Source organism: Mycolicibacterium hippocampi (genome assembly GCF_010723735.1).
In the GTDB taxonomy this organism is placed as follows: Bacteria; Actinomycetota; Actinomycetes; order Mycobacteriales; family Mycobacteriaceae; genus Mycobacterium; species Mycobacterium hippocampi.
Map to the genome: position 1 here is coordinate 172846 of NZ_BLLB01000002.1, position 56776 is coordinate 229621.

Below are 56776 nucleotides of genomic sequence, written 5' to 3' on the forward strand. Positions count from 1 at the left end.
GATGGCAGCCGAGGTCGACGGCGTCCGGCTGACCGATCAGGATCTGCTCCAGTTCTGCCTGCTGTTGCTCGTCGCGGGCAACGAGACGACGCGCAATTTGATCGCGCTGGGCACTCTGGCACTGATCGAGAACCCCGAGCAGTTCCAGTTGCTGCGCGCCCATCCAGAGTTGATGACCTCGGCCGTCGAGGAGCTACTGCGCTACACCTCGCCGGTGGCCAACATGTCTCGATGCGCCACCCGCGACGTCGAGATCCGCGGACAGCTGATCCGCGAGGGACAGTACGTCACCATGCTCTACGGCTCGGCCAACCGCGATGAAGAGGTGTTCGGCCCGACCTCCGAGCAGCTGGACATCACCCGGAACCCGAATCCGCACTTGGCGTTCGGGTGCGGCGAGCACTCCTGCCTGGGGGCACAGCTGGCCCGTCTGGAGGCCCGGGTGTTGTTCGAGGAGCTGCTGATGCGTTTCGAGCACATCGACCTCGACGGTGCGGTGGTGCGCATGAAGGCGACGATGGTGCCCGGTGTCAAACAGATGCCGGTACGGCTGGTGACGACGACGGTCAGCGCGTAGCCGCGGCCAGCGCCTCGACGAGTGACTCGAGGTCAGCGTCGGTGACGTCGACGTGCGGCGAGACCCGAAGCGCCGGATGTGTCATCTCCCGCGGGGCTCGTTCAGGGCCCAGATAGGTCGTCACGACGGAGTGCTCGGCGATCAACCTGGCCCGCACCGCCATCGGATCGGCCCCGTCGGGCGGCCGAAGGGTGGTGATGGCGCTGGGTTCCTCGACCCGCTCGAGAACCGTCCACCCCCGGGCACCTGCCAGCGCCGTGCGGGTGGCCGCGCCGACCTCACGCAGCCGAGCCTGCACATGCTCCGGACCTGCTGCCATGTACTCCCCCAGGGCGACCGAAAGGCCGACGTGCAGACCGACATTCGCTTCGGTGTGGCCGATGCGTTGTTGTGTGGGCTCTGACAGCAGTCCCGGCCTGGTCGCCAGCATCCCCACACCGCGCGGACCTGCCGTCCACTTCCGAGACGAAGAGTAGAACGCGTCGGCGCCGATTCCGGCGCAGTCGAGATGTCCGAAACCCTGTGCGGCGTCGACGATCAGCGGGATTCCGTGTCCCCGGCACGCGGCGACCATGTCGTGCACCGGCTGCACGACGCCGCTGTGACTGCCCAGCATGGTGAAATGCACCAGCGCCGGCGGGTTCGACGCCAGGAACGCTCCCAGTGCGTCGAGATCCAGCCGACCGAACCCGTCGACCGGCAACTCGCGGATCTCGAAACCGTGGCGGGCCATGATCATCAAGTTGGGACCGAACTCGCCGGGCAGACAGGCCAGACTCCGCTCGCCGGCCCAGTCGTCGAGCAGGATGTCGAGCGCGTTGTTGGATCCGGTGGTGAAGACGACGTCGGCGTCGCTCATCCCGGCAAGCGCCCGCACCGCGGCGCGGCCCGCTTCCAGCACCGGTGACGCGGCTTCCGCTGCGACATAGCCGCCCACCTCCGCCTCGTGGCGCGCATGCTCGGCCGAGGCGTTGATGACGGCGACGCTCTGCCGGGAGCAGGCCGCACTGTCGACGTGCACACCCGCGACGGGCGGGCGCGCTGCGCGCCAGTTCTGCCCGAGCGTCCCCTGAGCCTGGGTCACCTCAGCACCGAGAGTGACAGGCCGAAATCACCGGACTCATCGGTCCACCAATGGGTTCGGCGTAGCCCGGCAGCCGAGAGCTCGGCGTCCACCCGGGATCGCCGGAACTTACTCGACACCTCAGTGAGCATCTCCTCCCCCTCGGCGAAGTCGACGTCCAGCTCCAGTGCGGCGATCCGGACCCGCTGAGCCCGGGTGGACCGCAGCCACATCTCGATGCGTTCCTCGGCGGCATTCCACCGCGCGACGTGTTCGAACGCGTCGATGTCGAAGTCCGCGCCCAGTTCCCGGTTCACCACGGCGAGTACATTCTGATTGAACCGGGCTGTCACGCCTGCGCTGTCGTCGTAGGCGCGGATCAGCCGGTCGGTGTCCTTGACCAGATCGGTGCCCAGCAACAGCGAGTCGCCAGGTTGGAGCAGATCGGCCACCGAGGACAGGAAGTCCGCCCGCGGGCCGGGGGTCAGGTTGCCGATGGTGGACCCCAAGAACGCCACCAGCCGACGGCCGGTGCTCGGGATCTTGCCCAGATGCTCTTCGAAATCCCCACAGACAGCCTCGATCTCGACACCGGGATACTCCCGCTCGATGGCCGACCCTGCAGTCTTCAGGACGCTGACATCGACGTCGAACGGGACGAAGCGACGCAGCGCCCCCTGGTCTCGCAGAGCGTCGAGCAGCAACCTGGTCTTCTCCGAGGTGCCACTGCCGAGCTCCACCAGCGTGTCGGCACCGGAGGCGGCAGCGATCTCGCCGGCGTACGTCCGGAGGATCTGCGCCTCCGCGCGGGTCGGATAGTACTCCGGCAGACGGGTGATCTGGTCGAACAGGTCACTGCCAACGGAATCGTAGAACCACTTGGGAGGCAACGATTTCGGATGTTGCGTCAGACCGTGGCGGACGTCGCGGCGCAACGCCTCCTCGGCGGCGTCGGCGGCCAGGTAGTTGGAGATCGACAGTTGAGAAGTCATCACGGTCCTTTCAGCGGGGTGAGCTGCACACACGTGGCGGTGGCCTGAACCAGGTGGCGGTCCGGGATCTCCTGCCAGGCAGGATCGTCGTCGTAGGGCTCGCTGGCCAGCACCACGCCGTCGTCTCGGCGCAGCACCGACAACGTGTCTCCCCAAGTGGTGGCGATCAAGCGGGCGCCGTCGGCGGCCAGAATGTTCAGCCGGGCGTTCGGATCGTCGGCCGCCACCTCGACGACGGTCTCGGCCAGCCGATCCATTCCCCGGTCGAAGATCAGCGCCGCCAGCAGGGCGCTGTCGTTGGTCGACTCCGCACGCGTGGACGCAGGAAGTGCCGCCCGGTCGACGATCCCGTTGTGCGACAGCAGCCAGGTCCCGTCGGTGAACGGCGCCGAGGCCGACGGTTCGATCGACATGCCCACGCTCGCCGAGCGGACCGCCGCCACCACGCAGTGGCTGACCAGAGCGGGCGCCACCGACGCGAACGACGCGTCGCCCCACAGCGGCGTGGCACTGCGCCACCGACGCGGCACCGAGTGGTCGAAGAACCCGACGCCCCACCCGTCGGCGTTCATCAGCCCGTGCTTCTGCCGGCGTGGCGCGTAGGACTGCACCAGCAGCCCCGACGGCGGGTCGAGCACCAGCGAGGCCACCGACACCGGGCTACCGAGCCATGCCAGATGCCTACACATGGCAGTCTGCTCTTCGCGCAAGCGGCTCATCGCCGCAGTCCCAGGCCAGCCGCACGCCGGAGAAGATCTGCCTGCGGATCGGGTGGTCCCAGTTACGGAAGCTGGGGCGCAGGATGTCGGGCGAGACGGCCCACGACCCGCCGCGCAGCACCCGGTAGTCACCGGTTGCCACACCCGCGAAGAACGGTTCGGAGTACTTGTCGTAGACCATCGGGGTGAAGCCCGGCCACGGCCGCAGCGGCGACGTCGTCCACTCCCACACGTCGCCCAGCATCTGCTCGGCCCCGTAGGCCGACGCGCCCGCCGGGTACGCCCCAACCGGCGCCGGTCGCAGCGCGTCACCGCCGAGGTTGGCCGTCTCGGTGGTGGGTCGGGCGGCGCCCCAGGGGTATCGCCGCCGGGAGCGGGTCTGCGGGTCCCAGGCGCAGGCCTTCTCCCACTCCACCTCGGTGGGCAGGCGAGCACCCGCCCAGGCGGCGTAGGCCTCGGCCTCGAAGTAGGTGACGTGCTGCACGGGTTCGTCGGCGGGGATGTCCTCGCGGTGACCGAACCGGGTCCGGGTGCCGTGGCCGTCCCAGAATAGCGGTGCCGTCAGCCCCGCCTGGCTGCGGTGCGCCCAGCCCGCCTCCGACCACCAACGTCGCTGCTGATAGCCGCCGTCGTCGATGAACGCTCGCCACTCGCCGTTGGTCACCGGCACCCGGCCGATCCGGAACGCCGGAACGTCGACGATGTGCGCGGGACGCTCGTTGTCCAGTGAGTACGGTTCCGTCGCGGCGTCAACGCCGAGGACGAACTCCCCCGCGGGCACCGGCACCGACGTCCCAGCCAACCCGTTGCGACCCGCGGGCAACACACTGCCCCGCTCCAGCAGCGGCGCACCGGTGCGCAGGTTCAGCGCCTGAAGCATCGTCTCGTCGTGCTGGTTCTCGTGGCTGACCACCATCCCGAACGTGAACGCGTCGGGGTGTCCGTCGGGCAACGCCTCCAGCGCGTCGAGCGCCCGGCCACGCACCGTCGCGCAGTACCGGCGGGCGTCGGCGGGCGGCAGCAGCGGGAGGTCGACCCGACTCGCCCGGGAGTGCACGAACGCGTCGTAGAGCCGGTCCACCTTCGGGGACAGCAGCCCCGGCCGGTCCGGGTCGCCACCACGGAGCAGCCACAGCTCCTCCTGCTGGCCGATATGGGCCAGATCCCAGACCAGCGGACTCATCAGTGGGTCGTACTGGCGTCGCACCTCGGCGTCGTCGAAGTCGACGAGCCGCAGCGTGCGGTCCCTCGCCCTGGTCAGATCGTCCGCAAGCTGGTCGCGCTGGGTCAAATCTCTCCTCGTGCCAGTTGGGTGACCGCGCCGGCGATCCCGTACCGGACGGCCCGGTCGGCGAAGTCGTCACCCGGGCTGCGTCCCTGTTCGACCGAACGCGCCAGCGTGCCCATGGATTCCTCGAGTTCGGCCGGGGCGCGCTCGGCGGCGGCCTGTACACACCGGTAGGCGGCGCTGTGCAGTCGCCGGTCACGCAGCCCGACCTGAGCGGCCCGGTCCCAGGCGGTGGCGACCGATTCGGTCGCCTCGGCAGCGATGTCCGACGCCGCGGGGTCGTCGAGCAGGGTGGCCAGGGTGAACACCACGGCCGGCCAGATCTGGTCGGGCACGCTGTCCAGGTACCGAACCTCCAGGAATCCGCGCGTCCGTACCGGCGGGAACAGCGTGGTCAGGTGGTAGTCCAGGTCCGCTGTGGTCGGTCTGCGGCCATCGAGCAGCACCCGCCCGTCGGCCCAGTCCGCGAACGGCACCCACTGGGTGACGGGTGTCGGGTCGGGGTTGTGCACCAGCATCACCGGTGCGCGCAACGCGTAACGCGCCCAGTCCGAGGCCGGGTCGTCGCCGCTCTCGCCCAGGATGGGCCCGCATCGGGCTGAATCCAGCTGACTCCACACCCGTTGCCGGGTGGACCGCCAGCCGGTGAAGCTGCCGCCGAGCACCGGGGAGTTCGCCGCGATCGCGATCATCGTCGGACCCAGCGCATGCGCCAACCGCACCCGATCAGCCCACGCCGCTCTCGGGCCTGCCTCGACGTTGACCTGCACCGACGCCGTCGAGGTCATCATCGCGGCGCCGGCGGCGCCGGTCTGGCTCGCGCGGAAGAAGTGCTCCATCGCGTGATACCGCGCGCCGGGGTTCACTCGTGCCGCCGGCCGCACCGGGTCCGCACCGAGCAGCACCAGGCCCAACCCGGCGTGGGCGAAGGACGCGCGCAGCGCCGCCCGGTCCGAGGCCATCGCCGAGATCGCGGCCACCGGATCGGCCGTCGGCGGACCGGAGAGTTCGACCGCGCCGCCCGGTTCGACCGTGACCACGCTGCCTCCCGGCAGCGGGGGCAGCGCCGCGATCGTCGACGCCAACTCCTCCCACCCCGGCCGCCGAAACGGATCTGCCACGTCGTAGCAGTGCGCCTCGACCTCGAGTCCGACCCGGCCGACCGGACCGTCCGTCAGGCAGCCGGCGACGAGGTGCTCGGCGGCTTCGGTGGCGCTGGCGAGCTCGCCGACTTCACAGTCGGCGGCGCAGTCGGTAGCGATGGTGCGGGCCATGTCAGCCGCTCCCTCCGGTCTGGATGATCGCTGCCCCTCTATTTTCCAGAGGGCACCGACAAAATCTCGCGTTCGGCGGGTGACGCGTGGATGACGTGTGCCCGAATTCGACCCGCACTACGCTTTTCGGGGATCCCCGCGCTACTGACCGAGGGTGTTCTGCATGGCACCGGCGAGGACGTTGACGGCGGGCCCGCCGTTTCCCGACTGGCAGACCTTGGCCTGCAGCAGGACGTTCTCGCGTTTGCGCGTCGTCACGAAGCAGCGTCTATCGGTGCCGGCTTCCTGCTTCACCCAGTTGGCGTCGGTTGCGCTCGCCGGCCCGCCGGTGAACGTCCACACCTGGGTGGTGAAGTTGTCCAGGTGCATCGCCGTGGTCTGGCCGCTGCAGCCCACGGTCCGGTCGACGACGCGCGCGAAGGCCCGGTCGGCGGCTTCCGGCGTGGCGAACACCCCGACCGCCTGCTTGACGAGGTGGGTCGAGTCGGTGGGCGACTCCTGGGCCACCGCACTGTTGAACGCGGCCAGGTCGGGGTCGTTGTACACCTCGGGCAGGCCGATGTCGGCCCAGTTGTTGCACACCGGGTTGTCGACGTGGAAGGCCTGGAACGGGTCGGTGAACGTCTGCTCGAATCCCATCCGCGCCCCGACGATGTTGCTGACCGAACCCTTGGGGAGCACGGCGTAGTTCACCACGCCGGGGTCGGACGGTCGCGCTGCTGCCGGAGCGGCCAATGCCAACGCCAGGCCCATACCCGCTGCGAGCCCGAGTGCGGGGATTCTCATGTCAGACCTTCGCGGCGAGCTTGACGTCGATGTTGCCTCGGGTGGCCTTGGAGTACGGGCACACCCCGTGCGCCTTCTGCATCAGACCGTCGGCAACGCCCTGATCGAGGCCGGGAAGGTAGCCGATCAGCTCGACGGTCAGGCCGAAGCCACCGTCGTCGTCCTTTCCTATACCGACCTGGGCGGTGATGCCGCTGGCGTCGTCGAGCGTGACCTTCTCGTTCTTGGCGACCAACCGCAGCGCACCCAAAAAACACGCCGCGTAGCCGGCCGAGAACAGCAGTTCGGGGTTCACGCCGTCGCCGCTGCCCCCCATCTCTTTGGGTGGCCGGGTGTCGAGGTCGATCTTGCCGTCGGTGGACCTGACGTGGCCGTCGCGGCCGCCTCCGGTGGCAGTGGACTCTGCGGTGTACACGGCGTCGATACTCATGGGTCCGATCATGCCAGCCGACACCAACGGCCAGGTCAGCCCTCGCGGCCGAGATTCTCGACATCCGACTGCCCGGTGCGGACTCCGTCGTCGCACGGGTCGGCATGCCATTCGCCGAAGGGATCCCGGAAGCTCCGCCACTCCCCCGGACGGTCCATTTCGTCGTCGGTGAGCAGCGCGCCCTGCAGCCCCTCGCGGATCTCCTCCGGGTCCGCCCCGCAGACCAGCACCGTCAGCGACGTGTGGCGATCCCCGTACCGGTACTCCCAAAGCAGGTCCGCGATCGCCCGGCGTTCCGGGTCGACATAGGCGACTTCCCGAGAAGTCATGGCCGCCAACCACTTTCCTGCCTGGGAGACCCGCAGTCCACCGCCGGCCGACTCCAGCCACATCACCCGGTCGGGCTGACTGGCCAGCCACAACCGGCCACGGCTGCGGACCACCCCGTCCAACAACAGGTCCACAGCCGAGTGCAGACGATCCGGATGAAACGGGCGGCGGGATCCGAACTCGAGGATCCGGACCGGTCCGGCGACGTCCAGCGGTGGCTGCCCGGCGAGCAGTGGCCCGTGCGGACTGTCGCCGCGGCCGCGGCGCGCGTCCGGTTCGAGGTACCCCATGGCCATGTCCAGTCGGCCGGTGCCGACGGTGATCCGCGCCTTCGGGGCCAGCCTGCGGCACACCGCCAGCGTCTCCGGATGCGGCTGGGTCAGGACGAGGACGTCGGCGAACTCCGCCTGGGAGACGACGACCTGCGCCACCGTGCGGCCGTCGTCGAGTTCGTCCTCCCCCAGCGCCGACGCGAGCCACGTCGAGGTGTCCACAGAGGTGACGACCGCGGCCACCGAGACGTCGCGGGCCGTCGGCGAATGGGTGATCGCGAAGCAGACCGGTTCCGGCTCCATCCACGGGCCCAACCGGACGGCGATGCGCGTGACGTCAGATCTGCGGTGCAGGTGCCGCAGGTGCTCCAGCAGATCGTTGCGCACGGTGCAGGACACGCAGCCGTGAGCCAGTTCGAGCACGGAGTCGGCGGTCAGCTTCACTCCGCGCTGCACGAGGGTCGTTGTGCGATGCACGACGTGCCCGTCGAACCGGTGTTCCACCAACGCCGTGCCCGGACCGCAGAGCAGCACGCCGGCGATGTCCTCGCTATCGCTCTGGCCGGTCACGACGACGACTGGGGTGCGCATCCACTTCTCCTCTAGACGGAAATGATTTTCATTTACTGCGCGTTGACGTTACAGTCCTGATTCGAACTTGTCGAAAATCATTGTCAGTAACGACCTCAAGGAGAGCCGTGTCCGCCCATTGCCAGGTCACCGGTCGCTCGCCCGGTTTCGGCAACTCGGTGTCACATTCACACCGCCGCACCCGCCGTCGCTGGAACCCCAACATTCAGCGCAAGACCTACTTCCTGCCGTCGGAGGGCCGCAGGGTCACGCTGCGGGTGAGCACCAAGGGCATCAAGATCATCGACCGCGACGGAATCGAGTCGGTGGTTGCCCGGCTGCGCCGTGACGGGCAGAAGATCTGATGGCCCGCAACGAGATCCGCCCGCTGGTCAAGCTGCGTTCCACGGCAGGAACCGGTTACACCTACATCACCCGGAAGAACCGCCGCAACGACCCTGACCGGCTGGCGCTGCGCAAGTACGACCCGGTCGTCCGCAAGCACGTCGACTTCCGAGAGGAGCGCTGAACGATGGCCAAGGCATCCAAGATCGCCAAGAACGAGCAGCGGCGCGTCATCGTGGCCCGCTACGCCGAGCGGCGAGCCGAACTCAAACGGATCGTCAAGTCACCGTCGACCACGCCCGAGGCACGCGTTGCGGCGCAGGCCGAACTGGCACGCCAGCCACGCGACGCGAGCGCGGTGCGGGTGCGCAACCGCGATGCGGCTGACGGGCGGCCCCGCGGCTACCTGCGCAAGTTCGGACTGTCCCGGGTGCGGGTTCGGGAGCTCGCCCACGAGGGGCAGCTGCCCGGCGTGCGGAAGGCCAGCTGGTGAGGGCCAAGAAGCGGGAGCTCGCCGCCCCCAAGAAGAGGCGCAACCTGTTGAGGCAGCTCGACATCGAACACGTCGACTACAAGGACACCCCGACCCTGCGGCAGTTCATCTCCGAACGCGGCAAGATCCGGTCCCGCTCCGTGACCGGGCTGACCGTGCAGCAGCAGCGCCAGGTCACCACGGCGATCAAGAATGCCCGGGAGATGGCGCTGCTGCCGTACCCCGGTCAGGGCCAGGGCCAGGGCCAGCGCTAGCCGGAGCCGGTTGCGGCGTCATGCGGCGTCGACCTTCTGGTACAGGGTGACGACGGCGGCGCCGCCCAATCCGATGTTGTGCTGCAACGCGACCGAGGCATCGTCGACCTGGCGCCGCCCGGCCTGGCCGCGCAACTGCCAGACCAACTCCGCGCATTGCGCCAGACCGGTTGCGCCCAGTGGGTGGCCTTTCGAGAGCAGGCCCCCCGACGGATTGGTGACGACGCGTCCGCCGTAGGTGTTGTCCCCGTCGAGAACAAACTTCTCTGCGGATCCTTCCGGCGTCAGTCCCAGGGCCTCGTAACTGAGGATTTCGTTGGTCGTGAAGCAATCGTGGAGTTCGACGACCTTGATGTCATCCGGTGTGACGCCGGCGCGTTCGTACACGCGCTCGGCGGCAGTCTTGGACATGCCGTAGCCGACGACCTCGATCATCGACCGAGTGTCGAATGTGACCGAGGTGTCGGTGACCAGTTCCTGTGCAGCGATGGCGATGTCACCTCGCAGGCCATGGCGGCGGGCGTACTGAGCACTACAGATCACCGCCGCGGCAGCACCGCATGTTGGCGGGCAGCACTGCAGGCGGGTCAGCACCGAATGAACGGGGGACGAGCCGAGGACCTCCTCGACGGTGACCGGTTCCCGGAACACCGCATAGGGGTTGCCGGCGGCGTGACTTCGGGCTTTCACGGCGATCCGGGCGAAGGTGGAGGGAGCGGTACCGTGCCGCGCAGCGTACTCGGCGCCCGCCCCGCCGAAGAGCCGGGCAGCCATCGGCACGTCTGGCGCGTCCCCCTGCAAAGCCTTTGCGATGTCGAGGAATTCGCTCAGCGGCTCGGGACGATCAGCCCACTGCGCGGCAAGAGCGCCGCGCTGCATCTGCTCGAAGCCAAGCGCCAGTACACAGTCAACGGCGCCACTCTCGACCGCTTGGCGAGCGAGCCACAGCGCGGTCGAACCTGTCGCGCAGTTGTTGTTGACATTGACCACCGGGATCCCGCTTCGGCCGATCCCGTAGAGCGCGAACTGGGCGCTGGTCGAGTCGCCGTAGACATACCCGACATAGGCCTGCTGAAGCTGCTCGTATTCGATGCCCGCATCCGCGAGAGCCGCTGAAACCGCTCCGCGGGCAAGCTTCTCGTAGGTGTGGCTTGTTCTCGGCGTGGCGAATGGAACCATTCCGACTCCCACCACCCGTGCTGCATCGCGCACCGAACTCTCCTTCGAACTTCCGGGATTCCGACGGTCGCCGGTGACTTTACATGCCGAGTAACAGATTGTATGTTGCTCAACATAGAGACGTAGGTCACGGAAGAGGTGCTGATGCGCTGGGCCACCTATCAGGCGCCCGAAGGGCAACGGGTCGGAGTTGTCGTGGACGACACGATTCACGCGATACCGCGCGGTGTCAGCCTGCTCGACCTGATCCGCGACGGCGTTGACGCCCTGCGCGACGCCGGAGTCGGCGCCCTACAGTCCCCGGACACGGTGGTGCGCCTGGCGGACGTGCGACTCATGGCGCCGGTCCCGGTTCCGCCCGCGATTCGCGACTGCCTGTGCTTCCTCGATCACATGCGCAATTGCCAGGTGGCAATGGGTGCTCCGGGTGAGCTCAAGGATGCGTGGTACCGCGCACCCGCCTTCTACTTCGCATGTCCGTCGACGGTGGTGGGCCCGTACGACGACGTCGAGATCGCCCCGGGAAGCGCATGGCCGGACTTCGAACTCGAGATCGCGGCCATCGTCGTGGGCGGTGCTGCCGACCTGACCGTGGAGCAGGCCGAGCAACAGATCATCGGCTATACGATTTTCAACGACTGGACCGCACGCGACCACCAGATGATCGACGGACAGCTCGGCATCGGACAGGCGAAAGGCAAGGACAGCGCGCTCACCCTGGGGCCGTTCCTCGTGACCCCGGACGAACTGGCGCCCTACCATCGGGACGGCGCGCTGGATCTGAAGGTCACCGCCTCAGTCAACGACACGGTCGTCGGAACCGGCTCGACCGGGTCCATGGATTGGTCGTTCGCCGAGGTGATCTCCTACGCCTCGCGTGGTGTACCGCTGCGCCCGGGCGACGTGTTCGGGTCGGGAACGGTGCCGACGTGCACCCTTGTCGAACATCTGCGCATCAATGAACTGGAGTCGTTCCGAGGCTGGCTGCACGACGGCGATGTGGTCACCCTCGAGGTCGAGGGGCTCGGCCGCACCCGCCAGACCGTGCGCGCCTCCAGGGCGCCGGTTTCGTTGGCGCCACGGCCCCGGCCCGGCTCGATCGAACCACCGCTGCGAGTGAACCGCGCGCCCGCGCTCGTCCCGTTCACGCGGGGCCTGCACCAGATCGGTGATCGGGTCTGGGCCTGGGTTCTTCCCGACGGGGGCTTCGGCTGGAGCAATGCCGGCCTGATCGCAGGCGACGATCGATCACTGATGGTCGACACCCTCTTCGACGCTCACCTGACCCGGGAGATGCTGGACGCCGTCGGCCCCATCACCGACAAGGCACCCATCCGCGACGTACTGATCACCCATTCCAACGGAGACCACACTCACGGCGCGACGCTGCTGGACCCCGACGTCCGAGTGGTGTCGGCAGAAACGACGGCCGACGAGATCGCACACGACATTCCGCCCGAGATGTTCGCCTTCTTCCAGAAGGCCGACCTCGGCCCGGTGCTGACACAGTACGCCCGGGACCGGTTCAGCCACTTCGACTTCGGTGGTATCACCACGCGCCACCCCGATGTCACGTTCGCCAAGGAGTGGAGCGTCGACGTCGGCGGTAGGCACGTCGACGTCTACAACCTCGGTCCCGCCCACACCGGAGCAGACAGCGTGGTGCACGTCCCCGACGCGGGCGTGCTGTTCGGCGGTGACCTGTTGTTCTTCGGATGCACACCCATCACCTGGGCCGGTCCGATCGGCAACTGGGTTGCGGCCTGCGACACGATGCTCGCCCTCGATCCGCAGATCGTGGTGCCGGGACACGGCCCGGTGGGCGACGCCGACGGCATCCGGCGGGTTCGTGACTACCTCCGGTTTGTCACCGAGTACGCCGACTCGGCGCACCGCGCCGGACACAGCATGGCCGAAGCCGCCGACCGCGTCGACCTCGGCGACTTCGCCGACTGGCTGGACTCCGAGCGTATCGTCGCCAACATCTATCAGCGCTATCGCGAATTGGACCAGACCACAACACCTCTGGGAGTGGTGGAGCTGTTCACCTGGAAAGCCGAGTGGCTCGCCACCAGGATGGCCCGGCCATGACCCTGCCGGCCACCGGGTCTTGCACGGTCGCCGACCTTCTGGGCTTCTGGTCGCGCACCACGCCCGACGCACCGTTCATCGTCTTCGACCCGCTGGACGGCGATCCCCAAGAGTTCAGCTTCCGCGACGTGTGGGTGCTTGCCGTGCGGGCTGCCGAGGTGCTGTCATCACTGGGGCTGCGGCGTGGCGACCGGTTCGCCGTCGTGCTCGGCAATCGTCCGGAATTCTTTGCCTACTGGTTCGGCGCGGCTCTGACCGGGACGGTGTTCGTGCCGGTGAACCCGGCGAGTACGGCCGACGACCTGCAGTACTACTTCGACCACGCGGATTGTCTCGCGGTGGTTTGTGCCGAGGACAGCCACAAGGCTGTCGAAAATGCCTGGCGCGGAGCGCACTCGGCGATCATCGTTGCCGGCCGGCAGACGCCCGCGCCCCACACTTCGAACGCCTGGCGGAATCCGGAGGCAGACTCAGCGTCGACCGATCCGCTGGCGATCATGTACACCTCGGGCACCACCAGCCGCCCGAAGGGGGTGGTGGTCACTCATGCGAACTACCTGTCGTCCGGCCGAACCGTCGCCGAACAACTCCGCATCCGGCCCGACGATCGCTGGCTCGTGGTGTTGCCACTGTTCCACGCCAATGCTCAGTACTACTGCGCGATGTCGGCGCTGGTGAGCGGTGCCTCGCTGGTGATAGCGGCACGGTTCTCGGCCTCGAGGTGGGGAGACCAGGTACGTAGCCATGGGGTCACGTTGGCGAGCCTGTTCGCCGCACCCATCCGGATGATCCTCGCCGCGCCTGTGCAGCCGGGAGACCACGTCAACTGGCTGCGCGCGGTGGTGTTCGCTCAATCCCTCACCCACCGACAACTCGATCAGTTCGAAAACCGCTTCAGCGCAACGCTGCTCCAGCTGTACGGGATGACCGAGACGATGGCGCCGCCGTTCATGAATCCGCTCTACGGTCGGATCGACAATGCGACGATCGGATTGCCGACCGCGGCCAACCGGGCGCGAATCGTGGCCGATGATGGGTCCGACGTCCTACCAGGCGAATCGGGTGAGCTTCTGATCGGCGGTGTCGCCGGGGAGACGCTGATGGCCGGCTATCTTGATGACGAGCAGGCCACCGCTGAAACCATGGTCGACGGTTGGCTACGCACCGGTGATGTCGCGGAGCGTCGCAGCGACGGTTATGTCGTCTTCACCGACCGCGCCAAGGACATGATCAAGCGTTCCGGCGAGAACGTCGCGGCCGCGGAAGTGGAGCGGGTGATCAACACCTGCCCCGAGGTCTTCGAGTCTGCGGTGATCGGTGTTCCGGATCCGCTTCGCGATGAGGCGATCAAGGCCTTCGTTGTGCTGCAGGAAAGTTCGCGAGAGGTCACGGAGTCCGACCTGATCGCGTTCTGTGCCCGCGCTCTCCCCCGCGGAAAGGTACCCGACGTGATCGAGTTCGTCGCCGACCTCCCGCGAACCTCGGTCGGCAAAATCCGCAAGCAGGCGCTGCGTGGAACCGCAAGCGCCGTGCATTCAGAGACGGGGCATTGACTGATGTGGATGACACAGGCGTTCCACCGGTCGCTGCGTCTGGCCCCGCAGCGTGTGGCGACGGTGCACGACGGCCGCGTCCGCACCGTCGCGGAGTCGGCCGACCGGGTGGCCCGCCTCGCAGGAGCGCTGACCGCGCTCGGCGTCACCGACGATGACCGTGTCGGGATCCTCGCGCTGAACTCCGACCGCTACCACGAGTTCCTGCTGGCGGTTCCCTGGTGCGGCGGGGTCGTGGCACCGGTCAACACCCGGTGGGCGCTGCCCGAGATCATCTACTCACTCAGCGAGGCCGACGTCGAGGTGCTGCTCGTCGACGACGCCTTCGTGGCGATGGTTCCCGAGCTACGCGAACAGGTCTGCGGGCTGAAGTCGGTGGTTCACATGGGGGACGGACCGACTCCGGACGGACTGCTCGACTACGAGGGACTCATCGCAGCGGCCGACCCGCCTGAGGACCGGATGCGCGGCGGGGACGACCTGTACGGACTGTTCTACACCGGCGGGACCACGGGCCGCGCCAAGGCGGTGATGCTGACGCATGCGAACCTGTTGGTCTCGGCGTTCGGCGCGCTGGCCACCGAGCAGGTCGCGACGCCGGACGGTGTCTGTCTGCATGTGGCGCCGATGTTCCATCTCGCCGCGATCGGGGTGTGGACGCTGGGCAACCAAGTGGGAGCCACCCACGTCACCCTCCCGGCCTTCAGTCCCGAAGCCCTGGTGGCCGTCACGGCACAACACCGCGTCACCGACATCCTCATGGTCCCCACGATGGTGCAGATGTTGGTCGACAGCGATCCGGACCCGGCAGGGCTGGACTCTGTTCAGACCGTCGTCTACGGAGCCTCGCCGATGCCGAATACGTTGCTGGACAGGGCGACGGCGTTGTTTCGATCGGCAGGGTTCGTCCAGGGCTACGGCATGACCGAGTGTGCGCCCTTCGCAGCGGTGCTCTCCAAGAGCGACCACCGAGATCCCGTCCGGCGCCGGTCGAACGGCCGGTGCGTGCTGAACACCGAGATCCGGATCGTCGACCCCGAGGACCGGGACGTCCAGACCGGGACCGTGGGTGAGGTACTGGTTCGCGGTGGCAATGTCATGGTGGGGTACTACAACCAGCCTGACGTCACCGCCGAAACCCTGCGCGGCGGTTGGATGCACACGGGTGACGCCGGTTATCTCGACAGTGACGGCTACCTGTACCTCGTCGATCGCATCAAGGACATGATCATCACCGGCGGTGAGAACGTGTACTCCACCGAAGTGGAAAGCGCGCTCTGTCAGCACCCCGCGATCGCATTCTGCGCCGTGGTGGGGGTTCCTGATGAACAGTGGGGCGAAGCGGTACATGCGGCCGTGGTGCTGCGACCGGGCCACGAGGCGTCCGAAACCGAACTACGCGAGCACTGCCGGGCCTTGATCGCCGGGTACAAGGTGCCCCGGGCGGTGACCTTCTTCGACGACCTGCCGCTGTCGGGTGCCGGGAAGATCCTGAAACGCGAACTGGTCAAGACCATTTCGCTCATGTCATGAAACCGAGATCGAGGAACGGAGCGTGGTCGTGATAGACGAGCAGACGACGGTCGACAACGTGGAAGCCGAGAGGCTTCTCGGCGCTCTCTTCGGCGGGGTGGAGCAGGATCCGTTCCCGTATTACGACGCGCTGCGCGAGCTGGGTGACGGCATCCACCGGGTAGACGTGATGGGCGCCGTCCTCCTGACGCGGTACGACGACATCCGCAAGGTCGGTTCGGATCCGAGAACCTTCTCCAGCGAGCTGTTCGAGCTGACCGGTCCCGGCATCCATGACCCCGAGGATCCCGAGCACCGGCGGTTCATCGAGACCGCCAGTCGACTGTTCATGTTCGCCGATCCGCCCCGACACACGCAGGTCCGCTCGACATTTCGGCACGCCTTCACGCCCGACGCGGTCCGCCGCTGGCGCGGCATCGTGGAGGACATCGCCGACGAGGTCCTGGCGCGCTTCGAGCCGGGCCAGGAGATCGATCTGATGGGTGCACTGGCTTCCGAGGTCCCCGTGGCCGTGATAGCCCAGATCCTGGGAGTGCCCAGAGACACCTGGCAGCACTTCCGCGACTGGTCGTTCGCCTACGCCTCGACGTTCGATCCGATGGTGCAAGGCGAACGTCGCGATCAAGCGATCCGGACCAGTCTGATTCTGTTCGACTACCTCAGCGAGCTGATCGACGAGCGGCGGGCGGACCCCTGCGACGACCTGATCTCGCACATGCTCAGCACCGAGACATTCGACGGCGACACCCTCGAGAAGACGGACCTGATCGCTCAAGTCGCCCTACTGCTGGTCGCCGGCAACGAGACCACCACCAACCTGGTCGGCAACGGCGTCACGTTGCTGATGGCCCACCCCGACGCCAACAGCGATCTTCGCGCCGAACCGGCGCTACTGCCGGGTGCTGTCGAGGAGATGCTGAGATACGACCCACCCCTGCACCTCGCGGGACGCAAAGTGACCACCGAGGTCACTCTCGGTGACCACACCCTACCGCTGGGAACCGTTGTCCTGACCTGTATTCCGGCGGCAAACCGGGATCCCCGGGCCTTTCCGAACGCCTCGGAGTTCGACATCCACCGCACCGACAACAAGCACCTCGCGTTCTTCCACGGTATCCACTACTGCGTCGGGGCACCGTTGGCACGACTCGAGGGCACGGTCATCCTCGACAAGCTGCTACACGCCTTCCCCGATATCCGCGCGGGCAACGCGCGGCCGGTCAGGCGGACGTTGAACGTGGCGTCCCGAGGATGGGAATCGCGGCCGGTGATCCTGTGAACGAGACGGTCCACGTCGAGGTGCGCGCCGAAACGTGCATGGCGAGCGGCTACTGCATGCGTCAGGCGCCTCGCGTGTTCGGCGCCGACGAGGCGGGCTGGATCAAGCTGCTCGACGCCGACCCTCACGGGCAGACCCCCGAGGTACTGGCGGCGGCCACCGCATGCCCGGTGGCGGCGATCGATGTCTTCGACGCGGGTGGACATCAGCTCTGAAGAAAGATGACCTTCAATGTGCCGAAGACACGGTCGATGTCGACGTCGGTGGGAGACACCCGCCATTGCTGATGAGCGCCGATGATCGCACCCGTCAGCGCCGTCGCAAAATCCTCGGGGCTTACCCCGGGCGGGTATTGGACACCTTCGGTCCAATCGGCCAGCCACTTCCGCATCCCCCGATGCAGATCGGCATAAAAATCGTGTACCGGGGAACCGGGCTCCACCGCTTCGGCGAGCAAGGTGATGAGCAGCCTGGTCGTGGGTTGGCGCACGAAGTCCAGGAGTTCGTCGAACGCCGCGGACGGGCCTCCCGGCGGTGGCGCGACGTCTCGCCAGGTCGTCGAGAACTCGTCGATCACCGCTTCCAGCAGTCCGTCCTTGTTGCCGAAATGCCACGGGATGGAACCACGGCTGATGCCTGCCCGGTCCGCGACATCGGCGACGGTGGTCTTGCGGAACCCCTGTTCGGCAAAAAGCTCCGCGGCAGCAGCGATCAGAAGTCGCCGACTCTCGCTGCTCGTCTGCGCGCGTCGTGTAGCGCTCACGCTTGAAACCACCGCCTTCCTCGACCGCTCAATAGTGTGCCAGAAGGTCCTTTACATGTCATTTGACACATCGTATGGTGGCCAACACATTAGTGAACGGAAGTGACGGCGATGACAGGGTCGATACCAGTGGCAGCGACAGGCTTCGGCCGCGGCTACCGGCCGGGAGCCGTCATCCGGCCGATCGGCGGCTTCTTCGCCATGTGCCTGGACACCTTCGTCCTGATGTTCCGGCCACCGTGGGCGTGGCGCGAATTCCTGTTCCAGATGTGGTTTGCCGCACGAGTGTCGTTCCTCCCCACCGTCCTGATGGCCATCCCGCTCGTTGTGTTGTCCGCATACGTGCTGAACATCCTGCTCATCGAATTCGGGGCGGCCGACCTGTCGGGGACGGGTGTCGCCCTGGGCGCGGTGACCCAGGGCGGCCCGATCGTCACCGTGCTGGTGATCTCCGGCGCGGCAGCCACCGCGATGTGCGCCGACCTCGGCTCACGCGCCATTCGCGAGGAACTCGACGCACTGCGGGTACTCGGAATCAATCCCGTTCAGGCGCTGGTGGTTCCGCGGGTGGCGGCGTTGACCCTCGTCGCAACGCTGTTGGCGTCAGTGGTGACGATGGTCGGAATCATCGCTGCCTATTTCTTTTCGGTGTTCGTCCAGCACATCACCCCCGGTGCGTTTGTTGCCGGCCTACCGCTGTTGGTCGGCACACCGGAGGTGGTCATCTGTCTGTCGAAAGCTGCCGTCTTCGGCCTCGCCGGGAGCCTGATCGCCTGCTACAAAGGCATGTCGGTGGGCGGCGGCCCGGCAGGCGTGGGCAATGCCGTCAACGAGACCGTGGTGTACACGTTCCTGGCGCTGTTCGCCCTCAACGTCGTCATCACCGCTGTCGGGGTGAAGGCGACGCTATGACCCACCCGACGACGACCCACCCGACGACGACCCACCCGACGACGACCCACCCCGCGGCCGCAGCGCCGAGCCGGCTTCACCCCGGCCTGCGCCATGCAGCCGACAGAACGGCCGGCAGCTGGGACCGACTGGGCCGGCAGATCCAATTCTGCGCTGAGACCATCCGGGGTAGCGCACAGGCGATCACCCGTTACCCCAGCGAGTTGTTGCGACTGATCGCCGAGATGAGCCTCGGCGTCGGCGCCCTCGCGCTGATCGGCGGCGCTGTCTGTGTCATCGGATTTCTCACCGCGACCGCCGGATCGGTGATCGCCATCCAGCTGTACCCGCAACTTCAGCAGGTCGGCGTCGACGCTCTCGCCGGATTCACCAGCGCCATCCTCAACACCCGGTTCCTGGGCCCGTTGATCGCCGGCATCGGGCTGGCGTCGACCATCGGCGCCGGGTCAACTGCTCAGCTGGGCGCCATGCGGATCAGCGAAGAGATCGACGCCCTCGAGGCGATGAGCATCCGCGCCGTGGCCTACCTGTGCTCGACCCGGTTGATCGCCGGTGTGATCGTGGTGATCCCGCTCTACACCGTGGCGATTCTGATGGCATACATCGCCACCAGGGTGGGAACCACCACGCTCTATGGTCAGTCGTCCGGGGTGTACGACCACTACTTCTACACGTTCCTCAACCCGACAGACCTGCTGTGGTCGTTTCTGCAGGCGCTGGTCATCGGCGCCGTCGTCATGCTTGTGCACACCTACTACGGATTCACCGCCACCGGCGGTCCGGCCGGCGTCGGCGAAGCCGTCGGACGCGCCGTGCGCACCTCCTTGGTGACCTTGGTTGTCCTCACCCTGCTCATCTCGCTGGCCATCTACGGTCCCGGCGGTCACTTCAACTTCTCGGGATAGCAGCGTGGAACCACGATCTCGCTCCAAGCTCCGCCCTGGGTGGTGGGCGCTGGCATTCGTCGTGCTCGTCTTGGCCTTCGTCCTGGCGACCGTCGGTCAGTTCCGGGGCACATTCACCCCGTCGGCGCCGGTGATGCTCACCTCGGAACGCTCCGGACTGGTGATGGAGCCGGGGGCGAAGGTCAAGCTCAGGGGGGTGCCCGTCGGACGGGTCACAGATATTCGAACCGGGCGTGACTCCGTGCAACTGGGATTGTCCATCGACCCCGACCAACTCCAACACATTCCGGCCAACATCACTGCGCAGATCCGCGCCAGCACGATCTTCGGCGCCAAGTACGTCGATCTGATCTACCCGGCCGTACCGAGCGCTCAGCGCCTCGTCGCAGGCGCCGTCATCACCTCGCTGAACGTGGCCACCGAGGTCAACACTGTGTTCGAGAACCTGGTCAGCCTGTTGGATCAGATCGACCCGGACAAGCTCAACAGTGTCCTCGCCGCCTTCGCTCAAGGTCTCGGTGGCCGGGGAGAGGCGATTGGTAGCGCCATCACCGACGCGAACGAGGTTCTGCTGCAGCTGAACCCGCGCGCCGAGGCGATGCAGCGCGACTGGCGGTCGTTGAAGGGCTTCGCTGACACCTACGGCAACGCGGCAGAGGACATCCTCGAGACTCTGGACGCCTTCAGCACCACGAGCACCACCATCACCGGTCACGCCGGAGCACTGGATTCGTTGCTGCTCAGCGCCATCGGCTTTGCCGGCAGTGGCATCGACCTTCTGGGTCCGAGCAAGGACAACCTGGTGCGCGCAGTCAACGAACTCGAGCCGACCACGGAGCTCCTCCTGACCTACAACCCCTCGCTGACGTGTTCGATCGTGGGCACTCAGGTACTGATCGACAAGTACCGGTGGGATCAGATCGGCGGCGGCAACGGCTTCTCGGGCATCCTGTCGACCGCTCTCGATTGGGGCGTTGACCCCTACCGGTACCCGGACGACCTGCCGATCATCGGCGCCAAAGGCGGTCCCGGTGGCAAGCCAGGATGCGGTTCGCTGCCGGACGTCTCGAAGAACTTCCCGGTCCGCCAGGTCGTCACAAACACCGGATGGGGCACCGGCATGGACTGGACACCTAACCTCGGCATCGGGTTCCCCGGCTGGATGAATCTCTTCCCGGTCACCCGGGCGGTACCCGAGCCGCCCAGCATCCGCTACGGCGCCCCTGCCGGCCCGGCACCGGCCCCGGCCCCGGCCTATCCGGGCGGGCCGCCCTACGGCGCGCCGTGGTACGCAGCGGACGGCACTCCCTTGTATACGGGTCTCCCCCCCGGTGTCCCTTCCGACACACCACCTCCCGATCCCGCGCACCCACCCCCAGGGGCGGAGCCCGGACACATAGGCAGCGAGCAGCAACCGTGACGGGCAAACTCGGTGGCATCCTTTGGCGATTAGGGGTTTTCGTCGCGGTTTGCCTGTTCTTCACCGGCGCGATGTTCACGATCTTCGCGCAGCTGCGGGTGCAGCAGACCAACGTCTACAACGCCGTCTTCACAAATGTGTCCGGACTGGAGCAGGGGCAGTTCGTACGGATCGCCGGAGTCGAGGTCGGCAAGGTCCAGCACATTCGCCTACAGCGTGACACGTCAGTCAAGGTGCAGTTCTCAGCCGACAAGTCGGTGGTGTTGACCGAAGGCAGCAGGGCGGTCATCCGCTATTCCGATCTCGTCGGCGGCCGATACGTGGCCCTCGAAGATGGTGCGGGCGCGACGGCGCCACTGCCTCCGGGGCAGACGATCCCGGCGTCGAAAACCTCACCTGCCCTGGACCTCGACGCACTGATCGGTGGCTTTCGTCCACTGTTCCGCGCACTCGATCCCGATGAGGTCAACGCACTGTCCGGCCAACTGATCTCAGCCTTCGAGGGCCAGGGCGGCACCATCGCGGGCTTCTTCGAGCAGACAGCTGCGCTGACCAACATGATCGCCGACCGCGACGAGTTGATCGGCGAGGTGATCGCCAACCTCAACACGGTGCTCACCTCCCTCGCGGACGAGAACACGCAGTTCGCCAAGGCTGTTGATTCCCTGGCACAACTGGTCTCGACCCTGGACGGGCGCCGGGAAGACCTCGCCAACTCGGTCGCCTACTCCAACGCCGCCGCGGGCTCGATCGCAGACCTGTTGTCGCAGGCACGTCCGCCGCTGCAGAAGGTCGTGCACGAAATCGACCGGACCTCGGCGATCGTGCTGGCCGACCACGACTATGTCGACAACCTCATCGCCACACTGCCCGAGGCCTATCAAATCCTGAGCCGACAGGGGATCTACGGTGACTTCTTCAGTTTCTACGCCTGCCAGGTGCTGCTCAAGGTCAACGGCAAGGGAGGCCAGCCGGTGTACGTCAAGATGACAGGCCAGCCCAGCAGACGGTGTGCGCCGAAGTGAAGTCCTTCGCCGAGCACAACCCAGTCCTCATCGGTGCCATCGGAATCGGCCTGACCGCCGCGATCACCGCGGCCGCGCTGAACTACGACGAACTGCCCATGTTCGACCACAGCGCACAGTACGCAGCTTACTTCGCCGAGGCTGGGGGACTGATTCCCGGTGCCGCCGTGGAGGTGTCGGGGCTCAAGGTAGGCCAGGTGCAGAGTCTCGGCCTCGATGGGCAACAAGTTCTGGTCACGTTCAAGGTCGATGGCGACGTTCAACTCGGTGAGCGCACCGAGGCTGCGGTGAAGACCAAGACCATCCTCGGTGCCAAGATCCTCGAACTCACGCCCCGCGGAAGCGGCCGCCAACTCGATCCGATACCGCTCGACCGGACACACTCGGCGTACCAGCTGCCCGACGCGCTCGGTGAACTGACGATGACCATCAGCGGACTCAACACCGACCAGCTCTCAGCATCGCTGGCCACGCTCTCGGAAACCTTCAAAGACACCCCCCCGGCGCTGAAGATCGCCCTCGAGGGCGTCACCCGGTACTCGGACACCCTCAACGCCCGCGACGATCACCTGCGGCAACTGCTCGCAAGCGCCAACAAGGCAACAACAGTTCTGGCTGAACGCAGCGACCAGGTGGTCGGAATCATCGCCGAACTCAACGGACTGCTCGCGCAGTTGCTCACGCAGAGCTCGTCGTTGGATGAAGTCGCACAGAACATCTCGGCCCTCGCCGGTCAGGTCAAGGGATTCATCGCCGACAACCGTGACACCTTCAAGCCCGCGCTGGACAAGCTCAATGGCGTCCTCACCATCATCGACAACCGCAAGGAAGTGGTGCAGCGAACCGTCGAGATGCTCAACGCATACCTGATGTCGCTCGGCGAAAGTGTTTCTGCTGCCCCGTTCTTCAAGGCGTATATTTCCAATCTTCCTCCGGGGCAGCTGATGACGCCGTTCATCGACGCCGCATTCTCGGACCTCGGGTTGGATCCCAACACCCTGCTACCTTCACAGCTCAACGACCCTCAGGTCGGGCAACCGGGTACGCCGGCGCTACCCGTTCCCTATCCGCGCACCGGGCAGGGCGGCCCCCCCAATCAGACGCTGCCCGAGGCGATCACCGGCAACCCCGGAGATCCCCGGTATCCCTACCGTCCCCCGCTACCGGCGCCGGCACCGGGTGGACCGCCGCCGGGGCCACCTGCGGTCGCCGCGGCTGAATCCATCGAGGAGGGCACACCGTGAACAGGCCCGGTTTGAGGATTCTGCTGGCTGCGGCGCTGACAGTCACCCTGATCGCGGGGATCCTGACCGCTGTGCGGGTCAGCGACCACATCAACCGCATCAATGTGGTCGGCTACTTCGCCAACAGCAACGGTGTGTTCGTCGGTGACGACGTCCAGATCCTCGGGGTGCCTGTCGGCAGGATCGAAAGCATCGAGGCGGACGGCGCGCGCGTGAAGATCCGTTTCTGGTTCGACAGCTCTTTCACCGTTCCGGCCGATGCCAATGCCGCCATTCTGTCGCCGACGCTGGTCCCGGTTCGGGCCATCCAACTCACTCCCGCCTATGCCGGCGGTCCGTCGATGCCGGACAACACCGTGATCCCGCAGACGCGTACGGCTGTCCCGGTGGAGTTCGACGACCTACGAGAACAACTCCAGAAACTCACCACCGCTCTGGAGCCGACCGAACCTGGTGGGGTGAGCACGGCAGGTGCGCTAATCAACACCGCCGCCGACAACCTGCGCGGTCGAGGTGAGGCCGTCAGAGCGTCCATCACCTCGATGTCACAGGCGTTTTCAGCGCTGGGCGACCACAGCAACGACATCTTCGGCACTGTCCACAACCTGTCGACCCTGGTGAGCGCCCTGCAGGACAGTACGACAGCCATCCGACTGCTGAACCAGCAGTTGGCCACGGCGACCGACATGCTCGCCAACGACCCCACCGAAATCGGCGACGCCGTGCGCGATGTCAACTCCGTGGTCGGCGACGTCCAGACGTTCGTGGCCGCCAACCAGGAGACCCTCGGGACGACCTCGGAGAAGGTGGCCTCGATCAGCACTGCACTCCTGCAGAGCCTCGGCGACCTCGAAGAGACGTTGCACATGGCGCCGAACACGTTGCAGAACTTCGTCAATATCTACCATCCGGCCAAGGCGGCCCTGGTGGGCGCACTCGAGGTCAATGGTTTCGAGAACCCCGTCGCGTTCATCTGCGGTGCCGTCGAGGCCGCCTCCCGCCTCGGTGCCGAGCAGTCAGCGAAGTTGTGTGTCCAGTATCTGGCGCCGATCTTCAAGAACCGGCAATACAATTTTCCGCCACTGGGCATCAACCCGTTCCGCGGTGCAATGGCCAGACCCAACGAGCTGACCTACAGCGAGGACTGGCTGCGACCCGACTACGTTCCGCCGCAACCGCAACCGGCTGCCACACCACCTCCCCCGTCGACGCCGCCGGCCGGGACGCCACGGGCAGCAGACGCGCACAACCCTGACCCGGCGCAAGGATTGCCGGCGATGATGATCCCGCCCGGGGCCGGTTCGTGACCAGGCGGGTCGCCCTCGGCACCGCGGTCGCCGGGGCCGCGACCGCGATGGCGTTGACCTCCTGCGGCTGGCAGGGCGTCAACTCCTTGCCGTTGCCGGGTACCGAAGGCCGGGGTCCCGGGGCATACACGATCCAGGCGCAACTGCCCGATGTCGCCAACGTCGAGCGCAATTCGCGGGTGCGGGTCGGCGATGTCACCGTCGGAACGGTCACCGACATCCAACGGCAGAGTTGGCACGCACTGGTCACGATGACGGTCGAGGGCGATGTCCGATTGCCCGCCAACGCCACTGCCACCGTCGGCCAGACCAGCGTGTTCGGCACCCGTCACATCGAGCTGTCAGCGCCCAACGCGGTCGCTCCGCACGGAAGCCTGCGCGACGGCTCGATGATCCCACTGTCATCCTCGGGTTCCTACCCGACCATCGAGAGGACTCTCGCCGCACTCGCAATGCTGTTCAACGGCGGGGGGATCGGCCAGGTGCAGGAGATCACCCAGGCGTTGAGCACTGCGTTCAACGGGCGCGAGAACGACCTTCGCAGCCTGATCGAGCAGCTCGGCGTGTTCATCGGCCACCTCAACGACCAGATCGATGACATCATCGCCGCCACCAAGAGCATGAACGGACTCGCAGCCCAGATCGCCGACCAGAAACCCGTGCTCGACAGGGCGATCGAGGTCATCCCGGATGCGCTGGCAGTTCTGAAGGACCAGCGGCAGCACCTTGTCGACGCGTTCGACACCCTCGGCAAATTGAGTGCCCTGTCGGCGGACTCGGTGCGCAAGACCGAAGACGCCGTAGTCGTGGAACTGCAACAGCTTGGTCCCGTCGCCCAGTCGCTGGCCGACTCGGGCCAGGCGCTGACACGTTCGCTGAGCGTTCTGTCCACCTACCCCTGGTACAAGGAGGGTCTGCACAAGTGGATGCGCGGTGACTACGCGAACAGCGTGCTGATCTTCGACCTCACGCTGAGCCGACTGGACAATGCCCTGTTCACCGGCACCCGCTGGGAAGGCGACCTCACCGAGTTGGAGCTGCAATGGGGCCGCACCATCGGCCAGATCCCCAGCCCGTACACCGCGGGGAACCCGTTGGTGGCGCCCTATCGACTCGATCAGGGGCGTTGACATGCCGGCACTGCACGTCACCAGGCGAACCCTGATCCGTCTGGTGATCCTGTCCGCCATCACGGCCGTGTCCACTGTCGTGATGACAGTGGGCTACATGCGGATGCCGGAGCTGTTGTTCGGCGTCGGCAGATACCAGGTCGGTCTCGACCTTCCCAGCGCCGGCGGACTGTACCCGCAGGCCAATGTCACCTATCGCGGCACCAAAGTCGGCCAGGTGACGGCCATCCGGCTCAACGACCGCGGTGTCCGGGCGGAACTGTCGCTCAAGTCGAGCATCCCGATACCGTCAGATCTCACCGCCGAGGTCCACAGCCAGACCGCTCTCGGAGAGCAGTACGTGGATCTGTTGCCACGCAACAACACCTCGCCGCCGCTGGAAAACGGCAACGTCATCGCCGACGGCTCGGTACCTCCGGACATCAACTCGCTACTGGACGCGACCAACCGCGGCCTGCAGGCAGTTCCCGAAGACAACCTGCGAACAGTGATCGACGAGTCCTACGTCGCCTTCGGTGGACTCGGACCGGAGATCGCACGGATCGTCAAGGGATCGACCGCGCTGGCCTCCGACGCGCGCCGCCACCTCGACGACTTGACCAATCTGGTCGACAACTCGGCCGCCGTGCTCGACACCCAGACCGACACCGCGGGCGCGGTCCGCGAATGGGCCGCGAATCTGGCCACGATCACCAACCAGTTGCAAAGCAACGACGATGATTTCGCGGGCATTCTGGAGGAGGGTCCAGCGGCCTTCGACCAGAGTCGCGCGCTGCTGAACCGACTGCAGCCGACACTGCCGGTAGTTCTGGCGAACCTCGCGACCACTGCCCCTGTCCTGATCAAGTACCACGCCGGTCTCGAGCAGCTGCTGGTGTTGCTCCCGATGGCTGTGCAGGTGCTGCAAGGCACTGCGGTGGCCGAGGCCGACATCGGCAGTCCGCTCGCGGGGCTGAACATGAACCTCGCGTTGAATCTGAACCTGCCGCCGCCGTGCCTGACCGGCTATCTGCCACCCCAACAGGTGCGACCGCCCGCCGCGGTGGACACACCGGACCGGCCGGCAGGCAACATGTATTGCCGGGTGCCCCAGGACTCGCCGTTCAATGTGCGCGGTGTTCGGAACATCCCCTGCGCCGCCAAGCCGGGCAAACGCGCACCCACGGCGGCGATGTGCGACAGCGAGGAGGACTACGTTCCGCTCAACGACGGCTTCAACTGGAAGGGTGATCCGAACGCCACTCTGTCCGGCCAGGACATCCCGCAGCTACCCCCCACACCCACAGCACCGGTGTCGGTCGTCCCCTATGACCCCGCCACAGGTTCATACATCGGGCCCGACGGCAAGCGGTACACCCAGTCGGATTTGGCGCCCGCCGCCGAGCAGCACAAGACGTGGCAGTCGCTGCTCATTCCGCCGAGCCGATGAGAAGCCGATCCGCCGACGGCTCTACGGGTTCGGCAACAACGCATCTGCTGATTCGCCGAGCCCTGACGGTGACCCCGTCGCCGCGTCCCACAGCTCGGCCGCCAGCCAGGCGATCGCCACGGCGCCGGGATCGGGCGATCCGAGGACCCGGTCACCCACATACGCGGCGCGGCCTCGACGAGCGGTCATGTCCCGAGTGCGCTCCGCGGCAGCTATCGCCGACCTGAGCGCCGCTTCGTCGAGCACCTCCTGGTCCCGCGAGGCGGTGTCGTCCATGATGCCCGCGAGAGTGTCGACGAGTGTGCGATCACCGCGCTGCGCACCGCCGGCACGTTGCACAGCGGTGAGGGCATCGGAAAACCCGGCGAGCAACGCCGCGGGCAGGTCGGCGGCAGCAGCACCGTCGATACGTGCCGCCAGTGCGCCGAACACCAGACCCAGCAGCGGCCCGCTGGACCCTCCGACGTCATCGAGGTACGCCGACGCCAGATGTCCTGTGTCCGAGCCGAGGTCGCCGTCGGGCCCACTGCGGGCAACCGCCTTGGACACCCCCGCTGCGAGGTTGTCCCCGAAATCACCGTCACCCGCTACCTGGTCGAGCGCGTTGAACCGAGACCGGCGCTGTTCGACGCGCTCGGCCAGGCCCGCCAACCACGGCGACGGTGAGGTGCTCGTCTCCTGGTTCGCAGCCGGGGTGGACTGACCGGCGACGACAGAGAACGCACGCGGCGTCGGGAGAGCGGCAGTGTCGTGGTCGGCGAGCCAGTAGTCCAACCAGCTGGGGCCGGCCGCCACCAACGTGAGGCTGAGTCCCCGCATGTCCAGCGCGGTGCAGTAGGCACCGGCGACCATGCTCTGGATCTGGATCTCACGACCCGCCAGGGACTGACCGACCGCGTCGGCGACGTGCAGAAGCTCCAGGTGCCCGATACCGCCGAGTCCGTTAACCAGCACCACGACGCCGTCGGGCACCGCCATGTCTGCAACGAGCTCGTCGAGCATCCGGTCCACCAGCGTGGGTAGATCGGAGGCCGGAATCCGCTCGCGCGCAGGCTCGCCGTGGATGCCCACGCCGTATTCCAGCTCACCGTCCGGTACGTCGAACGCACGGTCGCCGGCGTCCGGGTTGCGGTGCGCCTCTGCAGCCACCGCGATGGTCCGGGATCCCGCGACCAGGGAACGCCCCAGAGCGGCGAGTTCCTCGAGACCCAGTCCCGCATCCGCGGCCGCGCCGAGAACCTTTTCGACCACCACCGTCGCCGCGGTGCCCCGCCTGCCCACGTCGCCGGCTTCCCGTGAACCCCAGTCCTCGTCGACGAGTACCTGCTCGACGGGGATGCCCTCAGACCGCAGTCGCTCTGCGGCGATCGAGAAGTTCAGCACATCACCCGTGTAGTTCTTCACGATCTGCAGAACACCTTCGGCGAGAGCGACCTTCGCGCAGGCCGCGTAGATCTGCCCGTTGAACGGCGACGTGAAGATCTCGCCGGGGCAGGCGGCGTCGAGGCCGCCCGTCCCGACGAAGCCGGCGTGCATCGGTTCGTGGCCCGCGCCGCCACCGCTGACCAGTGCGACACGCCGCTTCGGATCGGGCTCGGCGTTCCACACGTAGGCCGGATCGGCACAGAACCTTATGGACTCCCCGGCGATCATCGCCGCTCCCGCGAGTGCAGAACTCACCCGCGCCGATCTCTCGGCGATGAACAGCTTTGTCATTGTCGGCCTTCCACGAGATTCGGTTGCGTCACGCTCTTGGTCAGCCGCCGTTGCGCACACCTTCCTCGACCTTCTTGCCGAGATCGGGGTCGACGTTGCGCCAGTACTCGAACACCCGCGACAGCACCGGTTCCTTGACCCCGTCGGATACGTGTCCGATGATGTTGTGCGCCAACCGTTCCCGCGCTTCGTCGTCGAGGACCTCGCGAACCATGGTGCCGGCCTGGCCCCAGTCGTCGTCCTCGGCGCGTAGCGCGTAGGCAGTGCGGACCATGTCGCCGTCGGAAGTCCAGTGCACTTCCGAGGCCCGCTTGGCGTCGGCCTCCGGCCCGCCCATCGAGTTCGGCGTGTACACCGGATCAGGCGCATTGCGGATCCGCATCGCACCGTCCTTGCTGTAGGCGCGGACCTCGGTGTGCGGTTCGTTGACCGGGATCTGCTTGTAGTTCACCCCGAGCCGGGCGCGGTGGGCGTCGGCGTAGGAGAACCCGCGGGCCAGCAGCATCTTGTCCGGACTCAACCCGGTGCCCGGGACGATGTTGTTGGGTTCGAACGCGGCCTGCTCGATCTGGGCGTGGTAGTCGACGACGTTGCGGTTCAGCGTCATCTTGCCGACCTCGTGCAGCGGGTAGTCGCTGTGCGGCCACACCTTGGTCAGGTCGAAGGGGTTGAACCGGTAGGTCTTGGCGTCCTCGAACGGCATGATCTGCACGTGCAGGGTCCAACTCGGGAAGTTGCCCTCCTCGATCGAGTCGTACAGATCGCGCTGGTGGTAATCGGCGTCCTCGCCGGCCAGCCGATCCGCGTCTTCCTGGGTCAGGAAGTCGATGCCCTGGTCGGTCTTGAAGTGGTACTTGACCCAGAACATCTCCCCGGCGTCGTTGAGCCAGCTGTAGGTGTGGCTGGAGTAGCCGTTCATGTGGCGCCACGTCTTCGGGATGCCACGGTCACCCATCAGCCACGTGACCTGGTGCGCCGATTCCGGCGACAGCGTCCAGAAGTCCCACTGCATGTTGTGGTCGCGTAGGTTGTTCGCCGCCATCCGCTTCTGGCTGCGGATGAAGTTCTGGAACTTCATCGGGTCGCGGACGAAGAACACCGGCGTGTTGTTGCCGACCATGTCGAAGTTGCCGTCGCTGGTGTAGAACTTCAGCGAGAAGCCGCGAGGGTCACGCCAGGTGTCTGGACTGCCGCGCTCACCGGCAACGGTGGAGAACCGCGCGACCATCTCGGTCTTGACGCCGGGCTGCAGGAACGCGGCCTTCGTGTAGGCGCTGACGTCCTGGGTCACCTCGAACTGGCCGAACGCGCCACCGCCCTTGGCGTGGGGTTGACGCTCCGGAATACGTTCCCGGTTGAAGTTGGCCATCTGCTCGATCAGGTAGTGGTCCTGGAGCAGGATCGGGCCGTCCGGGCCGACTGTCAACGAATGCTCGACGCTGGGGATGGGCGCACCGGCATCGTTGGTCGTGTACTTGTCAGTCATATGCATTTTCTCCTCGGGGACGCGGCGGCGTCCGGGCTGAGCCGCCGTCCTCTGGCCGGTGTACCCGAAAGCCCCGCGATCCATCCGAGGAGTTCTGCTCAGGGTCGGGCGGGGCCAGGAGTGTCGTCCGAGCCGCCCGGCGACCGCGGCATCTGGGTCATCGGGCCGCCGGGACCGAACGGTCCTGCAGAGCCGGGGCCACGTTCGAACTGGCCGTTCGGTCCCATCGGGGACATCGGCATCGCCGGCCGGACCATCATGTGATGGCCCCGGTCGTGGCCGCGGGACCCTTCGCCGACCTCTTTGCCGACAAAAAAGCCGGTGCCGAAGATGACCGCGACGATGATCACCGATCCGGCCACGACGCCGACCCACGCGGCAGCCTTGTTGAGCCGATTGGATTCCTGTGCGTAGACCGGTTGCGGCGGCACCGGGGGTGGCGGCCCGTCCGTCTGCGACGGGGTCAGCACCGGACCGGTGGCGGGCTCGGGGTTCTCGGGGGGTGGCGTCGGATTGCTCATGCATCGATGGTGCGCCGCGATGCCCGGTACCAGTTAGGTGCCAGCTGTGAATCCGCTATGAGGCTGCAGGTGGCCCGGGGGCCCCGACTAGGGCTTGACCGGGTTCACCGCGAACTGGATGACCCGGTACGGGGTGCCGCCGCGTGGGGTGGTGTTCCACTGGCTGACAAAAACCCGCACCGCATCCAGCGTCGACCCCGGGGAGATGTAGCCGCCGTACGGCTGCGCCAGCCGGTTGACCTCCGGCGGCGGTAGAACCTCGGCCGGGTCGGGCCATTCCGCGGCGAACACCACCGTCGTCACGGGTGCGGCGCCCAGCCCCGTCGGAGCGTTGGCCACCCGCATCTCCATGTTCCCGGTGCTGGCGTTGAAGTACGAGAGCACGGTTCTGCCGTCGATCTGGCGCACGCTCATCTCGCCCACCGCATCCCGCCACAGCGGCGTCGGCTCGAACCCCCAGCCCAGGGCATCCGACCATCCCTGCCACGAGGCGCGGTCGGTGAAGGACTGCGGCGTGACCCGGTAGAGCACCACCGGACCGCTGCGGTCGAAGTTGTTGGCCACGATGTAGACCCAGCCGCGCTCGGAGTCGGGGGTGGGGATCGGGTCGTAATAGCCGCTGATCTGGGACTGGCGCCCGTCCGCGTGCTCGGCGTCGCGAATCGATCCCGGGATGGTGGCCCACTCTCCCTGCCCCGCAACAGCTTTCACCAGCTTCGAACTCTGCGGTCGGAGGTTCTCGGTGGTGGTGACCAGCAGGTAGTTCTCCCGGTTGATCTCGACGACTCCCGCAGGCAACTGCGAGGCCCCCGGCGGTGTCGGGTCGGCCAGCAACGGGCGTTCGATTCCGGTCACCCCGTCGTAGCGCACCCCACCCGGGTCGTCGAGGGAATCGTCTTTCACGTGCAGGGCGATCGGTGAGAACCAACCGCCGAAGCCCACGCCCTGGCCGCGGAAGCTGTCGCCGCACACCTGCAGGATCTGCTCCGGGAACTGCATGAATTCGCACAGGTCGGTCGCGCCGATGCCGTACTCCCCTGTCGGCGTGCCCGTACCCGCCGCCGGACCGATGCGGGTGACCTGTCCAGGTAGCAACGGAGGCAGCTCAATGGGCGTCGCGCTCGCCGCCGGAACTGTATTCCACGCGAGAAAAGCCGCCAAAAGCCCTGCTGGAATACCGTTCCGGCGCAATGGAGTTACAGCTGGGCCGCGAGCAACTCTGCGATTTGGATGGTGTTCAGCGCCGCGCCCTTGCGCAGGTTGTCACCCGAGACGAACAGCGCAAGCCCGCGGCCGTCCGCCACACCGGGATCCTGCCGGATCCGGCCGACCAGGGACTCGTCCGCTCCGGCGGCGGCCAGCGGCGTCGGCACGTCCACCAGCGTCACCCCCGGCGCTGCGGCCAGGATCTCGGTGGCCCGCTCCACCGACAACGGTTCGGAGAACTCGGCGTTGATCGACAGCGAGTGCCCAGTGAAGACCGGCACCCGCACACAGGTTCCGGAAACGGCCAGCTCCGGGATGCCGAGGATCTTGCGACTCTCGTTGCGCAATTTCTGATCCTCGTCCGTCTCGCCGGACCCGTCGTCGACCAGTGCACCGGCCAGCGGCACGACGTTGAACGCGATCGGCGCGACGTACTTGTTCGGCGCCGGGAAATCCACCGCGCCGCCGTCGTGCACGAGTTCCTCGGCGCCGTCGATGACCGCCCGCGCCTGGCCGGCAAGTTCTTCAACGCCGGCCAGGCCGCTGCCCGACACCGCCTGATAGCTGGACACGATCAGCCGTACCAGTCCGGCCTCGGAGTGCAGCGGCATCAGGACCGGCATCGCCGCCATGGTGGTGCAGTTCGGGTTGGCGATGATGCCCTTGGGGCGGTTGTGGGCATCGCGCGCAAAGTTGACCTCGGAGACCACCAGCGGGACATCGGGATCCTTGCGCCACGCCGAGGAGTTGTCGACCACCACCGCACCCGCGGCGGCGAACCGCGGCGCCTGCACCCGCGACATCGTCGCACCGGCGGAGAACAGCGCGATGTCCAAGCCCGAAGGATCAGCGGTCTCGGAGTCCTCGACCTCGATCTCCTGGCCGCGGAACTCCAGCTTCTTTCCCGCCGAACGCGCCGACGCGAAGAACCTCACCTCGGTGGCCGGGAAGTCGCGCTCGACCAACAGCTTCCGCATCACCTGACCGACCTGGCCGGTGGCTCCGACTACTCCGATGCTCACCATCTCAGCGCCCCGTCCCCGCGTACACGACCGCTTCCTCGTCACCGCCGAGACCGAATGCCTCGTGCAGCGCGGCGACGGCCCGGTCGAGTTCGGTGTCCTTGATCAGCACCGAGATCCGGATCTCGGAGGTGGAGATCAGGTCGATGTTGATGCCCGCCTCGGCGAGCGCCTCACAGAAGGTCGCCGTCACGCCGGGGTGCGACCGCATGCCCGCGCCGATCAGCGAGACCTTGCCGATGTGGTCGTCGTAGAGCACCCGGGTGAACCCGATCTCGTTCTGCAGCGAGACCAGCTTCTCGACGGCGCCGGGCCCGCTCTCCCGCGAGCACGTGAACGTGATGTCGGTCTTGCCGTCCTCGACCTTCGAGATGTTCTGCAGCACCATGTCGATGTTCACGTCGGTGTCGGCGACCGCGCGGAACACCTGGGCGGCGTAGCCCGGCACGTCGGGCAGCCCGACGACCGTCACTTTGGCTTCGCCGCGGTCGTGCGCGACTCCGGTCAGGATGGCGTCTTCCATGGGGATGTCCTCCATCGATCCTTTGACGAGCGTGCCGGGCCTGTCGGTATACGACGACCGCACGTGGATGGGCAGGTTGTATCGGCGGGCGTACTCCACGCAGCGCAGCATCAGCACCTTGGCGCCCGCGGCGGCCATCTCCAGCATCTCCTCGAAGGAGACGGTGTCCAGGCGCCGGGCATCGGGGACGATGCGCGGGTCGGCGGTGAAGATCCCGTCGACGTCGGTGTAGATCTCGCACACGTCGGCGTTCAGCGCCGCCGCCACGGCCACCGCGGTGGTGTCCGACCCGCCGCGACCCAGCGTGGTGACGTCCTTGGTGTCCTGGCTCACGCCCTGGAACCCGGCGACCAGCACGATCTGGCCGTCGTCGAGTGCCTGCCGCAGCCGGCCCGGGGTGACGTCGATGATCTTGGCGTTGCCGTGGGTCCCGGTGGTGATCACTCCGGCCTGCGAGCCGGTGAACGAGCGGGCCTGCGCACCGAGCGACTCGATCGCCATCGCCACAAGCGCGTTGGAGATCCGCTCACCGGCTGTCAGCAGCATGTCGAGCTCGCGGGCCGGCGGCGCCGGGCACACCTGTTTGGCGAGGTCGAGGAGTTCGTCGGTGCTGTCGCCCATCGCCGAGACGACCACGACGACGTCGTTGCCCGCCTTCTTGGTCTCGACGATGCGCTCGGCCACACGGCGGATGCGCTCGGCGTCGGACACCGAGGATCCGCCGTACTTCTGTACGACGAGCGCCACTACTCAAACCTTTCAACAAGCGTTGCGAAAACCGTTTCGACCCACTTCGGGGAACCAGGGGATCCCGTAAAGGATAAAGGTTGCGCGCATCCGGTTTATCCCGCCGGTAGCGTCGCGAGCGTGCCCGACGCCCCTTCGGACCGGTCTGCCGACACCTCGGTCCCGGTCCATCCGCCCATCGCGGCGCGGTGGAGTCCGCGCGCGTTCGACCCTGACGACGAGCTGTCCGACGGCGATCTGAGAGCGCTGCTGGAGGCGGCCCGCTGGGCTCCCACCTGGGGCGGACGTCAGCCCGTGCGGTTCGTCGTCGGACGTCGCGGCGACGAGGTGTTCACCACCGTCGCGGGGTTCCTCAGGCGCGGGAACAGCTACGCCAAGGTCGCCGCAGCGTTGATCCTGCTGTGCGCAGACGAAGGCGAGGATTCCAAGACCGCCCGGTACTCCGCGGTCGACGCCGGGGCCGCGATGGCCAACCTGTCGATCGAGGCGGTTGCGCGGGGATTGATCGTGCATCCCATGGCCGGCTTCTACCCGGAGCAGGCGATCGACGCGTTCGGGCTGCCCGACGGGCTCACGCCACTGGTGGTTATCGCGGTCGGCAGGCTGGGCGACTACTCCGAGGTGGACCCGGAGATCGCCGAACGCGACCGGCGGCCGCGCGAACGTCTCCCGCTGAACGAGGTCGTCCTCAACTGGTAAGTGGTAACTTACCGTTAGTGGACACTTACCAAGCCCCGGGGGATCCGTGGCACGCGCTTGCCGACGGCACCCGGCGCGCCATCGTCGAGCGGCTCGCACAGGCCCCCTGCGCGGTCGGTGAGCTGGCCCGCGATCTGCCCGTCAGCCGGCCCGCGGTGTCCCAGCACCTCAAGGTGCTCAAATGTGCGGGCCTGGTCACCGACCGCGCGACCGGGACACGGCGCGTCTACCAACTGGACCCCGGCGGCATCGCGGCGCTGCGCGCCGACCTCGACCGCTACTGGGCACAGGCGCTCGCCGGCTTCAAGCAGGCAGTCGAGGACTCAGCAGACCACCCCGAGGAGGCCTTGTGACCGAGAGCATTCGGCACCAGATCGTCGTCGACGCGCCCGTCGAGCGGGCGTTCACGGTGTTCACCGCGCGGTTCGGGGACTTCAAGCCACGCGAACACAACCTGCTCGCCGTCCCCATCGTCGAGACGGTTTTCGAGCCGGAGGTGGGCGGGCGCATCTACGACGTCGGCAGCGACGGCAGCCGCTGCGAATGGTCTCGGATCCTGGTCTTCGAGCCGCCGTCGCGGGTGGTGTTCAGCTGGGACATCGGTCCGTCCTGGCAGGTCGAACCCGATCCGGCCAGGACGAGCGAAGTGGAAGTGCGGTTCATCGCCGAGTCCGCGACCCGCACCCGCGTCGAACTCGAGCACCGCCACCTCGACCGACACGGGCCGGGCTGGCAGTCGGTGGCCGACGGGGTGGCCGGCGACGGCGGATGGCCGCTGTACCTGCGGCGGTACGAAGAGCTGCTGGCCGGCCGATGAGCGCCGCGCTGATGGACATGGCCCGTGCCGAGCGCCGCGAGCTCGCCGAGTTCCTGCAGACCCTGAGTCCGCAACAGTGGGAAGCGGCCAGCCTGTGCGCCGGCTGGAGTGTCCGGCACGTGGTCGCGCACATGATCAGCTACGAAGACCTCGGTGCGAGGGGTCTACTGATGCGGTTCGCGAAGGGCCGGATCCTTCACGCCAACCAGGTCGGTGTCGACGAATACGCCGCACTCACGCCGCAGCAGCTCGTCGCCTTCCTGGAAGACCACCTGCACCCGCGCGGCTTGACGGCCGGCTTCGGCGGGATGATCGCGCTGGTCGACGCGACCATCCACCACCAGGACATCCGCCGCCCCCTGGCCTTGCCGCGCTGGATCCCGCCCGATCGGCTGCGCCGGGTGCTCGGGTTCATGCCGGCCAACCCGAGACTGGGGGTGCCGTGGCGGATCAGAGGACTGCGGTTGTGCGCCGACGACGTGGACTGGGCACACGGCCGAGGACCCGAGGTCGTGGGGACGGGTGAGGCTCTGCTGATGGCGATGGCGGGACGGCCCGCCGTGCTGGGCGAGCTGACCGGCGCCGGGCACGCCATCCTCGCCACCCGGCTCTGACTACTGCGCGGCCAGGAACCTGAACGGTTCGGCCGGTTCGAACTGCCCGCTGGCGTCACCGGCGTAGATGGTCTTCTCCCCCTCGCCCAGGCTCAACCGCAGCGTCGGCGCTCCCTCGGAGAAGTCGAGGTTCTTCAGCTCCACCCAGAAAGTGTTGGGTGAGAGCGCGGACTCGAAGAAGTAGCGCAGCGACGCGTGGTCGACGACCGTGCGCCACCGGGTCGAGGAGATGTTGGGCTGGTCGGGCGTCGTGATCCCGAACGGCACCGACACGTTGCGCATCACACTGAACACCGCGGCCGCCGCCAGCAGCGGGTCGGCCGTCTTGGGCACGGCGTTGACGTAGAACGACGCCCGCACGAACCGGTCGGCGGCCCGGTTGGTGCCGGGCAGCATCACGGTGCCGCCGATCTCGTCCCAGTACTCGGTGATCGCGAGTTGCTTGTCGAAGATCGGTGAATTCGTCATCACCTGGTACTGGCGGCCGTGGTGGATCACCTGCTCGCCGTCGATGTACTCGATGATGGCGCTGTCGCCACCGGCATCCGACAGCGCCAGGTGCACGGTGGCCAGGCGCTCCTGGCCGGGCACCTCCGCGGTCACCACCCGCAGCGGTGTGGCGTTGAGCGCCGTGACGGCCTCGCCCACCGTGGCGAAGTTGTCGAGCAGGTACTGCGCCCACAGGGCCAGCGACACCGCGGGCCGGTCGCCGGTGTTGGTAGGGTACTGCGATTCCGCCAGCCACAGCAGGTTGGTGACCAGACCCGCCTCGTTGACGCCGTCGGTCGTGGAGATGTCGTAGCCGCTGGCCACCACGCTGCCGTACTTCGACGTCCACTCCGCCGAGTCCGGGCCGGCCTCGCCGGTCCGCTGCACGCCCCGTGGGAACGCCCACAGGTTCGTGCCGATCTCGACGCTCCAGTCCATGGAGCGGCCGGTGACGACCCGATCGCCTGTCCCGAGGTAGACCACGCGTGTACACACGCGTTGCACCGTATCCGCCCCGGTGGTTACCGCCCCGAAACGACGCGCGACCGCGCCCGTAACACCGACGACTGACTGTCTGTGCAGAGACCGGACAGGCGGGGCCGCCCGCGCTGCGCGCTGTTTCACTCCGTGATACTTTGATTCCCGATAAGAGACAGAGGTGATTCCCGTGAACCCCGCGACGCCCGATCTGGCCACCATGGCCGAGAAGTCCGGAACGAAGTTCATCCTGGCGCTGTTCGTGGACCTGCGCGGGAAACCCTGCGCCAAGCTGGTCCCGGTCGAGGCCGTCGAGATGCTGTCCACCGAGGGCGTCGGCTTCGCCGGTTATGCGGTCGGCGCGATGGGCCAGGAGCCCAAGGACCCCGACCTGATGGCCATCCCCGACCCGGCGTCGTTCACGCCGATCCCGTTCATCAAGGACGGCCTCGCGATCGTGCACTGTGACCCGCATGTCAACGGCCAACCGTGGCCGTACGCGCCGCGGGTCATCCTGCGCTCGCTGGTCGAACAGTGCGCCGACGCCGGGTTCGAACCGTGGGTCGGCGCGGAGGTCGAGTACTTCCTGCTGCGTCGCGGCGACGACGGCGCCGTGTCGGTCGCCGACTCGGCCGACACCGCCGCCCAACCGTGTTACGACGCGCGCGGGGTGACCCGGATGTACGACCACCTCACCGCGGTGTCGACCGCGATGAACCAGCTCGGCTGGTCCAACTACGCCAACGACCACGAGGACGGCAACGGCCAGTTCGAGCAGAACTTCAAGTTCGCCGAGGCGCTGACCACCGCCGACCGCGTGGTCACGTTGCGCTATCTGTTGTCGATGATCGCCGCCGAGCGTGGGATGGTCGCCACCTTCATGCCGAAGCCGTTCACCGACAAGACCGGCAGCGGGCTGCACCTGCACCTGTCGCTGACCAGCGGGGGTTCCCCGGTCTTCCCGGTCGGGTCGGGCGAGCCGGACGACCGTGGCCTCGGGCTGTCCGACACCGCCTACGGGTTCATCGGCGGCATCCTCGAACACGCCTGCGCGCTGCAGGCGGTCATCGCCCCGACCGTCAACTCCTACAAGCGGACCGGCGCCACCTCCACCGCGTCCGGGGCGTCGTGGGCGCCGCGGCTGCCCACCTACGGGGGCAACGACCGGACGCACTACATCCGGGTCCCCGACGGCGACCGGGTCGAACTGCGCGGCGGCGATGGTGCCGCCAACCCGTACCTGGCCATCGCGGCCGCCCTCGGCGCCGGGATGGACGGCATCAAGCGCAGCACCGATCCGGGTGCGGTCGGCGGCGGTGTCAGCACCAGGGCGCTGCCGCCCACGCTGCTGCACGCCGTGGAGGACTTCGAAGGCGACGCGGTGGTGACCGGGGTGCTCGACGCCGCCGGGGAGGGTGTCTCCGGCTACTTCGCCACCGTCAAGCGCGAAGAGTTCTTCGCCTACCACAGCGCCGTCAGCCCATGGGAGATCGACAACTACCTGACGGCATTCTGAGCCGGGAACGAAGGGAACGACACGAATGTGCGGGATCGTGGGTTTGCACCTGCGCACCCCTGAGCTCTACCCCCAGCTCGGGGAGCTGCTCACCGGGATGCTGTGCGAGATGGGGGACCGCGGCAGCGACTCCGCCGGGGTCGCCGTCTACGGAGATCCGACCTGGTCGCCACCCGGCGAGGGATGCGTCTCGATGGTCGACACCGGCACCGGTGACACCGAGGACATCGCCCGGGTGCGGTCCTCGGTCGGCGCCGCTCTCGGCAGCGACGTCGACGGTGTCGCGGTGCAGAGCAGCTACCTGCTGTCCGCCGACACCGACTCCGGGGCGCTGCTCGCCGCGGTCCGGTCGGCCTACCCGCGGGCGCTGATCGCCGGGTTCGGTTCGGACATGGCCGTTCTCAAGGGCGTGGGACATCCGCGGACGCTCACCGAGGGGTGGGGACTGGAGAAGGCGCAGGGCTGGCAAGGGGTCGGCCACACCCGGATGGCCACCGAGTCGGCCGTGACCCCGTCGGGCTGCCACCCCTACGCGGTCGGACCCGGGCAATGCCTGGTGCACAACGGCTCCTTCGCCAACCACGCCACGATCCGTCGCGAACTCCGCTCGACAGGAGTGCATTTCGACAGCGAGAACGACACCGAGGTGGGCGCCCGGTTCATCGCCGAACAACTCGCCGCGGGCCGTGACATCGAGACGGCGCTGAAAACCCTGTGCGCCACCTTTGACGGCTTCTACACGTTGCTGGTCTCCAACCGCGACTCGTTCGCCGTGGTGCGCGATGCCATCGCCTGCAAACCGGCGGTCATCGCCGAAACCGACGACTGGGTGGCGATGGGCAGCGAATACCGCGCCCTGGCAGCACTTCCCGGCGTCGGCAGAGCCCGGATCTGGGAACCCGAACCAGAGGTCGTCTACGCATGGAGCAGGTGATCGGCATCACGGCCTTCGACCTGGGCGTCACCGGACTGCGCGACGTCAACGCGGCACTGCATGCACCCGACCTGGCCGGGGAGTTCGTCATCGGGAACCCGGCAGGGGCACACAACGTCGCCGTCGGCCTGGACGCGCCGATCAAGGTGACGATCGACGGACACGTCGGCTACTACGCGGCCGGGATGAACAAGCGTGCCGAGGTGATCGTCAACGGCAACGCCGGCACCGGAGTCGCCGAGAACATGATGAGCGGCTCGGTGTGGGTGAAAGGCAACGCCTCGCAGTCGGCAGGCGCGACCGCACACGGCGGGTTGCTCGTCATCGAGGGCAGTGCCGCTGCGCGGTGCGGGATCTCGATGAAGGGCGTCGACATCGTCGTCGGCGGCGATGTCGGCCACATGAGCGCATTCATGGCACAGGCCGGACGCCTGGTGATCCGAGGTGACGCGGGCGAGGCACTGGGTGACTCGATCTACGAGGCACGGCTCTACGTCCGCGGTGACGTCGCCTCCCTCGGCGCCGACTGCGTGCCCAAGCCGATGCGCCCCGAGCACCACCGCGAGCTCGAACAACTCTTGAAGGCAGCAGGTTTCGACGACGACGACACAGCCGCCTACACCCGCTACGGGTCGGCGCGGTCGTTGTATCACTTCCACGTCGACAACGCCGCCGCGTACTAGGACGGATCCGATGACCTACACCAGCGACGACCGCGCCCGCCTCGGCCTGCGCGAGTCCGCGACGTTTGACCGGGCCACGATCGCGGCGATCCAGCGGGCGGCCGAGACCGGCATCTACGACATCCGCGGCTGGGGCGCCAAGAGGCCCCTTCCTCATTTCGACGACCTGTTGTTCCTCGGCGCCTCCATGTCCCGTTACCCGCTCGAGGGCTACCGCGAACGGTGCGCCACCGACGTCGTTCTCGGCGACCGCTTCGCCAAAAGTCCGCTGCACCTGGATATCCCGGTCACCATCGCCGGGATGAGCTTCGGCGCGCTGTCCGGGCCCGCCAAGGAGGCGCTCGGCCGCGGAGCCAGCGAGGTCGGCACCTCTACCACGACGGGCGACGGCGGGATGACCCCCGAGGAACGAGGCCAGAGCAAGCACCTCGTCTACCAGTACCTGCCGTCGCGCTACGGGATGAACCCCGACGACCTGCGCAAGGCCGACGCCATCGAGATCGTCCTCGGCCAGGGCGCCAAGCCCGGAGGTGGCGGGATGTTGCTGGGCCAGAAGATCTCCGAACGGGTTGCGGGCATGCGCACTCTGCCGCAGGGCATCGATCAGCGGTCGGCGTGCCGACACCCGGACTGGACCGGACCCGACGACCTGACCATCAAGATCAACGAACTGCGGGAGATCACCGACTGGTGCAAGCCGGTCTACGTCAAGGTCGGCGCCACCCGCACGTACTACGACGTCAAGCTCGCGGTGCACGCCGGCGCAGACGTGGTGGTGGTCGACGGGATGCAGGGCGGCACGGCGGCGACCCAGGACGTCTTCATCGAGCACGTCGGAATCCCGACGCTCGCGGCGATCCCGCAGGCCGTGCAGGCGCTGCAGGAACTGGGTGTTCACAGAAGAGTCCAACTCATCGTCTCCGGTGGCATCCGCAACGGCGCCGACGTCGCCAAGGCGCTCGCCCTGGGCGCCGATGCCGTCGCCATCGGCACCGCGGCGCTGATCGCCCTCGGTGACAACCACCCCCGCTACGCCGCCGAGTACCAGAAGATCGGCAGCGCAGCGGGCTTCTACGACGACTACCAGGACGGCAACGACCCCGCGGGGATCAGCACGCAGGATCCCGAACTCTCGGCCCGGTTCGACCCGGTCGCCGGGGGCCACCGGCTGGCGAACTACCTGCGGGTGCTGACGATGGAGGCCCAGACCATCGCCAGGGCGTGCGGCAAGTCGCACGTGTGCCACCTCGAGCCCGACGACCTCGTCGCGGTCAGCATCGAGGCTGCGGCGATGGCCCGGGTTCCGCTTGCCGGCACCGACTGGATACCGGGCACATGAACAGCACCGCGGACGTGGTCATCGTCGGCGGCGGCATCGAAGGCGCCGCCGCGGCGTGGGCTCTCGGCGCCCGCGGCGTCACCGATGTTGTTGTCGCCGAACGCAACACGGTCGGGGCCGGGATGACCGGCAAGTCCAGCGGCATCGTGCGGTGTCACTACGGCGTCAGCTCGCTGGCCGCGATGGCCGCCGACGGGCTCGAGGTGTTCGAGCGGCCCGCGGACTTCCTGGGAGAGCACGCCACCGACATCGGGTTCCGCCAGACCGGCTACGTCGTCGGGGTCGGTGAGCCCAACGTCGACTCGCTGCGCAAGAGCCTGGCGGCGCAGCGCTCCGTCGGGGTTCAGACCGAGGAGATCGACCACGCCGAGGTGGCGCGGCTGTGGCCGTTCGCGGACCTGACCCCGTTCGCCGCGTTCGGCTGGGAGCCGCGCGGCGGTTACGGCGACGGCTACCAGACCGCGCAGGCGTTCGCGGCGTCGGCGCGCGCTGCCGGGGTCCGGATCCACCAGGGCTGCGCGGTCACCGGCCTGCTCGTCGACGGTGACCGGGTCACCGGCGTGCAGTTGGCCGACGGTTCGTCGATCTGCGCGGGCACCGTCGTCGTCGCCACCGGGGTCTGGACGCGGCCGCTGCTCGAGCGGTACGACATCGACGTTCCGATTCGGGTGATCCGCGAGCAGATCGTGATGATCGACCCCGGCGTGACGACGGGTCCGGTACCGGTCTTCTCCGACCTGGTGTCACTGCAGTACGTCCGCGCCGAGGTCGGCGGCGACATCCTGTTCGGCAACAGCGACCTGCCCGGATACGACGCGATCGTGCCGGCCGATCCCGACGGCTACCTCAACCGCGCCACCGACGAGTTCGTCGACGTCACCGTCGACAAGGTCGGCACCCGGTTTCCCGGCTTCGCCGACGCGGCCATCTCCAGCAGCTACGCCGGGTGCTACGACGTCACACCGGACTGGAACCCGATCATCTCCAAGGCCCCGCTGGACGGGTTGGTGATCGCCGCCGGGTTCAGCGGCCACGGCTTCAAGATCGCGCCGGCCGTCGGCAGGCTCGTCGCCGACATCGTGGTCGACGGTCACAGCAGCGATCCGCGCATCCCGGATTCGGACTTCCGGTTCGGGCGTTTCGCCGAAGGTGAGCCGCTCAAGACCCCCTTCCCCTACGTCGGGGCGGGACAGATGCGCTAGACAGGACACTTGTGGCCCCGCCTGACTCTCACGCCGACGATCACGTGCCGCTGCTCCGCAACAAATCCGGCACCGCCCGCGACCGGGATCCGGCCGAACCGGTCGAAGAACTCGAGATCGAGGCCGCGATCGGGCACAACGTGCGCCAACTGCGCCTGCAGCAGGGGCTCACGGTCGCCGAGACTGCCGCTCGCATCGGCATCTCCAAGGCGATGATGAGCAAGATCGAGAACGCCCAGACCTCCTGCAGTCTGTCCACACTGGCGCTGCTGGCCAAAGGCTTCGACGTGCCCGTGACCAGCCTGTTCCGCGGTGCCGACATGGAGCGGCCCGCCGCGTTCGTCAAGGCCGGCACCGGGGCTGCGATCGTGCGCAACGGCACCAAGGAGGGCCACGAGTACCAGCTGCTGGGCTCGCTGCGCGGCGAGCACAAACGCCTGGAGTGCCTGCACGTCACGCTGTCGGAGAAGAGCCGGACCTACCCGCTGTTCCAGCACCCCGGCACCGAGTTCATCTACATGCTCGAGGGCGTCATGGACTACAGCCACAGCCGTTCGGTGTACCGGCTGCACCCGGGTGACTCGTTGCAGATCGACGGTGAGGGCGCCCACGGGCCGATCGACCTGGTGTCGCTGCCGATCCGGTTCCTGTCGGTCATCGCGTTCCCCGACTCCCAGGTCTGACGGGTTTTGGCATCCACGCTCACCGGAGTAGAGTGGCTCGCGTGCAGCGGGTGCTCCTTCTCGGACGCCGCGACGGGGTCTGATCCAGACTGGCTTCCCGTCGCGGGTGTTTGGCGACGCGCCGGTCTGAAATCCCTCGACACCCTCCGGAGCACAGATCATGACCACCTTCTCGTCCGCCAGCTTCAACTCCGCCGACGCCTATTCCTCGGTTCGCACCATCAGCACCCCCGAGGGTGCGCCCCACCCCGGCCAGCCCGCCTGGAACACCCAGCGCGGATCGTCGATGCCGGTCAGCCGCTACCGCAGCTTCGACGAGGAAGTGGAGGCCATCCGGCTGCCGGACCGCACCTGGCCCGACAAGGTGATCAGCACCGCACCGATGTGGTGTGCGGTGGACCTGCGCGACGGCAACCAGGCGCTGATCGACCCGATGAGCCCGGCCCGCAAGCGGCGGATGTTCGACCTGCTGGTGCGGATGGGATACAAGGAGATCGAGGTCGGCTTCCCATCGGCCAGCCAGACCGACTTCGACTTCGTCCGCGAGATCATCACCGAGGGCGCGATCCCCGACGACGTCACCATCCAGGTGCTGACCCAGTGCCGCCCGGAGCTGATCGAGCGCACCTTCCAGGCGTGTGAGGGTGCACCGCGGGCCATCGTGCACTTCTACAACTCGACGTCGATCCTGCAGCGCCGCGTGGTGTTCCGCGCCGACCGTGACGCCGTCAAGAAGATCGCCACCGACGGCGCCCGGCTGTGCGTCGAGGAAGCCTCGAAGTACCCGGACACCAAGTGGCGCTTCGAGTACTCCCCGGAGTCCTACACCGGTACCGAGCTGGAGTACGCCGTCGAGGTCTGCAATGCCGTCGCTGACATCGTCAAGCCGACCCCGGACGTACCGCTGATCGTCAACCTGCCCGCCACCGTGGAGATGGCCACCCCCAACGTCTACGCCGACTCGATCGAGTGGATGAGCCGCAACCTGGCGCGACGCGACTCCATAATCTTGAGCCTGCACCCGCACAACGACCGCGGAACCGCGGTCGCCGCAGCAGAACTGGGCTATGCAGCCGGCGCCGACCGGATCGAGGGCTGCCTGTTCGGCAACGGCGAGCGCACCGGCAATGTCTGCCTGGTGACGCTGGGCCTGAACCTGTTCTCCCGCGGCGTCGACCCGCAGATCGACTTCTCCAATATCGACGAGATCCGTCGCACCGTCGAGTACTGCAACCAGCTGCCGGTGGCCGAGCGCCATCCCTACGGCGGCGACCTGGTCTACACCGCGTTCTCCGGAAGCCACCAGGACGCCATCAACAAGGGCCTGGACGCGATGAAGGTCTCGGCCGACGAGCAGGACTCCGATGTCGACGACATCTTGTGGCAGGTCCCCTACCTGCCCATCGACCCCAAGGACGTCGGCCGCACCTACGAGGCCGTCATCCGGGTGAACTCGCAGTCCGGCAAGGGCGGCGTCGCCTACATCATGAAGGCCGACCACGGCCTGGCCCTGCCGCGGCGGTTGCAGATCGAGTTCTCTCAGGCCATTCAGCAGATCACGGACGGCGAGGGCGGCGAGGTGTCGCCCAAGGAGATGTGGGACGCGTTCTACGACGAGTACCTGGCGCCGATCACTCCGCTGGAGCGGATGCGCCAGAAGGTCGACGCCGCGGAGGTCGACGGGGGCACCGACACCATCACCGCGATCGTCAAGATCGACGGCACCGAGCGCGAGATCGTGGGTGCCGGCAACGGTCCGCTGGCAGCGTTCTGTGATGCGTTGGGGGCGGTCGGCTACGACGTCAACGTGCTGGACTACTCCGAGCACGCGATGTCGGCGGGCGAGGAGGCGAAGGCCGCGGCCTACGTCGAGGCCTCGATCGACGGAAAAACCGTGTGGGGCGTCGGCATCGCAACCTCCATCACCACCGCGTCACTGCGGGCTGTCGTCTCGGCCGTGAACCGCGCCGCGCGTGGTTAACTGACGTTCGCGCAAGAAATGCGCGAACCTCGGTTAAGGAGCAGCCGTCGTGTGGGATTCATTTTGGGATTATCTGTGGTCCGCGGTCGTCATCTTCGCGTTCATCGCGTACCTGATGATCCTGTTCAACATCTTGGCCGACCTGTTCTGGCGTGATCACAAGACCTCGGGGCTGGTGAAGGCGATCTGGGTGATCTTCCTGATCGCGATCCCTTATCTGACGGCGCTGGTGTATCTGATCGCGCGCGGCAAGGGCATGTCCGAACGCGCCCGCGAGCAGGCTCTGCAGGCCAAGGCGCAGACCGACGACTACATCAAGCAGGCGGCCGGACGTTCCCCCGCGCAGGAGATCGCCGACGCCAAGGTGCTGCTGGAGGCGGGGACGATCACCCCGGCGGAGTTCGACGCGTTGAAGGCCAGAGCGCTGGCCTGACCGGCGCTCAGAACAGCGCGAGCTGGTCCTCGGCGGCGGAGGTGTCGACGAACTCGTCGATGGCGGTGCCGCCGATCACCGACTCCAGGGACGCCATGAAGTCGGCGCCGGAGACCACCGGCACCCCGAGCTCGCTGGCCTGGTAGCCCTTGCCCTGTTCGGTGGAGATGTGGTCACAGACCACCAGCGACGTGTGCGGGTCCACCGCGTCGGTGTAGGCAAGCCCGGCGTGCAGGATGCGCTCGATGAGTTCCTCGTGGGTGTGGCTCACCTCGGCCGCCAGCGCCACCCTCATCCCCTGCACCAGAGGACGCCCGGCCACGAACCGTCCGGGGTTGGCGTACGGGCACGGCATCCGAGCCGCCAGCACCTTCAGCGGGCGCAACTGGTCGTGCGTGACCCGGCCGTTCGGCCAGGTCCGGCAGGTCACCGAGCGCACCGGCAGCCATGCGTTGCGTTCCCGGGCCCGGGCCAGCACGGGCTTGAGGATCTGGGCGAGCACCATCGCGTCGTCGAGCGCGTCGTGGGGCTTCATCTGGGTGATGCCCCAGTGACCGGCGAGCGTCTCCAGCCTCAGGTTCTCGGTGCCCAGGTCGAGGCGACGGGCCAGCTCGACGGTGCACATCACGGTCTCGACCGGCAGGGTGGCTTCGACCAGCTCGGCCTCGGCGGCGAGGAACCCGTAGTCGAAGCCGACGTTGTGGGCCACCAGAGTGCGCCCCCGCAGCAGCTCGAGGAGATCGTCGACGATGTCACCGAACGTGGGCTGGCCGTCGAGCATCTCCGCGGTCAGCCCGTGGACGTGTGTGGGACCGGGGTCGACCCCGGGGTCCAGCAGGCTGTAAAGGCTCTTCTCGACGTTGCCGTCATCGCTGAGCGCCAGCGCCGCGACGCTCACGATCCGCGACTGCCCGGGATGGAACCCCGACGTCTCGACGTCGACGACGGCCCATCCGGCACCGGGCGCCTCAGCTGGCCTGCCCCAGACACTTCCGCCGGATGAGCTCACCTCACGAGAATGGCACGCACCGCCGACAAGCCCCGCTCCACACGCCGCGTGTCGGTGGCAGCGGTTCGGTCTCTTTTAGACTGCCGGGATGGTCACCGGACGTGGACGGGTCGCACTCGCCGCAGGGGCGGGCGCGCGGTGGGCGTCGCGGGTCACCGGCCGGGGGGCCGGCGCGATGATCGGTGGTCTGGTCGCGATGACGCTGGACCGCTCGATCCTCGGCCAGCTGGCCCGCGACCGTCGCACCGTCGTCGTGACGGGTACCAACGGCAAGTCGACGACCACCCGGATGACGGCCGCCGCGCTGGCCACGCTCGGCCCGGTAGCGACCAACGCCGAGGGCGCCAACATGGACGCCGGGCTGGTTGCGGCGCTGGCCGCGGCGCCAGACGCGACCCTGGCCGCCCTCGAGGTCGACGAGATGCACGTCCCGCACGTATGCGACGCCACCGAGCCGGCAGTGGTGGTCTTGCTGAACCTGTCGCGCGACCAGCTCGATCGCGTCGGTGAGATCAACCACATCGAGCGAACCTTGCGCAGCGGGCTCGCCCGCCACCCCTCTGCGGTGGTCGTGGCCAACTGCGACGACGTGCTGATGACGTCGGCGGCCTACGACAGCGCCAACGTCGTGTGGGTGGCCGCAGGCGGCGGCTGGGCCGGGGACTCGGTGAGCTGCCCGCGCTCGGGCGAGATCATCGTCCGGGAACAAACCCACTGGTACTCGACAGGCATGGATTTCAAGCGACCGGACCCGGATTGGTGGTTCGACGACACCCACATCCACGGGCCCGACGGCCTGTCGCTGCCGATGACCCTGGCACTGCCAGGGGCCGTCAACCGTGGCAACGCGACGCAGGCGGTGGCTGCGGCGGTGACCCTGGGCGCCGATCCCGCGGCCGCGGTGGCGGCGGTGTCGCTGGTCGACGAAGTGGCGGGCCGGTACCGGACCGTGCAACTCGGCGACCACACCGCGCGGGTGCTGCTGGCGAAGAACCCGGCCGGCTGGCAGGAGGCGCTGTCGATGGTGGACCGCGATGCCGCGGGAGTGGTGATCGCGGTCAACGGCCAGGTGCCCGACGGCGAGGATCTGTCCTGGCTGTGGGACGTCCGCTTCGAACACTTCGAGACGGTGCAGGTGGTCGCCGCAGGTGAGCGCGGCACAGACCTCGCGGTGCGTCTCGGCTACGCGGGCGTCGAGCACACGCTGGTGCACGACACCGTGCGCGCGATCGGCTCGTGCCCGCCCGGTCACGTCGAGGTCATCGCCAATTACACCGCTTTCCTGCAACTGAACCGGGTCCTGGAGCGGGCGAGATGAGCGAGTCGGCGGTGCGGATCGGGCTGGTGCTGCCTGATGTGATGGGCACCTACGGCGACGGCGGGAACTCGGTGGTGCTTCGACAGCGGTTGCGGCTGCGCGGAATCCACGCCGAGATCGTGCCCATCACGCTCGACGACCCGGTGCCCGCCGAACTGGACCTCTACACCCTCGGCGGCGCCGAGGATTTCGCGCAGCGGCTGGCGACCAAGCATCTGATCCGATTCCCCGGTCTGCAACAGGCGATTTCGCGGGGCGCGCCGGTTCTGGCGATCTGTGCGGCGATCCAGGTCTTGGGCCACTGGTACGAGACGTCGGCCGGGGAACGTGTCGACGGGGTGGGCGTGCTGGACCTGACGACGTCGCCACAGCCGGAACGCACCATCGGTGAGGTCGCGGCGAATCCGTTGATCGACGGGCTGACCCAGCCGTTGACCGGATTCGAAAACCACCGCGGCGGAACAGTACTGGGCACCGACGCGCGCCCGTTGGCGGCCGTGACCAAGGGAGCAGGCAACCGGGCCGGTGACGGATTCGACGGCGCGGTCCAGGGCAGCGTCATCGCCACCTACCTGCACGGCTGCTGCCTGGCCCGCAACCCGGAGCTCGCCGACCACCTGCTCACCGAAGTGGTCGGTCCGCTGGCGCCGCTCGAGCTGCCCGAAGTCACGCTGCTGCGCCGGGAGCGCCTCGCCGCGCCGCGGCGGGTGTGAACACGCAGCCCCGGCTGCGCAGCGCCGCCTCCACCCGGGCCAGCCACTGCTCGGGTCTGTCCTCGGCGATCACGCGGATCACGATCCAGCCCATCTCCTCGAGCATCCTCAGTCGTGCGATGTCCTTGACGTATTGGCGCCTGTCCTTCCGGTGGTGATCCCCGTCGTATTCCACGGCGACGCCGTACCGCTGCCACCCCATGTCCAGAAACGCGACCGGCCGGGAACCCACGACGACGGGTATCTGGGTCTCGGGCCGGGGAAAACCGTGGTCATGCAACCGGAGTCGCATCGCGCTTTCCCGCGGCGAGGCGGCGCCACCGTCGACCAGCGGCAAAAGTTCCCGTAGCTGCGTCACGGCGCGAGCGCGGGGGTGCCGATCGGCCAGCCGCGCGACGTCATCGACGTCGAAGCGCTGGTTCCACATCAGCGCGTCCAGGCGCGCGAGTGCGCAACCGCGGTCCAGGTGGCGGCCGAGATCAAACGCCGTGCGCAGTCGAGTGGTGACCGGTAACCCGCCGATCCGCGTGACCTCGTCGTCGCAGATGAGTTCGGCACGCGGGATCAGGCCTTCCTGAGGGAGGCTCTTCACTCCGGCCACCTCGACAGGTTCAGCAGGATCCACCCAGGGCGCTCCGTGCAGCGCGGACGCCGCCACCCCGGCGATCACGCCTTTGCGGCCCGTCGCCAACCACGCACCTATCGCCCGATCCCGCAGCGTGATCTCGGCGCCCTTGCCGATGAAGACGCCGCGGAACAACGTTGTGAAATCGCGCCGGAGTTCGTGCCGGGTGACCACACCCGCCCTCACCGCCTCACCGCCGAGAATGACCCTGCCCATGGCCATATGGTGTCACCGGCCACCGACAATTCTCGAGATCCGAGTTTTGTCACGAAAGTGCGAGAAGACTGCTGCAAAACTCGGATCTCGGCGTGGCGGGAACCGGCGAGCCGCGAGTCAGGCCATCGCGGCGAGCCGCGAATCAAGCCATCGCGGCGAGCCGCGAATCAAGCCATCGCGCGGCGGCCGACCAGCGCGCGGCCCAGCGTCAACTCGTCGGCGAACTCCAGGTCACCGCCCATCGGCAGGCCCGAGGCGATGCGCGTCACGGTGAGGCCGGGGATGTCGCGCAGCATCCGCACCAGATAGGTGGCCGTGGCCTCACCTTCGGTGTTGGGGTCGGTCGCGATGATCACCTCGGAGACGTCCACGCCGTCGACCCGCTCACCGATCCGGTTGAGCAGCTCGCGGATGCGCAGCTGGTCCGGACCGATGCCCGACAGCGGATCGAGCGCACCCCCGAGGACGTGGTAGCGCCCGCGGAACTCCCTGGTGCGCTCGACCGCTTGCACATCCTTGGGTTCTTCGACGACACACACCAGCGAGGCGTCGCGCCGCGAGTCGCTGCAGATCCGGCAGCGGTCCTCGTCGCTGACATTGCCGCACACCGCGCAGAACTTCACGCCGTCGCGCACCTTGCCCAGCACCGCGGTGAGGCGGTCGATGTCGGTCGGCTCCACCGACAGCAGATGGAACGCGATGCGCTGTGCACTCTTCGGCCCGATACCGGGCAGTTTGCCCAGCTCGTCGATCAGATCCTGGACCGGGCCCTCGAACAAGTCAGAGCCCCGGCAACCCGAGGCCGCCCATCCCGCCCGCCAACGGACCCAACCGGTCGTGCGCCAGGATGGTGACCTGCTTGGCGGCGTCGGAGATGGCGCCGACGATCAGGTCCTGCAGCGTCTCGACATCGGAGGGATCCACCACCTTCGGGTCGATCGAGACCGTCGTCACCTCGCCGCTGCCCCGCATGGTGACCTGCACCAGCCCGCCGCCGGCCTGGCCGTGCACCTCGGCGTTGGCCAGAGCTTCCTGGGCTTCCATCAGCTGCTGCTGGACCTGCTGCGCCTGCGCGAGCAGTGCTGACATATCGGGTTGGTCCCCAGGCTGCATGGCTGATCCCTCTTGCGTGTTGGTATGCGGACAGATGTCATATCGGTCTCGACTTGGTTTCGCTCGTCAAGATCCGTTGCTTTGGTCTTTAAGCGTAGTCCGCAAGCGGGCTACCGTGTCGCCGTGCACCTGCCAGCCCGCCACCGTGTCGGCGTGCGAACAGCTTCGGCGATCGCCACCGTCACGCTCGTCGCCGCGTCGATGTTCGCCGGTCCCGCCCAGGCCGCTCCGGCCACCCTCGCCGGAAAGATCGTGTTCCTGGACCCCGGCCACAACGGCACCAACGACGCCTCGATCAGCAGACAGGTCCCCACCGGGCGGGGCGGCACCAAGGACTGCCAGGCCAGCGGCACTTCCACCAACGACGGATACCCCGAGCACACCTTCAACTGGGACACCACGCTGCGGGTCCGCCAGGCGCTGACCGCGCTCGGGGTGCGCACCGCGATGTCGCGGGGCGACGACACCGGCCCGGGCCCGTGCGTCGACGAGCGCGCGGCGCTGGCCAACTCGGTCCGACCGAACGCCGTGGTGTCGATCCACGGCGACGGCGGTCCGCCCACCGGGCGCGGCTTCCACATCCTGTACTCCGCCCCGCCGCTCAACGCGGCCCAAGCCGGCCCGTCGGTGCAGTTCGCCCGGGTGATGCGTGATCAGCTGGCCGGTTCCGGCATTCCGCCCGCGACCTACATCGGGTCATCCGGGCTCAATCCGCGCTCCGACATCGCCGGGCTCAACCTCGCGCAATACCCGTCGATCCTGGTCGAGCTCGGGAACATGAAGAACCCGGTCGACTCGGCGTTGATGACCACCGAGCAGGGGCGGCAGAAGTACGCCGACGCCGTCGTCCGCGGCATCGTCGCCTTCCTCGGCTCCCAGCGTTGAGCCAGCGTCAAGCCTCGGCACCCTCGATGCCCACGGTGCCCTCCACCTCGCGCTTGAGGTTGCCGAGCACCTGCGCCTGGATCTTGCGCAGCCCGATCGGGGCGAACGTCTTCTCGAAGAAGCCCCCGATACCCCCGGCGCCCTGCCAGGACGTCTTGACGGTGACCGACGACCCCGGCCCCGCCGGCGCGACGGTCCAGTTGGTCACCATCGACGAGTTCGCGTCCTTCTCGATGACGGTGTGACCGGCGACGTCGACGTTGGCTTTCACGTCGCGTGAGCGCGACTTGGTGGCCTGGAGTTTCCAGGCGGCGACGGTGCCTGCGCCCTGGCCCCCCTCGAGCACCTGGTAGCCGCTGTAGTGCTCGGAGAGGATCTTCGGGCGCATGGCCTGGTAATCCGCAACGGCGCCCAACACGGTCGCCGGGTCGGCGTCGATCAGGACCGTGCTGGCCGCGCTGACCTGTCCCATCAGTGCAAACTCCTCGTCAACAGGGGGTGACTAGCGGTTCGGTGGGTCGCATCGGCTGCCACCGGGGACTAGCGTATATGTGTGTCTGTTGCCTCGACCGACGCACGGGCCACTCACAGTGACGGCGTGCAGCGGCTTCTATCCAGTTACCGGGCGATCCCCGCCGACGCTACGGTCCGGCTGGCCAAGCCGACGTCCAATCTGTTCCGCGCCCGGGCGAAGAACACCGCCCCCGGGCTGGACACCTCGGGATTGACGCAGGTCATCGCCGTCGACCCGGACGCCCGCACCGCCGACGTGGCCGGTATGTGCACCTACGAAGACCTGGTGGCGGCCACCCTGCCCTACGGCTTGTCCCCCCTGGTGGTGCCGCAGCTCAAGACCATCACGCTCGGCGGTGCGGTCACCGGGCTGGGCATCGAGTCGACGTCGTTCCGCAACGGACTGCCCCACGAGTCGGTGTTGGACATGGACATCCTCACCGGCACCGGCGAGATCGTGCGGGCCTCGGCCGACGAGCACCCCGACCTGTTCCGGTCGTTCCCGAACTCCTATGGGACTCTTGGCTATTCGGTTCGACTGAAGATCGAGTTGGAGCCGGTGAAGCCCTTTGTCGCGCTGCGCCATGTCAGGTTCGATTCACTGACCGAGCTGGTCGAGGTGATGGACGGCATCATCGAAAACGGAGCTTTCAACGGCGACCGGGTGGACTACCTCGACGGTGTAGTGTTCAGCGCCGACGAGAGCTATCTGTGCCTGGGTGTCCAATCGGCGACTCCGGGACCGGTCAGCGACTACACCGGAAACGACATCTACTACCAGTCGATCCGACACGAGGGTGGTGAGAAGCACGACCGGCTCACCATCCACGACTACCTGTGGCGCTGGGACACCGACTGGTTCTGGTGCTCGCGAGCGTTCGGCGCGCAGAACCCGCGGATCCGCCGCTGGTGGCCGCGCAGGCTCCGGCGCAGCAGCTTCTACTGGAAACTCATCGGTTACGACCAGCGATTCGACATCGCCGACCGGATCGAGAAGCGCAACGGCCGTCCGCCACGCGAACGGGTCGTCCAGGACGTCGAGGTGCCGATCGGGAAGACCGCCGAGTTCCTGGCCTGGTTCCTGGACAACGTCCCCATCGAGCCGATCTGGTTGTGCCCGTTGCGGCTCCGCGATGAGGGCAACTGGCCGCTGTACCCGCTGCACCCCCATCAGACCTACGTCAACATCGGCTTCTGGTCTTCGGTGCCTATCGGCCCCGAAGACGGGTATACCAACAAGATGATCGAGCGCAGGGTCAGCGAACTGCACGGGCACAAGTCGCTGTACTCCGACGCGTACTACTCCCCCGAGGAGTTCGACGAGCTCTACGGCGGCGAGCTCTACAAGACGGTGAAGAAGGCCTACGACCCCGACTCACGTTTCCTCGACCTGTATGCGAAGGCGGTGCGAAGACAATGACCACATTTCGGGAACGCGCCACAGACGCGGCTGACAACTCCGAGGGCAGGCTCACGCTGGCAGAGATCCTGGAGATCTTCTCCGCCGGCCGGCTGCCGTTGAAGTTCACGGCGTACGACGGCAGCACCGCCGGACCCGAGGACGCGGTCCTCGGGCTCGACCTGCGGACCCCCCGCGGCACCACCTACCTGGCCACTGCTCCCGGAGACCTGGGACTTGCCCGGGCGTACGTCTCGGGCGACCTCGAGCCGCACGGGGTGCACCCGGGCGATCCCTATGACCTGCTCAGCGCGCTGGCCGAGAAGATGCAGTTCAAGCGCCCGTCGGCCAGGGTGCTGGCCAACGTCATCCGGTCCATCGGGATCGAGCACCTGCGGCCCATCGCCCCGCCACCCCAGGAGGCGCTGCCTCGCTGGCGGCGGTTCGCGGAGGGGTTGCGGCACAGCAAGACCCGTGACGCGGACGCGATCCACCACCACTACGACGTGTCGAACAGGTTCTACGAACTGGTACTGGGCCCGTCGATGACCTACACCTGCGCGTGTTACCCGCATCCCGACGCGTCGCTGGAGGAGGCGCAGGAGAACAAGTACCGGCTGGTCTTCGAGAAGCTGCACCTGCAGCCCGGTGACCGACTGCTCGATGTGGGCTGCGGCTGGGGCGGCATGGTGCGCTATGCGGCGAGTCAGGGTGTGAACGTGATCGGCGTGACGCTGTCGCGGGAGCAGGCCACCTGGGCGCAGAAGGCGATCGCCGAGGACGGTTTGGGTGACCTCGCGGAGGTCCGCCACAGCGATTACCGCGACGTGCGGGAGTCGCAGTTCGACGCGGTGTCCTCGATCGGGCTCACCGAGCACATCGGCGTGGCCAACTACCCCGCGTATTTCCGTTTCCTCAAGTCGAAGCTGCGCACCGGCGGGCTGCTGCTCAACCACTGCATCACCCGCCACGACAACCGAAAGGGGCCGGCTGCTGGTGATTTCATCGACCGCTACGTGTTCCCCGACGGCGAGCTGACCGGTTCCGGGCGGATCATCACCGAGATCCAGAACGTCGACCTGGAGGTGCTGCACGAGGAGAACCTGCGGCACCACTACGCGATGACCCTGCGCGACTGGTGCCGCAACCTCGTCGAACACTGGGACGAGGCGGTTGCGGAGGTGGGTCTGCCCACCGCCAAGGTGTGGGGTCTGTACATGGCCGGGTCCCGGGTCGGCTTCGAACAGAACGCGATTCAGCTGCACCAGGTGCTGGCGGCCAAACTCGACGGGCGAGGCAGTGATGGCGGGCTGCCATTGCGGCCCTGGTGGAACGCATAGGGACTAGGCTCACTCCGGTGAAGCGCCTGCTGTTGCGCATAGCCGTGTTCCTGGGATCCTCCGCGCTGGGATTGCTCGCGGCCGACTTCCTGGTGCCCGGGGTTTCGGTACCGCTGTGGGGTTTTGTCACCGCGGTCGTGATCTTCACTGTCGCCCAGGCGATCCTGGCGCCGTTCTTCCTCAAGATGGCCACCCGCTACGCTTCGACCTTCCTGGGTGGCATCGGCCTGGTGTCGACATTCGTGGCGCTGCTCTTGGCGTCACTGCTGTCCAACGGGCTCAGCATTCGCGGCGTCGGATCGTGGATCGCGGCGACGGTGGTGGTCTGGTTGGTCACCGCGGTGGCGACCGTGGTGCTGCCGATGCTGGTGCTGCGGGAGAAGAAGGCCGCCTGACAGGCGCGACACCAACGCCCGGCTCACCCTTCGATGCGGCGCGCCCCCAGTTCACTCTGCAGCAGCTCCAGTGCGGCTTCCTCGGGGTCGCGGCGCGGCGCGGCGGGGTCGGCGTTGCCTGCCTCGGCGAGCATGCTCTCCTCGTCGTCACGGCGGGACTCACGATCGATCGGGGTGGCCACTAGATTCCCAGAATTCCCAGAAGCCGCCGGCGCCGCCGCGGGCGGCGGGGACGAAGCTCCGACCTCGCATCGGATCTTCCAGTTCACGCCGAGCGCATCCTGCAACGCTTCCCGGATGACGTCGGCGTTGCGTTGCTCGGTGAGGCGCTTGGCCAGCGGCGCGGATTCGTGGCTGAGCACCAGGGTGTCGCCCTCGACGGCCCGCACGATCGCACCCGCCAGCATCACCTCGGTGGTTCGGCTGCGCTCCCGGACCTTCTCCCGCACCGTTGTCCACATCGTGCGCACCGCGGCGGCGGTGGGTTCACCGGCTGCGACGGCGGCCGCCGGCGTCGCCACCGGCGCCTCGACCGCGGGGGCCGCCGGGGGCCGGACCGGCGGAGGTGTCGGCTCCGGCTCCGGTTCGTCCTCAACAGCTTTCGGCGCGGGCTCAAAGGCTTTCGGCGCGGGCGCGGGCGGGGGGGCGGACTCCGGTTCAGGTTCCGGTGCCGGCTCGGGTGCCGGTTGCTCAGGCTCCGGGGCAGCCTGAGTCTTGCGGACGAACTGTTTCGGCGGGGCGGGAGCGACGTGCTCTCCGGCCGGGATCGACATGTCGAGCCGGGTCTCGATGCGCTCCACCCGCTGCAGCAGTGCCGCCTCGGTGTCGCAGGCCGAGGGCAGCAGCAACCGGGCGCACACCACCTCCAGCAGCAACCGCGGCGCGGTCGCCCCGCGCATCTCGCCCAGTCCGGCGTGCACCACCTCCGCGTAGCGGGTCAGGGTCGCCATCCCCACCCGGGCGGCCTGATCACGCATCCGGTCCAGCACGTCCTCGGGT

Annotated in this window: 59 protein-coding genes (2 of these 59 running past the window's edge); 36 read left to right on the top strand and 23 right to left on the bottom strand. The window is 67.6% G+C overall.

Features of this window, described 5'->3' with window-relative positions; all coding sequences use genetic code 11:
• Window positions 1-577, top strand: partial view of a cytochrome P450 gene (locus G6N53_RS01725; RefSeq protein ID WP_205390250.1) — the end only. The gene continues 617 nt to the left of window position 1, outside the view; only the last 577 of its 1194 coding nucleotides appear in the window; the start codon falls outside the window, past its left edge; the stop codon is at window positions 575-577.
• On the opposite strand, the gene egtE is transcribed toward G6N53_RS01725, so the two are convergent.
• The 8 genes from egtE to mrf all read right to left on the bottom strand — a co-directional run bounded on the left by egtE (window position 567) and on the right by mrf (window position 8322).
• Window positions 567-1661, bottom strand: coding sequence for an ergothioneine biosynthesis PLP-dependent enzyme EgtE (gene egtE / locus G6N53_RS01730; protein WP_163886604.1), 1095 nt, complete (start codon window positions 1659-1661; stop codon window positions 567-569). The genes G6N53_RS01725 and egtE overlap by 11 nt on opposite strands.
• The gene (gene egtD, locus G6N53_RS01735; protein ID WP_163886605.1) at window positions 1658-2632 is read right to left on the bottom strand and encodes an L-histidine N(alpha)-methyltransferase; all 975 of its coding nucleotides are present in this window, start codon (window positions 2630-2632) and stop codon (window positions 1658-1660) included. The genes egtE and egtD overlap by 4 nt, the downstream gene beginning before the upstream one ends.
• A complete protein-coding gene (egtC, locus tag G6N53_RS01740) occupies window positions 2632-3321 on the bottom strand; it encodes an ergothioneine biosynthesis protein EgtC (protein WP_163886606.1) in 690 nt (229 codons plus the stop codon). The genes egtD and egtC overlap by 1 nt, the downstream gene beginning before the upstream one ends.
• Complete coding sequence (gene egtB, locus G6N53_RS01745; protein WP_163886607.1) at window positions 3314-4642, bottom strand: ergothioneine biosynthesis protein EgtB; 1329 nt, start codon at window positions 4640-4642, stop codon at window positions 3314-3316. The genes egtC and egtB overlap by 8 nt, the downstream gene beginning before the upstream one ends.
• Complete coding sequence (gene egtA, locus G6N53_RS01750) at window positions 4639-5913, bottom strand: ergothioneine biosynthesis glutamate--cysteine ligase EgtA (RefSeq protein ID WP_163886608.1); 1275 nt, start codon at window positions 5911-5913, stop codon at window positions 4639-4641. Before egtA ends, egtB begins: the two co-directional genes overlap by 4 nt.
• Window positions 5914-6054: 141 nt before the next feature.
• Complete coding sequence (locus tag G6N53_RS01755; protein ID WP_163886609.1) at window positions 6055-6699, bottom strand: sensor domain-containing protein; 645 nt, start codon at window positions 6697-6699, stop codon at window positions 6055-6057.
• A 1-nt stretch (window position 6700) separates the two neighbouring features.
• Window positions 6701-7129 carry an organic hydroperoxide resistance protein gene (locus G6N53_RS01760; protein WP_205390251.1) on the bottom strand — a complete coding sequence of 143 codons (429 nt, stop codon included), beginning with the start codon at window positions 7127-7129 and terminating at the stop codon, window positions 6701-6703.
• Window positions 7130-7164: 35 nt separating this feature from the next.
• Complete coding sequence (gene mrf, locus G6N53_RS01765; protein ID WP_163886611.1) at window positions 7165-8322, bottom strand: ribosome hibernation factor-recruiting GTPase MRF; 1158 nt, start codon at window positions 8320-8322, stop codon at window positions 7165-7167.
• Window positions 8323-8429: 107 nt separating this feature from the next.
• Here mrf and rpmB point away from each other — a divergent pair, with 107 nt between their 5' ends.
• The 4 genes from rpmB to rpsR are packed head-to-tail and all read left to right on the top strand — an operon-like array spanning window position 8430 to window position 9393.
• Window positions 8430-8666, top strand: coding sequence for a 50S ribosomal protein L28 (gene rpmB / locus G6N53_RS01770; RefSeq protein ID WP_163886612.1), 237 nt, complete (start codon window positions 8430-8432; stop codon window positions 8664-8666).
• On the top strand, window positions 8666-8830 hold the full coding sequence (gene rpmG / locus G6N53_RS01775) for a 50S ribosomal protein L33 (protein WP_163886613.1): 165 nt from the start codon (window positions 8666-8668) through the stop codon (window positions 8828-8830). The genes rpmB and rpmG overlap by 1 nt, the downstream gene beginning before the upstream one ends.
• Window positions 8831-8833: 3 nt before the next feature.
• The gene (rpsN, locus tag G6N53_RS01780; protein ID WP_163886614.1) at window positions 8834-9139 is read left to right on the top strand and encodes a 30S ribosomal protein S14; all 306 of its coding nucleotides are present in this window, start codon (window positions 8834-8836) and stop codon (window positions 9137-9139) included.
• Window positions 9136-9393 carry a 30S ribosomal protein S18 gene (gene rpsR, locus G6N53_RS01785; RefSeq protein ID WP_163886615.1) on the top strand — a complete coding sequence of 86 codons (258 nt, stop codon included), beginning with the start codon at window positions 9136-9138 and terminating at the stop codon, window positions 9391-9393. Before rpsN ends, rpsR begins: the two co-directional genes overlap by 4 nt.
• Before the next feature lie 18 nt (window positions 9394-9411).
• On the opposite strand, the gene G6N53_RS01790 is transcribed toward rpsR, so the two are convergent.
• Window positions 9412-10605 (bottom strand): lipid-transfer protein, encoded by a 1194-nt coding sequence (locus G6N53_RS01790; RefSeq protein WP_163886616.1) that lies wholly within the window; start codon window positions 10603-10605, stop codon window positions 9412-9414.
• A gap of 111 nt (window positions 10606-10716) precedes the next feature.
• On the opposite strand from G6N53_RS01790, the gene G6N53_RS01795 reads away from it, so the two are divergent.
• Genes G6N53_RS01795 through G6N53_RS01815 form a run of 5 tightly spaced genes read left to right on the top strand, consistent with a single transcriptional unit; the run spans window position 10717 to window position 17243 of the window.
• Window positions 10717-12663, top strand: coding sequence for a fumarylacetoacetate hydrolase family protein (locus G6N53_RS01795; protein ID WP_163886617.1), 1947 nt, complete (start codon window positions 10717-10719; stop codon window positions 12661-12663).
• Entirely contained in the window at window positions 12660-14216 is a 1557-nt protein-coding gene (locus tag G6N53_RS01800; RefSeq protein ID WP_163886618.1) for a class I adenylate-forming enzyme family protein, read from the top strand. The genes G6N53_RS01795 and G6N53_RS01800 overlap by 4 nt, the downstream gene beginning before the upstream one ends.
• 3 nt (window positions 14217-14219) lie before the next feature.
• Window positions 14220-15749 (top strand): long-chain-fatty-acid--CoA ligase, encoded by a 1530-nt coding sequence (locus tag G6N53_RS01805; protein ID WP_163886619.1) that lies wholly within the window; start codon window positions 14220-14222, stop codon window positions 15747-15749.
• A 22-nt stretch (window positions 15750-15771) separates the two neighbouring features.
• A complete protein-coding gene (locus G6N53_RS01810; RefSeq protein ID WP_237166326.1) occupies window positions 15772-17028 on the top strand; it encodes a cytochrome P450 in 1257 nt (418 codons plus the stop codon).
• Window positions 17025-17243 (top strand): 4Fe-4S domain-containing protein, encoded by a 219-nt coding sequence (locus G6N53_RS01815; RefSeq protein WP_163886620.1) that lies wholly within the window; start codon window positions 17025-17027, stop codon window positions 17241-17243. Before G6N53_RS01810 ends, G6N53_RS01815 begins: the two co-directional genes overlap by 4 nt.
• Here the strand turns inward: G6N53_RS01815 and G6N53_RS01820 are convergent.
• Window positions 17234-17791, bottom strand: coding sequence for a TetR/AcrR family transcriptional regulator (locus tag G6N53_RS01820; protein ID WP_163886621.1), 558 nt, complete (start codon window positions 17789-17791; stop codon window positions 17234-17236). The two genes, G6N53_RS01815 and G6N53_RS01820, sit on opposite strands and share 10 nt — an antisense overlap.
• Window positions 17792-17992: 201 nt before the next feature.
• Here G6N53_RS01820 and G6N53_RS01825 point away from each other — a divergent pair, with 201 nt between their 5' ends.
• From G6N53_RS01825 to G6N53_RS01860, 8 genes are read left to right on the top strand one after another with little or no spacing between them, the layout of a single operon-like run.
• The gene (locus G6N53_RS01825) at window positions 17993-18703 is read left to right on the top strand and encodes an MlaE family ABC transporter permease (protein ID WP_237166689.1); all 711 of its coding nucleotides are present in this window, start codon (window positions 17993-17995) and stop codon (window positions 18701-18703) included.
• On the top strand, window positions 18700-19608 hold the full coding sequence (locus G6N53_RS01830; protein ID WP_163886623.1) for an MlaE family ABC transporter permease: 909 nt from the start codon (window positions 18700-18702) through the stop codon (window positions 19606-19608). Before G6N53_RS01825 ends, G6N53_RS01830 begins: the two co-directional genes overlap by 4 nt.
• A gap of 4 nt (window positions 19609-19612) precedes the next feature.
• Window positions 19613-21028, top strand: a complete 1416-nt coding sequence (locus G6N53_RS01835) for an MCE family protein (protein WP_163886624.1) — start codon at window positions 19613-19615, stop codon at window positions 21026-21028.
• A complete protein-coding gene (locus G6N53_RS01840) occupies window positions 21025-22053 on the top strand; it encodes an MCE family protein (protein ID WP_163886625.1) in 1029 nt (342 codons plus the stop codon). The genes G6N53_RS01835 and G6N53_RS01840 overlap by 4 nt, the downstream gene beginning before the upstream one ends.
• Entirely contained in the window at window positions 22050-23297 is a 1248-nt protein-coding gene (locus G6N53_RS01845; RefSeq protein ID WP_163886626.1) for an MCE family protein, read from the top strand. Before G6N53_RS01840 ends, G6N53_RS01845 begins: the two co-directional genes overlap by 4 nt.
• The gene (locus tag G6N53_RS01850) at window positions 23294-24604 is read left to right on the top strand and encodes an MCE family protein (protein WP_237166328.1); all 1311 of its coding nucleotides are present in this window, start codon (window positions 23294-23296) and stop codon (window positions 24602-24604) included. Before G6N53_RS01845 ends, G6N53_RS01850 begins: the two co-directional genes overlap by 4 nt.
• A gap of 47 nt (window positions 24605-24651) precedes the next feature.
• A complete protein-coding gene (locus tag G6N53_RS01855; RefSeq protein ID WP_163895311.1) occupies window positions 24652-25734 on the top strand; it encodes an MCE family protein in 1083 nt (360 codons plus the stop codon).
• A 10-nt stretch (window positions 25735-25744) separates the two neighbouring features.
• Window positions 25745-27163 (top strand): MCE family protein, encoded by a 1419-nt coding sequence (locus G6N53_RS01860; RefSeq protein WP_163895315.1) that lies wholly within the window; start codon window positions 25745-25747, stop codon window positions 27161-27163.
• Window positions 27164-27184: 21 nt separating this feature from the next.
• Here the strand turns inward: G6N53_RS01860 and G6N53_RS01865 are convergent, their stop codons facing one another.
• The 6 genes from G6N53_RS01865 to G6N53_RS01890 form a co-directional block, all read right to left on the bottom strand.
• Window positions 27185-28879, bottom strand: coding sequence for a dihydroxyacetone kinase subunit DhaK (locus G6N53_RS01865; protein WP_163886627.1), 1695 nt, complete (start codon window positions 28877-28879; stop codon window positions 27185-27187).
• 40 nt (window positions 28880-28919) lie between these two features.
• Window positions 28920-30365 (bottom strand): catalase, encoded by a 1446-nt coding sequence (locus G6N53_RS01870; RefSeq protein ID WP_163886628.1) that lies wholly within the window; start codon window positions 30363-30365, stop codon window positions 28920-28922.
• Window positions 30366-30463: 98 nt separating this feature from the next.
• Entirely contained in the window at window positions 30464-30886 is a 423-nt protein-coding gene (locus G6N53_RS01875) for a hypothetical protein (protein WP_163886629.1), read from the bottom strand.
• Between the two features lie 87 nt (window positions 30887-30973).
• The gene (locus tag G6N53_RS01880) at window positions 30974-32077 is read right to left on the bottom strand and encodes a DUF4185 domain-containing protein (protein WP_163886630.1); all 1104 of its coding nucleotides are present in this window, start codon (window positions 32075-32077) and stop codon (window positions 30974-30976) included.
• Window positions 32078-32082: 5 nt separating this feature from the next.
• On the bottom strand, window positions 32083-33117 hold the full coding sequence (locus G6N53_RS01885; protein ID WP_163886631.1) for an aspartate-semialdehyde dehydrogenase: 1035 nt from the start codon (window positions 33115-33117) through the stop codon (window positions 32083-32085).
• A 1-nt stretch (window position 33118) separates the two neighbouring features.
• Complete coding sequence (locus G6N53_RS01890) at window positions 33119-34384, bottom strand: aspartate kinase (protein ID WP_163886632.1); 1266 nt, start codon at window positions 34382-34384, stop codon at window positions 33119-33121.
• A gap of 120 nt (window positions 34385-34504) precedes the next feature.
• Between G6N53_RS01890 and G6N53_RS01895 the strand changes: the two genes are divergently transcribed.
• Genes G6N53_RS01895 through G6N53_RS01910 form a run of 4 tightly spaced genes read left to right on the top strand, consistent with a single transcriptional unit; the run spans window position 34505 to window position 36514 of the window.
• On the top strand, window positions 34505-35083 hold the full coding sequence (locus G6N53_RS01895; RefSeq protein ID WP_163886633.1) for a nitroreductase family protein: 579 nt from the start codon (window positions 34505-34507) through the stop codon (window positions 35081-35083).
• A gap of 17 nt (window positions 35084-35100) precedes the next feature.
• The gene (locus G6N53_RS01900; RefSeq protein WP_163886634.1) at window positions 35101-35436 is read left to right on the top strand and encodes an ArsR/SmtB family transcription factor; all 336 of its coding nucleotides are present in this window, start codon (window positions 35101-35103) and stop codon (window positions 35434-35436) included.
• Window positions 35433-35900, top strand: a complete 468-nt coding sequence (locus G6N53_RS01905; RefSeq protein ID WP_163886635.1) for an SRPBCC family protein — start codon at window positions 35433-35435, stop codon at window positions 35898-35900. The genes G6N53_RS01900 and G6N53_RS01905 overlap by 4 nt, the downstream gene beginning before the upstream one ends.
• Window positions 35897-36514 (top strand): maleylpyruvate isomerase family mycothiol-dependent enzyme, encoded by a 618-nt coding sequence (locus tag G6N53_RS01910; protein ID WP_163886636.1) that lies wholly within the window; start codon window positions 35897-35899, stop codon window positions 36512-36514. Before G6N53_RS01905 ends, G6N53_RS01910 begins: the two co-directional genes overlap by 4 nt.
• On the opposite strand, the gene G6N53_RS01915 is transcribed toward G6N53_RS01910, so the two are convergent.
• Window positions 36515-37498, bottom strand: a complete 984-nt coding sequence (locus tag G6N53_RS01915; RefSeq protein WP_163886637.1) for a bile salt hydrolase — start codon at window positions 37496-37498, stop codon at window positions 36515-36517.
• Between the two features lie 202 nt (window positions 37499-37700).
• On the opposite strand from G6N53_RS01915, the gene glnT reads away from it, so the two are divergent.
• The 8 genes from glnT to G6N53_RS01955 all read left to right on the top strand — a co-directional run bounded on the left by glnT (window position 37701) and on the right by G6N53_RS01955 (window position 46251).
• A complete protein-coding gene (gene glnT / locus G6N53_RS01920) occupies window positions 37701-38996 on the top strand; it encodes a type III glutamate--ammonia ligase (RefSeq protein WP_163895317.1) in 1296 nt (431 codons plus the stop codon).
• Window positions 38997-39021: 25 nt separating this feature from the next.
• Complete coding sequence (locus G6N53_RS01925) at window positions 39022-39930, top strand: class II glutamine amidotransferase domain-containing protein (protein ID WP_163886638.1); 909 nt, start codon at window positions 39022-39024, stop codon at window positions 39928-39930.
• Window positions 39918-40613, top strand: coding sequence for a GltB/FmdC/FwdC-like GXGXG domain-containing protein (locus G6N53_RS01930; RefSeq protein WP_163886639.1), 696 nt, complete (start codon window positions 39918-39920; stop codon window positions 40611-40613). Before G6N53_RS01925 ends, G6N53_RS01930 begins: the two co-directional genes overlap by 13 nt.
• A gap of 10 nt (window positions 40614-40623) precedes the next feature.
• Window positions 40624-41952, top strand: coding sequence for an FMN-binding glutamate synthase family protein (locus G6N53_RS01935; protein WP_163886640.1), 1329 nt, complete (start codon window positions 40624-40626; stop codon window positions 41950-41952).
• Window positions 41949-43154, top strand: coding sequence for an NAD(P)/FAD-dependent oxidoreductase (locus G6N53_RS01940; protein WP_163886641.1), 1206 nt, complete (start codon window positions 41949-41951; stop codon window positions 43152-43154). The genes G6N53_RS01935 and G6N53_RS01940 overlap by 4 nt, the downstream gene beginning before the upstream one ends.
• An 11-nt stretch (window positions 43155-43165) precedes the next feature.
• On the top strand, window positions 43166-43837 hold the full coding sequence (locus tag G6N53_RS01945; RefSeq protein WP_163886643.1) for a helix-turn-helix domain-containing protein: 672 nt from the start codon (window positions 43166-43168) through the stop codon (window positions 43835-43837).
• A gap of 160 nt (window positions 43838-43997) precedes the next feature.
• Window positions 43998-45818, top strand: a complete 1821-nt coding sequence (gene leuA / locus G6N53_RS01950) for a 2-isopropylmalate synthase (protein ID WP_163886645.1) — start codon at window positions 43998-44000, stop codon at window positions 45816-45818.
• Window positions 45819-45867: 49 nt separating this feature from the next.
• Complete coding sequence (locus G6N53_RS01955; protein ID WP_163886647.1) at window positions 45868-46251, top strand: PLDc N-terminal domain-containing protein; 384 nt, start codon at window positions 45868-45870, stop codon at window positions 46249-46251.
• A 7-nt stretch (window positions 46252-46258) separates the two neighbouring features.
• Here the strand turns inward: G6N53_RS01955 and G6N53_RS01960 are convergent, their stop codons facing one another.
• Window positions 46259-47260 carry a DEDDh family exonuclease gene (locus G6N53_RS01960; RefSeq protein WP_163886649.1) on the bottom strand — a complete coding sequence of 334 codons (1002 nt, stop codon included), beginning with the start codon at window positions 47258-47260 and terminating at the stop codon, window positions 46259-46261.
• A gap of 88 nt (window positions 47261-47348) precedes the next feature.
• Here G6N53_RS01960 and G6N53_RS01965 point away from each other — a divergent pair, with 88 nt between their 5' ends.
• Window positions 47349-48578: a Mur ligase family protein gene (locus G6N53_RS01965; RefSeq protein ID WP_163886651.1), complete on the top strand. Its 1230-nt coding sequence runs from the start codon at window positions 47349-47351 to the stop codon at window positions 48576-48578.
• On the top strand, window positions 48575-49291 hold the full coding sequence (locus G6N53_RS01970) for a type 1 glutamine amidotransferase (protein ID WP_163886653.1): 717 nt from the start codon (window positions 48575-48577) through the stop codon (window positions 49289-49291). Before G6N53_RS01965 ends, G6N53_RS01970 begins: the two co-directional genes overlap by 4 nt.
• Here G6N53_RS01970 and G6N53_RS01975 read toward each other — a convergent pair.
• The 3 genes from G6N53_RS01975 to G6N53_RS01985 form a co-directional block, all read right to left on the bottom strand.
• Complete coding sequence (locus G6N53_RS01975; RefSeq protein WP_163886655.1) at window positions 49245-50132, bottom strand: type IV toxin-antitoxin system AbiEi family antitoxin; 888 nt, start codon at window positions 50130-50132, stop codon at window positions 49245-49247. The genes G6N53_RS01970 and G6N53_RS01975 overlap by 47 nt on opposite strands.
• A 167-nt stretch (window positions 50133-50299) precedes the next feature.
• On the bottom strand, window positions 50300-50911 hold the full coding sequence (recR, locus tag G6N53_RS01980) for a recombination mediator RecR (RefSeq protein ID WP_163886657.1): 612 nt from the start codon (window positions 50909-50911) through the stop codon (window positions 50300-50302).
• Window position 50912: 1 nt separating this feature from the next.
• Window positions 50913-51245, bottom strand: coding sequence for a YbaB/EbfC family nucleoid-associated protein (locus G6N53_RS01985; RefSeq protein ID WP_163886659.1), 333 nt, complete (start codon window positions 51243-51245; stop codon window positions 50913-50915).
• 129 nt (window positions 51246-51374) lie between these two features.
• On the opposite strand from G6N53_RS01985, the gene G6N53_RS01990 reads away from it, so the two are divergent.
• Complete coding sequence (locus G6N53_RS01990) at window positions 51375-52130, top strand: Rv3717 family N-acetylmuramoyl-L-alanine amidase (protein WP_163895319.1); 756 nt, start codon at window positions 51375-51377, stop codon at window positions 52128-52130.
• Window positions 52131-52137: 7 nt separating this feature from the next.
• On the opposite strand, the gene G6N53_RS01995 is transcribed toward G6N53_RS01990, so the two are convergent.
• Window positions 52138-52602 (bottom strand): SRPBCC family protein, encoded by a 465-nt coding sequence (locus G6N53_RS01995; RefSeq protein ID WP_163886661.1) that lies wholly within the window; start codon window positions 52600-52602, stop codon window positions 52138-52140.
• An 81-nt stretch (window positions 52603-52683) separates the two neighbouring features.
• Here G6N53_RS01995 and G6N53_RS02000 point away from each other — a divergent pair, with 81 nt between their 5' ends.
• The 3 genes from G6N53_RS02000 to G6N53_RS02010 are packed head-to-tail and all read left to right on the top strand — an operon-like array spanning window position 52684 to window position 55777.
• Window positions 52684-54063, top strand: coding sequence for an FAD-binding oxidoreductase (locus G6N53_RS02000; protein ID WP_163886663.1), 1380 nt, complete (start codon window positions 52684-52686; stop codon window positions 54061-54063).
• The gene (locus G6N53_RS02005; RefSeq protein ID WP_163886666.1) at window positions 54060-55382 is read left to right on the top strand and encodes a class I SAM-dependent methyltransferase; all 1323 of its coding nucleotides are present in this window, start codon (window positions 54060-54062) and stop codon (window positions 55380-55382) included. Before G6N53_RS02000 ends, G6N53_RS02005 begins: the two co-directional genes overlap by 4 nt.
• Window positions 55383-55399: 17 nt before the next feature.
• Window positions 55400-55777 carry a phage holin family protein gene (locus tag G6N53_RS02010; protein WP_163886667.1) on the top strand — a complete coding sequence of 126 codons (378 nt, stop codon included), beginning with the start codon at window positions 55400-55402 and terminating at the stop codon, window positions 55775-55777.
• A 23-nt stretch (window positions 55778-55800) separates the two neighbouring features.
• On the opposite strand, the gene G6N53_RS02015 is transcribed toward G6N53_RS02010, so the two are convergent.
• Window positions 55801-56776, bottom strand: partial view of a DNA polymerase III subunits gamma/tau gene (locus G6N53_RS02015; RefSeq protein ID WP_163886669.1) — the 3' portion only. 938 nt of this gene lie beyond the right edge of the window; only the last 976 of its 1914 coding nucleotides appear in the window; its start codon lies beyond the right edge, outside the window; the stop codon is at window positions 55801-55803.

What these genes read in the sequence shown, in the direction of transcription:
- G6N53_RS01930 (WP_163886639.1), top strand. Translation starts at nt 39,918, where the DNA reads ATGGAGCAGGTGATCGGCATCACGGCCTTCGACCTGGGCGTCACCGGA.
- G6N53_RS01760 (WP_205390251.1), bottom strand. Translation starts at nt 7,129, where the DNA reads ATGAGTATCGACGCCGTGTACACCGCAGAGTCCACTGCCACCGGAGGC.
- G6N53_RS01975 (WP_163886655.1), bottom strand. Translation starts at nt 50,132, where the DNA reads ATGGGCAGGGTCATTCTCGGCGGTGAGGCGGTGAGGGCGGGTGTGGTC.
- G6N53_RS01875 (WP_163886629.1), bottom strand. Translation starts at nt 30,886, where the DNA reads ATGAGCAATCCGACGCCACCCCCCGAGAACCCCGAGCCCGCCACCGGT.
- G6N53_RS02005 (WP_163886666.1), top strand. Translation starts at nt 54,060, where the DNA reads ATGACCACATTTCGGGAACGCGCCACAGACGCGGCTGACAACTCCGAG.
- mrf (WP_163886611.1), bottom strand. Translation starts at nt 8,322, where the DNA reads ATGCGCACCCCAGTCGTCGTCGTGACCGGCCAGAGCGATAGCGAGGAC.
- G6N53_RS01995 (WP_163886661.1), bottom strand. Translation starts at nt 52,602, where the DNA reads ATGGGACAGGTCAGCGCGGCCAGCACGGTCCTGATCGACGCCGACCCG.
- G6N53_RS01910 (WP_163886636.1), top strand. Translation starts at nt 35,897, where the DNA reads ATGAGCGCCGCGCTGATGGACATGGCCCGTGCCGAGCGCCGCGAGCTC.
- G6N53_RS01755 (WP_163886609.1), bottom strand. Translation starts at nt 6,699, where the DNA reads ATGAGAATCCCCGCACTCGGGCTCGCAGCGGGTATGGGCCTGGCGTTG.
- G6N53_RS01935 (WP_163886640.1), top strand. Translation starts at nt 40,624, where the DNA reads ATGACCTACACCAGCGACGACCGCGCCCGCCTCGGCCTGCGCGAGTCC.
- egtD (WP_163886605.1), bottom strand. Translation starts at nt 2,632, where the DNA reads ATGACTTCTCAACTGTCGATCTCCAACTACCTGGCCGCCGACGCCGCC.
- G6N53_RS01855 (WP_163895311.1), top strand. Translation starts at nt 24,652, where the DNA reads ATGGCGTTGACCTCCTGCGGCTGGCAGGGCGTCAACTCCTTGCCGTTG.
- G6N53_RS01795 (WP_163886617.1), top strand. Translation starts at nt 10,717, where the DNA reads ATGCGCTGGGCCACCTATCAGGCGCCCGAAGGGCAACGGGTCGGAGTT.
- G6N53_RS01830 (WP_163886623.1), top strand. Translation starts at nt 18,700, where the DNA reads ATGACCCACCCGACGACGACCCACCCGACGACGACCCACCCGACGACG.
- G6N53_RS01970 (WP_163886653.1), top strand. Translation starts at nt 48,575, where the DNA reads ATGAGCGAGTCGGCGGTGCGGATCGGGCTGGTGCTGCCTGATGTGATG.
- G6N53_RS01805 (WP_163886619.1), top strand. Translation starts at nt 14,220, where the DNA reads ATGTGGATGACACAGGCGTTCCACCGGTCGCTGCGTCTGGCCCCGCAG.
- G6N53_RS01870 (WP_163886628.1), bottom strand. Translation starts at nt 30,365, where the DNA reads ATGACTGACAAGTACACGACCAACGATGCCGGTGCGCCCATCCCCAGC.
- leuA (WP_163886645.1), top strand. Translation starts at nt 43,998, where the DNA reads ATGACCACCTTCTCGTCCGCCAGCTTCAACTCCGCCGACGCCTATTCC.
- G6N53_RS01940 (WP_163886641.1), top strand. Translation starts at nt 41,949, where the DNA reads ATGAACAGCACCGCGGACGTGGTCATCGTCGGCGGCGGCATCGAAGGC.
- G6N53_RS01800 (WP_163886618.1), top strand. Translation starts at nt 12,660, where the DNA reads ATGACCCTGCCGGCCACCGGGTCTTGCACGGTCGCCGACCTTCTGGGC.
- rpmG (WP_163886613.1), top strand. Translation starts at nt 8,666, where the DNA reads ATGGCCCGCAACGAGATCCGCCCGCTGGTCAAGCTGCGTTCCACGGCA.
- G6N53_RS01865 (WP_163886627.1), bottom strand. Translation starts at nt 28,879, where the DNA reads ATGACAAAGCTGTTCATCGCCGAGAGATCGGCGCGGGTGAGTTCTGCA.
- G6N53_RS01885 (WP_163886631.1), bottom strand. Translation starts at nt 33,117, where the DNA reads ATGGTGAGCATCGGAGTAGTCGGAGCCACCGGCCAGGTCGGTCAGGTG.
- G6N53_RS01825 (WP_237166689.1), top strand. Translation starts at nt 17,993, where the DNA reads ATGTGCCTGGACACCTTCGTCCTGATGTTCCGGCCACCGTGGGCGTGG.
- rpsN (WP_163886614.1), top strand. Translation starts at nt 8,834, where the DNA reads ATGGCCAAGGCATCCAAGATCGCCAAGAACGAGCAGCGGCGCGTCATC.
- G6N53_RS01925 (WP_163886638.1), top strand. Translation starts at nt 39,022, where the DNA reads ATGTGCGGGATCGTGGGTTTGCACCTGCGCACCCCTGAGCTCTACCCC.
- egtC (WP_163886606.1), bottom strand. Translation starts at nt 3,321, where the DNA reads ATGTGTAGGCATCTGGCATGGCTCGGTAGCCCGGTGTCGGTGGCCTCG.
- G6N53_RS01985 (WP_163886659.1), bottom strand. Translation starts at nt 51,245, where the DNA reads ATGCAGCCTGGGGACCAACCCGATATGTCAGCACTGCTCGCGCAGGCG.
- G6N53_RS01965 (WP_163886651.1), top strand. Translation starts at nt 47,349, where the DNA reads ATGGTCACCGGACGTGGACGGGTCGCACTCGCCGCAGGGGCGGGCGCG.
- egtA (WP_163886608.1), bottom strand. Translation starts at nt 5,913, where the DNA reads ATGGCCCGCACCATCGCTACCGACTGCGCCGCCGACTGTGAAGTCGGC.
- glnT (WP_163895317.1), top strand. Translation starts at nt 37,701, where the DNA reads ATGGCCGAGAAGTCCGGAACGAAGTTCATCCTGGCGCTGTTCGTGGAC.